We start from the raw sequence: 57671 nt of genomic DNA on the forward strand, positions 1-57671 counted from the left end.
AATTAGAAACTTCAGAATTTAGGAGATTACTTTTGCTTTGGAGAAATAAAGTGATGACAGAAGGCCGAGATATTGAAGTAGATTAAAAAGACTGCCTGTAATGAAGTGCACTCCAATTGTTAGACACATAATTAAATGGCTAAATTTTCTTCAAAGGATAAAATACAAGCAGTAAATGGAACAATTTAAGCAAGAACTAGAAACTTATATTGATTACTACAATCACAAAAGAATTAAAACAAAACTAAAAGGATTGTCCCCTGTGCAATACAGAGTTCAATCCTTAGTAGCCGCTTAATATATTTGTCTAACTTTTTGGGTTCAATTCAAATTCGCAAAGCTTTCTTCTATTTATGAGCAATTTGCTCCATATCCGGACTACATGTTTGCGACTGACATGACTTATTTAAAGAACATGCCGCACATTTTCCTTTTTTACTTCTCTTTACAAAATGAACTAACGTGTATGCTGCATAACCAAAAATGATAGCTCCAATTATAATATTGACCATCATCACAATACATCTCCTTCTAGAATCCGAGTAAGGATCCAACTTGGTATATAATGAGCGTTAATACATAAGCAACTACGAGCGGATAAACGACTGAGAAAATCGTCCATTTCGTTGATCCTGTTTCACGTTTAATAACAGCTACCGTCGCTAAACACGGAACATATAATAAAATAAAGAACATAAATGCATAAGCTGATAATGCTGTATAATGTGCTCCCATTACATTTCCAAGCACATCTTCTTTCACCGCATAAATAATTGCCATTGTAGAAACGACAACTTCTTTTGCTAAAAATCCTGTTAAAAGGGATGCTGCAGCTTGCCACGTTCCAAAACCGAGCGGTGCAAATAGTGGTGCGATAAATCCACCAATCATCGCTAAGAAACTATCTCCCATATCAACACCAAATCCTGATGGACCTGCATAGTTTAATAACCAAATGACAACCGAGCCACCAAAGATGAATGTACCAGCTTTACGAACAAACCCTTTCCCTTTCTCCCATGTGCTCAGCCATAACGTTTTCGCTTGTGGCACGCGGTAAGGCGGTAGTTCAATTACGAAAATAGATTTTTCCGCTTTTAAAATGGTAAGGGACATAATTTTTGTAACTAATAACGCAAGAACAATACCTGCAACATATAGGGAAAACACAACCGTTGCCTGACTATGAGGGAAGAATACTCCCGCAAATAATGCGTATACAGGTAAACGTGCTGAACAAGACATAAATGGTGTTACAAGAACTGTAAGTAAACGCTCTTTTTCTTGTTCAATCGTTCTCGCTGCCATAATACCTGGAACATTACATCCAAAACCGATAATCATCGGAATAAACGCTTTTCCGTTTAAACCGAAGAACTCCATAATTCTATCCATAACAACTGCAATTCGCGCCATATATCCTGAGTCTTCTAATAATGAAATGAAAAAGAATAGTGCAAAGATTTGTGGAACGAATACTAATACAGCGCCAACACCGGCAATAATACCTTCTGTAACGAGTGCTTGAATAAAATCAGAAGCTCCGACACTTGTAAGTCCAGCTGTCACCCAATCTGTAAGCTGTCCACCAAAAAACTCATCTAACATATCTGACAGCGGTGTCCCAATCCACGTAAACGTAACCTGAAAAATAAAAAACATAACTGCTAAAAAGATTGGAAGTCCTAAAATTTTATGTGTAATTAATCTATCAATTTTTTCTGAAAAAGGAATTTTTCCTTCTTTCTCATGCTTCATAACATTTGTTTTTAACTTTTCAATATACGCTTCACGAGTTTTGTAAATGTGCTCTTCCAACGTACAATCAAGTTTTCCTTCTAAGCGAGATCGAATGGCTACAAGTTCCTTATAAATTGGTAATGCTTCCATTTCTTTTTCTACTACTTCGTTATTACTTAAAAATTGAAGAGCTAACCATCTCGGATGCTCATAATTCGCTTTCTCTAAAAGAGAAATTACCTCTTCGATTCCTTCATCCATTTGTACACCATATGAAATAAGGAATGGCTTTTTCTCTTTTTTGTCATTTTCTTTAAGAGTCGCAAGTAGTTCTTCACAGCCTTTTCCGCTTCTGGCAACGACAGGAACGACTGTTACACCTAATAGTTCTGATAATCGTTTTACATCAATTATAATTCCTCTTTGCTTCGCCACATCAATCATATTTAAACCAATTGAAACTGGCTTACCAAATTCAAGTAATTGCAACGTTAAATGCATATTTCGTTCAAACTGCGAGGAATCCACAATATTTAACATATGCTGAAATTCTTCTGATAGTAGAAAGTTTGTTACAACACCTTCATCACGTGAAACTGGATTCAAGTCATAAACGCCTGGTAAATCAATTAATGTTCCTTGCTTATCTTTTAATTTACCAACCTTCTTTTCTACTGTTACACCACTCCAGTTTCCTACATACTCATAAGAACCAGTAAGTGCATTAAATAACGATGTCTTCCCTGTATTCGGATTCCCTAGCAAAGCTACCTTATTCACGCTAATTCCACCTTTATCATTTTCGCGTCACAATGACGAATACTAATTAACTGTCCACGACACTCCAACGTACAAGGACCTTTAAACATCGCTTTCTGTTTCAAGCGAAGTTCGCTTCCTTCCGCAAGACCGAAAGCAGCTAGTCTTCTCTTTAATAGTTGATCTAAAGAATGAACACTTTTTACTAACACTTTCTCACCAATTTTAATATCTACTAAACTCATAAACTTCCCCCTCAGAAGAGAATGATAATTATTTTCAAAAAAATTATATCATACTCTATTTCACTTGGACTATATCTTTTTGCTTCATATTTATTAACATTTTGCTACAATTCTATTTCAATTATTGTCATACTGTATTCATTTGCCATTCTCATCCATTTCGCTTACAATAAACAGTAGCAAATAAAGAATCTCGTTATCACAGGGGGAGCCATGCCGCTGAGAGGGAACACTTCGTTCCGACCCTTCGAACCTGTTAGTTAATGCTAACGCAGGGATTGTGCAAACGTCCGAAATACATACCTCATTTTTATTTACGTATTTCGTATCCTCCTATGATATCTATTCTTTTTTGTACAACTTGGATTGAGGGGGAGACAACATGCGTAACACCAATTTACAAGCGATGATCGAATCTGCTATTCTTGCAGCCTTCGCCCTGATCATCGACATTTTACCATTATCAATTAAACTTCCAACAGGCGGTTCCATTTCATTTGCTATGATTCCTATTTTTATTATTGCATACCGCTGGGGCTTTAAATCAGCTTTCTTAGGTGGTTTAGTTTGGGGACTATTACAAATTGTCGTGGGAGATGCTTACATTTTAACACCTATTCAAGCATTCATTGAGTACTTCATCGCCTTTGCTTTTATCGGATTTGCTGGCTTATTCTATCGTCCAATTCAAAAAGCACTTTTAACGTCTAATGAAAATAACTTAGAACAATCAAGTCTAGGTAGCTGTAAAGACAAACCTTCATCAAAACAAAACGAAGGAAAGAAAGTTCTTGGTTATATTATCCTTGCTACATTTATCGGTAGCTTTGCTCGCTATTTCTGCCACTTTATTGCTGGTATTATTTTCTGGGGACAATATGCACCGAAAGGTCAATCAGCTGTGCTATATTCATTAATCGTAAACGGTAGTACAATGATTGGTTCCTATATTCTATGTACCGTTTTACTTATCTTTTTATTCCTTACTTCACCACGCTTATTCAAGAGCATCAATGCTTATCAAATAAATGCAAACAAAAAGGGCGCTTAATAAGCGCTCTTTTTTCATATCGTAATATCAATTAAAAATACAATAAATGCGCAAAGAAAAATAAATACTACCATACCTAGTAAATTGCTATTCACGGCTAATCTACTCCTTACATAACCTCATTTTCTAACCAGATTATATCGTTTAAAAATAAAGATTAAGTAAAGATTATATGAAAATAAATTAAAAAAGCGTAGATTATATTGTCTACGCTTTTTTCTGTAAATAAAAATAAAATAACACACCATCTTCTGTATTCTTTACTCCATATTCAGCATCATGCAGTTCTAAAATATTCTTTGAAATGGCAAGCCCAAGACCTGTTCCACCTTGCGAACGCTGACGAGCTGCATCCACGCGATAAAAACGATCCCAAATTTTATCTAATTGTTCTTCTTCAATATGAGTACCTTTATTTTCAATACACACTTTTATACGATTTTTTTCATCTATTGTAGAAATAATAATATCTTCTTTATTTGGTGTATAACGTATGGCATTCGTAATGAAGTTCACGATGACTTGTTCAATCCGTCCTTGATTTGCGACTACTTCAAATGGACCTATATGTTTATGTACACGCAGTTCTTTTTTCTCTATTTCTACAGAAAGGTTTTCACATATATCTTCCATTACTGTATCAATATAAAATGAATCCTTTTTCATTTTATATGTGCCTGACTCAAATTTAGCTAACTCCAGCATATCCAAAATTAACGTATCCATTTTATCTACTTCCCGTTCCATCGCTTGAAAATAATACTCCTTTTTATGCTCAGCTACTCCATCTTTTAAAATAGAAATACAACTTTTCATAATACTCAGCGGTGTTTTTAGTTCATGCGAAACACCAGAAATGAATTCTTTCCGCGTATTTTCTAATTTTCTTTCCTTTTCAATATCTTGTTCTAGCTGTCCAATATGGGAATGTAGTTTATTTGATAATACATTAATATTTTTCGATAAATCACCAATTTCATCTTTTGAAGTAATTGGTATTTGTTCTGTGAAATCTAAATGCGCTATTTTCTTTGTCGTATCATTTATTTTTAATAAAGGCTTTGCAATTTGTTTTGAATAATAGAATGACGCTAGAAAAATAAGAACAACTACAAATGCAATGATGTAAATGTAGTAATCTTGCACCATTTGTACGGCTTCATCTACAGGCTGTAAAGAAGCCATCGCATATATATAAGTTACTGATCCATCTTTTTCTTTTATTGGCTTGATTAATAATTTATATTTAATATCATTTTTTTCATAGTCCATTGTTTGTATTGCATATTGTATGTGCTTGCTCTCTTTTAATAATAAATTAGTTTGAAATTCTTTTATGTTATCTAAGAAGATGCTATTTTTATAAATTGGATTTATAGGACCTGTTACATCAGGAAGCTGAACTTTCGTAACACGCCCACTTATGTAAGCATCTAATTCTTGAGCAGATTCTTCTTGGACAGCTGGTTTCTTTTCCTTAGCAAGTTGTTCTTCGGCTGCTCTCTTTTTCTCCTCATTTAATTTCATTTTCTCCTGAAACGCTTTTTCTAACGGTTTATTAGATCCGCTTAAATTTTGCTTGCCTAACGCGAAATAGAATGGAATATAACTATCATTTTTTTTCACGCCAGAAAAATAAATTTCTTGTCCTAAAAATGTATTTGATGATTTATTATCAATCTCCTCTATATTGATGAGATTGTATAAAGGAATTTTGAATATTTGTTGTCCAAAGCTCTTTTGTTGCCTACGATCTATCGTTACCTCAAAATAGAAATCATCCGCATGTTTTAAATTACCATTCTGATCTAATGTCGTAATCCACGTATTATTTTCTCTTAAAAAGTCTTGCTCCAGTCGCTTAATTTCTTCTGTATTTCCTGCATAGTTTAAATAATTCTTCTCAAAGGAATTTAAATTCACTTTAATATCTTCCACTTTTCGATTCGCGTAATATTGTTTAAAAAATATCGTTTGTCCAATAAATATTGTCGCTAAAATTAACATGCATAATGCTGTTGTGAGGATAAATAATTTTAGTACAATCCCTTTTCTCATACACTTCCCTCAAATTTATAACCCGTTCGTACTACAGTTGTAATGTACTTTGCTTTCTCTCCTAATTTATTTCTTAAATTACGAATATGGCTATTAACCGTTCGATCATCGCCTGCAAATTCATATCCCCAAATTCTTGAAATGAGTTGCTCTCTTGTTAAAACAATCCCTTGGTTTCTCATAAAATACGCTAATATTTCAAATTCTGTATGTGTTAAATTAATGTCTGTTTTATCTACCGTAACAGTACGCGACGGAAAATGGACATGGATACCATGGATTGATAATGTATCATCTTCATTCTCTAAAAATTGCTTCGTCACTTTTCTACTTTCTAATAACCTTTTCGCTCTTGCTAATAAAATTGGCGGACTATACGGCTTCGTCACATAATCATCTGCTCCAAGTTCAAAGCCAAGTAACGTATCATCTTCATCAACACGTGCCGTCAGCATAATAATAGGAACCTCGGATGTTTTACGGATTCTTCGGCAAACGGACCACCCATCAAGTTCCGGCAACATAATATCTAAAATAACTAAATCAACCTCTTCTTCCTCAAATACAACTAAAGCTTCTTTCCCGTCCCTTGCTTCAAACACTACATATTGCTCACTTAAAAAATAGTCTTTTAATATTTCACGTAATATATCTTCATCTTCTACAATTAAAATATTTTTTGACATAACTTATGTATCTCCCTTCCGCTTTCAGAAACTATAATTTCACTTTGAATAACTGCCAGTTAACTTCGCCTCGATAATATATCTATCTGGTGCATTCCCTATATAATTAAATGGGTAACAAGTTGTCAGTGTTAATATCGGTTCTTCTTTTTTTATAATAACAGTGCGATCATCCGCATCGGTAATCCATGTCTTTTGAATTTCATATGTGTAACTTTTATTATCATACTCTACAACAAGAGTGTCTTTTTCTTTCAAATCTCCTAAATCTGTAAATACAGTATCCCTATGCCCACTTAGTACGGTATGTCCCCCTCCAGATGGCGTTGTCGTTACATCACTAACGAACATTCCAACCCCTTTCTTCAATGTTGTATCATCCGCTCCCCAATATACAGAAAACTTCTTCTTTATTTTCGGTATATGTAACATCGCTACCTTTTCTCCTTCTTTATGCTCTGTTTGAGAAGAAGGCACTTGAGAAGTTACCGGTGTTTCATAAGGGAGTTGATTATGTCGTATATTGTTAAGGCTCTTTATTTCTTCTGTCGTTAATTGCCCGGCAGAGCTTTTTCCTTTATACCATTCCACAGCATAGTATGATCCCATAAATAGTCCTATAGCCATCAATATGATACCGATATAATTGAGTAACTTCATGTTTCATCCCTCCATGCCAAAAATGGTAGGAATAACCTACCATTTTTAATATATGAAATTATCCCATTCTTTATAGGGCAATATTTTATTTACGCCTTAACTTTATTACGACGATTCAAACCAAATAATGTACCAATTGCTACAAGACATGCACTTAGGCCCATCATCACTACGTTATTTGATGCAGTGTTTGGTAATTTTTCACCTTGTACAGCTGGCTTTGCTACTTCTTTTTTGGCCATATCATTTTTTAACTGTTCTTGTGCTATTCTCTTTTTCTCTTCTTCACTTTTTTTCTCAGCTTTTATTGCTTCCTCTTTTTTAGCCATATCACTTTTTTCTTGTACTTGCGCCGCTTGCTTTTTCTCTGCATCACTCTTTTGTTGTATCTTAATCGCTTCTTCTTTTTTAGCCTTACCTTGTTGTACCTGCGCTGCATCTTCCTTTGTTACTGTTCCAGTATCGGCACTTGCTACTGAAGAATATCCTACTGCTAAAAGTGCCATTGCACAGATCGGTAATAGTTTCTTTTTCATTTTATTTCTCTCCCTTTATATGTTTTACATCACTTCGCATCGGATGTATCACTAGAATAAACAAGAGATATAAATATAAGATGCAGATAAAATATATTTCATTTAAAGATTTCATTATAAAAAATAAAAAAACACCGCAATATATACGATGTTTTTTCGGGTGTGTGTCTCAATTATTTACATGTTACTTTCGCGTGATGTAGAAGTAGAACGGGCCGGAGCGATAACTAATTGTCTCGGCTCAGTTTTCTTTAAGTGATTTTTGACGTTACACTTACGACGTTGAACAACCCACGCTTTAATAGGGTTTGTCAAAATAATTTTTTGCGCTTCGTTAGGGGCCTCTTCTTCCAACCTACAACTTTCGCTCCATTTATTCCATTTCATTGTAAATTTAGAAGAAGAATGATCGTCTTCTCGATCAAACAAGTGCAAAAAATCCATTTCGCCAGCTAGCATTACGGTGTTGCTAGTTGCTAAAAAAGAAAAGGTCGTCCAACGTTTCTCCATGCCCTCCTACTCCTTTTTCACATATAGAGTGCCTAAAACTTAATTTACCTAAAATATGCTTGCCTTTTACCTTACACCCATAGTTTATCCAAAATACTACTATGCAACTATCGATTTCCCTTACAACTACCTTACATTTTTGTAAGAAACAAAAAACCTTCACTCTCTATACGTGAAGGTTTTTCATTTTTCATCTATATGATCTTTCGTACGATCGACTCCAGCTTCTTGCAGCTGTGACATCATACCGTGGGAAATTGCGCCTAATACTAAAGTCATTCCAATTAGTGAAATCCGAATCGCTGGTACATCAATTATATAAGCCAACAGGCCAAGAACAATTGTTAATAGTAATGCTTTTATAAATGTTACATTTGTGTACTGTTTCTTCTTCATTATCATCACCCTTTATGGAAGCGTTTTCTTAATGTAATTAGTATATCATATCATCAGATGATTTTGTTCGTATTTTGTAAAAAATTACTATCTTCTTTGACTTTTTCCTTTCTATCCTTTACAGTCGAAATGTTCACAAGTTTTACACTGTAGGAGGACTCCAATGAATATTGAAATAAAAGACACTTTAATTTCTGAAGAACAATTACAAGAAAAAGTAAAAGAACTAGCACTTCAAATCGAACGTGACTTTGAAGGAGAAGAAATCGTAGTCATCGCTGTATTAAAAGGATCTTTCGTATTCGCTGCTGATTTAATTCGTCACATTAAAAACGATGTGACAATCGACTTTATTTCTGCATCTAGCTACGGAAATCAAACAGAAACAACTGGCAAAGTAAAACTATTAAAAGATATCGATGTAAACATTACTGGAAAAAATGTAATTGTTGTAGAAGACATTATCGATTCTGGTTTAACACTTCACTTCTTAAAAGATCACTTCTTTATGCATAAACCGAAGGCACTCAAATTCTGTACGTTACTCGATAAACCTGAGCGTCGTAAAGTAGATTTAAAAGCTGAATATGTTGGCTTCCAAATTCCAGACGAATTTATCGTTGGCTACGGTATCGACTGTGCAGAAAAATATCGTAACTTACCATTTATCGCTTCAGTTGTAACGGAATAATCGTATAACTTAAAAAATCGATAGTACATGAAATTTATATCGGCGATTTTTCAAATATATCGACCGTAACTCAAATTATATCGGCGATTTTTTAAATATATCGACTTACCGACAATAACTGACAATCTTAGCACCCTATTAAATAGGAAGAAGCTGTTCTGAAATACATGGGAACAGCTCCTTTCTTTCCATTACAAAAAAACAGGGAGAGATGAAATATGACAAAGACAAAATTTGAAAAAGTACTCCTCATCGTAAATCCAAAAGCTGGACAAGGCGACTTACATACAAATTTGGCGAAAATCGTACCACCTCTTGCGGCTACTTTTCCTGACTTACATATCCTTCATACGAAAAAGCAAGGTGATGCAACGAAATATTGCCAAGAGTTTGCTAATAAAGTAGATTTAATTATCGTCTTTGGTGGTGACGGCACTGTATTTGAATGCACAAATGGCTTAGCGCCTCTTGAAACGAGACCTACACTTGCAATCATTCCAGGGGGAACTTGCAATGACTTCTCTCGCACACTCGGCGTTCCGCAAAACATTGCAGAAGCAGCAAAACTTATCACACAGGAACATGTAAAACCAATTGACGTTGCAAAAGCAAACGGACAACACTTCTTAAACTTCTGGGGCATTGGACTTGTCTCTGAAGTATCAAACAATATTGATGCAGAAGAGAAAGCAAAGCTTGGTAAAATCGGTTATTATTTAAGCACTATTCGAACTGTAAAGAATGCTGAAACATTCCCAGTAAAAATTACGTATGACGGACAAGTATATGAAGACGAAGCCGTCCTTGTTATGGTTGGAAACGGTGAATATCTTGGCGGTATCCCATCCTTTATTCCGAACGTAAAGTGCGATGACGGCACACTTGATATTTTCGTCGTCAAATCAACAGGCATTCAAGCGTTTAAAGATTATATCGGAAAGAAACTATTTGAAGACTCAAATGAAAATGACATCTTCCACGTAAAAGCGAAATCCATTCATATTGAAACAGAAGAAGAAAAAGAAGTAGATACAGATGGAGAAAGCTCACTGCATACACCTTGTCATATTGAAGTATTACAAGGGCACTTTACGATGATTTATAATCCTGCGGTTGTGTAATACTAAAAGACGAGCTAAATTTTTAACATTTTAGCTCGTCTTTTTTATTAGAAGGATATTTTAATCTACGCTTTAATTTTTAATATGAGTTTTCATAATCAAACTCCACCCAATTTTTCCAATGCGTATTACAATCCTTATTCACAATAACACTTGGATCTTTCTTCTCTATTGCAGCAGCTACTGATTGGAAAAATTCATTTTCACTTACTTTCTCTTCTTCAATGTGTTTCCACTCTTCCGTTTCATACGCTACTTCCCAATCACCTTCTAAACCGCACTCTTCTAAAATTTCTTCTTTATCCCACCATACTAATTTTCGAGCTTCTTCATAAGTAGCAAGCATACGCATGAAATATGTTGGATAAGGCTCTGTCGTTTGTACTTCTATTCTATGATTCACATAATCTTCTTCTGTAAATTCATATTCAAAATGATGATCCCGAATTTTCACAATGCCTTTATGAATATCAGGTATAAATTCACCTTCATCATCAAATAATTCATCATCACCATCATTTAATTGCAAAATGCCATCATCACCAATTAAATGATCCACCCCATCACTATATATTTGAATATCATTACATATACCTAATGATCCTACACCGACAACCTGAAACACCATTAACAAATCTTTATTATCTTTAAAGAAAAGAGAAAATTTCACTTGTGAAATATCCATATCTTCATTATCAAAGGCAGGAAATTCATAGTTACTTTGCTTTTTATCTAATAGTTTCAAAATATCTTTTTGCATATGTATCATCTTCATCCCAATATAAAGTGAAACTTTAATCAGTGGGGATTTTCTTCATCCCCCACTGATTATCAGCCCTCACCAATCGGACTTTTATGGGCAGTTGATCCCCCACCTAACTTCTTTGCTTTCGCTGAATTTTGAGGTGGGGTCTTACTGCCCATTAAAGTGGGATAAACTTTTCAATTTCACTAGAGTATAACATAGACATGCTTGCCTGTGGCATTCTAACAATACTACTCCAAAATAGAAGAATGGCTTGTTTGCATATTCTAGTTCTTTTTATATACAATGAAGGAAAGAAGCACCTTCATATAAGGGAGAGGACAAACTTTGTTCAACCAACAGTTAGTTAATTTACGCATTGATTTTGCATTTAAACAATTGTTTGGTACGAATGATAGTGAAGATATTCTAATCACTTTTTTAAACGCGATGTTACAAGAATCTTTAGAGTCACCCATCGCTTCTCTACAATTAGAAGATCCACATTTACACCGAGAATATGAAGATGATAAGTTATCAATTCTAGACATTTCAGCTACGTTAAACACAGGGACAAAAGTAAATGTGGAAATACAGCTTAATAATAATCACGATATGATGAAACGCAGTTTATATTATTGGGGAAAATTATACACATCTCAGTTACAAAAAGGCATGCCATACAATGCGCTTCGTAAAACCATTACTATTAATTTATTGAACTTTATAATGTTTTTAGATCACAAAGAATTTCATACAACTGGCACGTTATGGAATACACAACAACAGAAACTCTTGAGTGATGACATAGAGATTCACATTATAGAAATTCCAAAGTTAACAAAACAATGGCATGAAGAAAAAGTAAATCCATGGAAAGATCCATTTGTTCGTTGGCTTTTATTGCTTTCAGCAAATGAGGATGAACACTTAACTAAAACATTGGAGGATATTGCTATGAACCGAGATCCTATTTTACAAAAAGCAATAAACAAGTGGGAACGTATGAGTCAAGATTCCTCTTTCCGACAAGCCTATGACGCAAGGGAGAAAGTTTTAATGGATGAGGCCGCAAAATTCGCCCATGCAGAGACAGAAGGTATGAAAAGAGGCATGGAAAAAGGCATGGAAAAAGGCATGGAAAAAGGCATGGAAAAAGGCATGGAAAAAGGCTTAGCAAAGGGCTTAGAACAAGGTATAGAAAAAGGGCGAAAAGAAGGGGTTCAACAAGGAAAAATTCAAATGATTAAAAGTATGTATGATCTTGGTATACCACTTGAAACGATTGCTAAGGCAAGTAAATTAAGTTTGCATGAGATTGAGCATATTTTAGGACATAAATAGTCATAAAAAAAGAGCTTGAATAGTTTCAAGCTCTTTTTTATCAACTCTCCTCAATATCATCCAATTGAGTCTTATAACATTCATCACACTCTGGCCTAGTAGGAAGAATCCCTCTTTCATCAGGTAATAAAACCCTCAAAACTTCTCGATCCATCTCTACGAAAGACTTCATAATAATGGTTTAATTTCCAAGTCACTTCATGCTGACATTTTATACTACATACGTATTTTTTATTTGGACTACTCTTTTTTATATATACGAACTCGTTTCTATAATTCAATTCTAGTATCTTATTCTTTCCTTTTTCTAACTCTTCTATATCTCAATCATATTTCACAGCTAAACGCTTCATTTCAACATGAACGATTTGAAGGGCTAATTATTTTTCTCTCTATCTGATCAAAATAATTCCTATTAATAGGCATCCTACTATGATTAAAATCTCCAAATATAACACTCCATGTATACACCTATATTTATTTTCGTTTTCATACTATTGTTATTCATATTCCATTTTAGCTAATAAACAAACGAAAGAGAACTAGGTGGATTAATGTTTACTTAAAAAAAAAGTCCAAAACCACATAAAGTGATTTCAGACTTTTTCTTTTTAAAATATTAAATTACATTTCGAACAAAAAGGAGCAGAATTCCCTTTTCTAATTTTCGCATCACATTTTGGGCAATATACATATCGCTCTTCTATCTTTTGTCGTTCTATCATATGTAAGGATACTATTCTCATACTACACATAATTCCAATTAATATAAGACTAACAATGAGTAGCATAACTCACACTCCCCCTCTATATTTTACCATAAAATAACAAACCCGATTCTCTTATCTAGAACCGGGTTTATACTTACAATCCTAACTTTACCTTTGCACTATTAGGAATTTTATCTACTTCTATTTGTACTTTACCGTGCAAAAACTTCCCTCTTATAATTACACGCCAATACGAACCTTTCGCCTCTTTTATTTACTCATCACTGTATTTCTTTTTTGTCTGTATAAATAAAACACACTCACAATCAATGCGATGCTTCCGCCAAAATACAAACCATACTCTATCGCAACTGCGACAATACTTTCAATATGTTGTCCAAATAAAGAACCTAGCACAAAGTAAACGAGTGTCCAAACAAATCCTGTCGTATAAGAATACAAAGCATACATCTTAAATGACATATTATTCATCCCAACTAAATACGGCACGATATGTCTTACAACTGGTATGAAGTAACTTGTGACTAACGCATAATGACCATACTTCTCTACCATTTGTTGAGATTTCAAAAGATATTTCGCCTGTTTCTTTTTCATTAGCTTATCGAGTACTTTCGTACCAAATATTTTCCCTAATATATAACCTAAGGAAAGCCCAGATACAACGCCTAAATACGTTAATAAAAACGCAGGAATAACACTTAATATACCGAGTGAAGATACAAAGCCACCACTCATTACGATCATTTCGTCTGGAATTGGCATACCGATAATCCCTAACCATAAACAGAAAAATAACGCCCAATAACCATATTGTTCAATATAAGATAATAATTCATGTAATTCCATTATGCATATGCTCTCCTTAGCTCTTTTTTACAGCTAAAGATGTACGCTGGTGGGAAATTGAGCCACACTTTCTCTAGCGTAATTTCAGGAAAGAAATGCTGTATAAATCCTTTTTTCACAAGTGAATATTGAAATGTAATAAATTCACCATTCTCATGTATCGCTTCCATTACATTGTTTAAAATACGCTTTGAAACTTCTTCTGGTAAAGATGTAAAAGGTAATCCCGATAAAACGTAATCAACGCATTCTATATTGAACTCTTCCATATACTTCTTTATATTTTCAGCTGAACCATGTACAACAATGACGTTCTGTTCATCTTTAAACTTTCTTGTTAACTCTTTGCAAAACACTTCATTAATTTCAATAAGAAGAAATATTGTCTCCTTCTTCTTTCTCTTCATAATCTCTTTCGTAAAAACCCCTGTACCAGGCCCTAACTCTACGATGCACTTCGCCTTATTAAAATCAATTACATCTACCATTTTCTTTGCTAATATTTTTGAACTTGGCGCAATTGCACCAGTATGTTTCGGATGTTTAATAAATTCGTGTAAGAATGTTATGAGTTGCATGTAACCATCTCCCCATTCGTTCAATAGTTTTTAACTTGTTTCTAAGTATAACTATCGTTTCTTAACAAAAATTGAGGAGATTTCTTAAGATTTTATGAAGAATGTATCATTTGTTCTTATATATAAGCATCTCTCTTATATTTATTAATTTGGTATAACGAATATTAAAAATGAACTTTATGGAAAGTACCATCACTACGTCTATTTTCATACAACATCTGTAGAAATAAATCTGTCAATTACCTTTCATTATTATCCAACATATGTAATTATTTTGTATAAGCAAAGAAATTCAAATAATAAGAAATTTATATTTTGTAGAAACGAATGTAGGTTCAAATATATTTCAAAAAGATTTAAAAGGAGAAGATTATGAATAATTATATCGACATACAGCACTTATGCGACCTTGTACATAGCACTTTTCATGTACCTGTTCAATTTTTAGCTACTAATAAAAAAATTGTATATGAATCTACTTCTCATACGATTGGTAGTCCTTTTTATACTTCTAAAGAAGAACATCTGAATGAACTTTATCAAGAAAATGCTCCTTGTAATTTTCCAATTTTCAAAGGGAATAAGTACCTTGAGAATTTCATTAGCCTTCATATAACTGATCATGAACATATAAAAGGAACAATTATAATCGGCCCTACTACTTATCCAAAAGTATCAGATGAAATGGCGATTAAACTTATGAAATATTTTAACTGTACGAATAACATGCAACAAGGAGTAGACTACTATCAATTTCTACCTGAGATTAAAAAAAGCACGTTAATTGATATAAGTATTTGGTTACATTACGTCATTTTTAATGAAAAATTAGATAGAGATATTGTCTGGAAAGAGAATAAATTACTCGAAGATGTTTCTTATAAAATCGTAAATCCTGATTTATACATTTCAAAACGTCGCCGGCATGATCCGCAAAATTATGACATATCATTGGAACGCAAATTTTTTTCAGCCATTAAAGAAGGCAATACAGAAAAGGTCATACAATATGCGTATTCATTCCCACAAGAAGATGCGACAATTTGGTCTAAAGGAGATCAGCTTAGAAACCAAAAAAATAATGGCATTATCGCCATTACGCTAGCTATTCGATATGCGATAGACGGTAATCTTCCATCACATATTGCTTTTTCACTCGGTACTTTATATATACAAACGATTGAGAAACTAGATAACATGTATTCCGTAAATAGATTAATTGAAGATGCATTATGTACTTTTGCAGAACGTGTAAAAGAATACAGTAATCAAGCATATTCTAATTCCATTACTACGTGCCTAAATCATATTCACAAACATATTTACGATGAAATATCTCTTAATAATCTTGCTAACCTTTTACATATTTCCCCCACTTATTTATCAAAATTGTTTAAAAAAGAAGTGGGAATTCCTTTAATTGAATACATCCAAAGAGAACGAGTAGAAGAAGCTAAAAAGTTATTAACATTAACGACCTATCCTTTATCAGATATTTGTGCCTGGCTTAATTTTAATGATCAAAGTTATTTCACCAGAGTCTTCAAAAAAATTACGAGTATGACTCCTAGACAATATCGTGAAAATCATACCGTTATATAAAAACGCTTTCCTAATAGAAGGTGAGATAGTTGTCATACTAGCTCACCTTCTTTACATCGATTTATTCCCCTTAATAAAGTTTTAATCTCATTCAAAAAAGTACAAAAATGACAAATAATTACTATAAATATATTAATGAATTTGATAATTTTTTAGTACTAAGCAAATCCGGCTCGCAATCATCCATACTTGCTTCATTCTATAACACAAGCTACTTCCATAGTGATTAACCTTCCTATATAGAAAATATATTGTTAGGAGAATAGAAAGTATGAGTAGTACAAAAATATCAAAATCGACTGACATGAAAGAATCGAGAAAAGTATCACCATACGATGATAGAGAAAGAATTGAAGATACTTTATTACGCTCATTCATTTCAGAAAAAGAAATATTGATCACTTATTATAAAGATCGTTATTTCCCTACAAGTTATATGACTGTAATTGAATTAAATCCTTTGAAACGTTCTTTACTATGCATAGATGCCTTTGACAGAAAACATGCTTTTAGTTTCATCGACATAATCGATGCACGGTAGTATTTAGAACGAAAAAAGCCATTCACCTCATAAAAAATTAGGTAAATGGCTTTCTTATTTTCACTTATTATTTCGCACTCACAATCTTATAATAAGAACGAACCGTTAAGAAGTAATATCCAATATAAATAACACCGTATACTCCGATACTAATTAGAAGCGGAATCATAATTTCAAATGGTAATATATTTGATAAACCTTTTAGTGCAAATAAGCTGTGTAAAATACCGATTACTAACGGAATCGCAAAGATAAAGCTTACTTGTTTTGCGATAGCTTTCTTCATTTCTTGCTTCGTTACACCAACTTTATGAAGGACAATGTAACGATCACGGTCAGCACTTGCTTCTGTTAATTGTTTAAAGTAAATGATTGAGCCTGTCGCTAATAGGAAGACTAATCCTAAGAATAACCCAATAAACATCATTAAGCCTGTCGTTTCAAGCCCCATTTGGAATCCTGTATAGAAATCGTTAAATGATTTTAACACTTCTGATTCACCAGCTGGCATAATACTTGTTAATTTTGCTGTTAACTCTTTACTATTTCTCTCACCTTTTACATCAATATTTTTTACAGTGCGCGTTTCGTTTACTTGTTTCACTTGCTCATATGTTTTATCAGGAACGATTACAAATAGTTCATTTAAATTTGTAAGGCTTCTATTATTTACACCTTTAATTTTTAATTCTTTTGACTCATTTCCAACAGGGAATACAGCTGTATTTCCTGTATAAAGAGGACCAAAATCCAGCTTCTCAATATATAAGCTATCATATACGAAAGCTTCATTCGCACTTAAATTTACAGGTTCTACATCTAAATGTTTCACGTGTTTATTAAAGTTTGATTGAGAAATAAGCTGGTACTGATTCGTAACATTATAGTGTGTATTCAGAACTTGATCAGCTCTTTCACCTTTAAATGTTCCTTTCACAGGGATCATTTCAACTTCTGATTCATATGTGACTGGATGATTATTCTTCTCTCCAGCAAGTATTTCATTTACCTTTTTATCTAATGCTGCATCTTTTTTCTCATAGGAATAACTATACGGCGCAGCAACTTTTGATTGCGTAAATGTGTTGTAATACATCGTAACTGACGTACCAACCGCTGTTAATGTAACTGCACTTAAAATAGCAATGGTCGCAAGTGATTTCGCATTTCCTTTAATGCGATATAGTAACTGTGATGTCGTTACCATATTCATACCGTTATAAAACGCTGACTTATTATTTCTTGCACGTTTCAATACAAATACTGTGAAGAACATGAACAATAAATACGTTCCTGCTACTGTCGCTAATAAAATGTATAATGCAACGACCATAAAGTCTGCATACATAACTGCTTTCATGTACATTAACGCTAAAAAGTAACCTGAACCGATTAAGAAAACTGAAATGAATGCCATAATAACAGAGCCCTTCGGCATTGCTTCTCCTTCACGTTCTGCACGGAAAAGTTCAATTAGCTTGAATCGATAAATTAAACGATATCCTTGAAGTGATGTATATAAAATAATCACAAAGAAAATAATTGCTGTATCAATAATGGCAGCCATCGGTACTTCAAAATAAACATTTAAGTTTAATCCCATCATATTTACTAATAACTCAAGGAATAATTTTGAAAGGACACTACCAATCGCAATCCCGATTACTAATGACATTAATCCCATTAACATATTTTCATAAAAGAGCATTTTACCAATTTGTCTTTTACGAATACCTAATAACGAATATAAGCCAACTTCTTTTTTACGTTTACGTGTAAAGAATCCGTTCGAATATATAATGAACACTGCTACGAAAATAATAAGCATCACACTGGAAACTTGGAATGCCCCGCTAATTTTTTTAGAAGCTTCCGCTGCTTTTTCCATTTGTGAATTATATTGCAGTGCTTTAAATGTAAAGTAAATAACGATACTAAAAATCATAGATGCAAAATATACAAAGTAGTCTTTAAAGTTCCGCTGTATGTTGCGGAGGGCAATGCTAGATAAGGTCATCAGCCATACCTCCGGAAATAGAAGACATTACATCAACGACTTGTTGGAAGAACTGTTTACGCGTTAACTCACCGCGGTGCAATTCTTTATATAACTCACCATCTTTAATGAAAATAACTCGTTTACAGTAACTTGCCGCAAACGCATCATGCGTTACCATTAAAATTGTAGAGTTATCATATTCATTTAGCGACTTCATACTTTCAAGTAAATCTGTCGCTGATTTAGAATCAAGTGCTCCCGTTGGCTCGTCCCCGAAAATCATACTTGGATTTGTAACGATTGCACGTGATGCCGCACATCTTTGCTTCTGTCCACCAGATACTTGATATGGGAACTGACTTAAAATATGATCAATACCGAATTTCTTTGAGATTTCAAGAACGCGGCGATCAATCTCACTCGCTTTCACCTTTGATAACGCAAGAGGTAACGCAATGTTCTCTTTTACAGTTAACGTATCTAATAAGTTATAATCTTGGAAAATGAAACCTAAATGATCGCGGCGGAATAATGCTAACTTATCATCATTCATTTTCACAATATCTTTTCCATCAATTAAAATTTCACCGTTCGTCGCATTATCAATTGTAGAAAGAACGTTTAGTAAAGTCGTCTTACCAGAACCAGAAGGTCCCATAATTCCAACGAACTCACCTTCTTTTACTTGTAAGTTAATACCTTTTAACGCTGCAAATTTATTACCACCCGTGTCATATACTTTTTCAATATTTTTTGCTTCTAACACTGTTTTCATCTCGACATCCCTCATTTCATCTATTCTCTATTTTCACTATATACATTCTCTACTCTTACCACTATCGATGTTTCTTACACAAACATGACAGTTATGTAAGGCCGGTGAGCAAAGAAATCAAAATTTAACCTTATGAATCAAAGTACTTTGTTACTATAACATTGGGATATCATGCCATCCATTCATTCTCCTTACAGGAACATTACAATTTTGTAAGGTACAAAATGTACCCTACAAAGTTGTGCATGAAATGTCGGATGGAGCTATTTCGTTCCTGCTATTCTATGTACAGAGGAGGTCATCATATGGATTCACTTAAAAATATGAATGCTGCAATGCACTATATTGAAAACAACCTAACAAATGAAATTAATTTTAAAGAAGTTGCGAAGCTAGCTTACTGCTCGGAATATCATTTCAAAAGAATGTTTTCTTTTCTAGCTGGCATATCACTATCAGAATATATTCGTTGTAGACGTCTTACTCTCGCTGCTTTTGAACTAAAAAATAGCGATGCAAAAGTCATTGATGTCGCTATCAAATATGGGTACAACTCACCAGATTCTTTTGCGCGTGCCTTTCAGAACTTGCACGGCATAACACCTTCAGAGGCCCGAAATAGTAGTCATTCCCTAAAAGCCTATTCACCAATGACCTTCCAATTATCCATTCAAGGAGGAAATGAAATGAACTATCGAATTGAAGAAAAAGACTCATTTCAAATTATAGGTATTACAAAACGAGTACCGATTGTATTTAGCGGTGTAAATGAAGAAATTGCTTCTATGTGGAAAAGTTTAAATCCAGAGGCTATTCAAACATTAAAGTCCCTTTCAAATATGGAACCTACTGGAATCATTAGTGCTTCTACTAACTTTTCTGAAGGAAGAATGGAGGAAAAAGGCGAACTCGATCACTACATTGGAGTAGCCACAACGAAAGATTGTCCTGAGCGATTTGTGCAACTTGAAGTCGCAGCTTCAATGTGGGCTATATTTGAAGCTGTTGGTCCATTTCCTGAAACATTACAAAATGTATGGGGACGCATTTATTCTGAATGGTTTCCTTCCTCAAACTATGAACTAGCGGAAGGACCGGAAATATTGTGGAATGAACAGAAAGATACATCCTCTCCAAACTTTAAAAGTGAAATTTGGATACCGGTTTTGAAGAAGTGATAAAAAAAACAAAGCTGCTCTTCCCTAAAAGGAAAAGCAGCTTTATTTACATTTTCAACTCTTCTTTATAAATGCTATATGACTTTATTGTTGATACGATAATACATATTAATATGATTCCAATCCCCATAAAAATATTAAATGGATCTGGAAGCAAAGCCCCGGCATATATACAAAGTGAACCTATTACAAATACCCTCGAAGCAAATCTATGTGTTTTTCTCCAAACTACAGGATTTTCTAATGTCCAGTCCATTCGAATGCCTACTAACCCGTTCGGCTTCGTTTGTTGCATGTAATTACCTAATACAAGAAACAATGTTCCAAGTCCAAAATTAAATGCAATTGAGCCCGATGCAATATAATTAGACGCTGCTAATAGTGCAAATATGTTACATCCAAATCCGATAAAGAGAATAGCATAATTAATCGCTGAAAGAACTTTGGATTGCTGTATAGACTTATCTTTTATGAATCCAAAAACTAGCCATATCATATAGAGCACTACCATACTACCTATCGAGAATGAACTTGCTTCTATTTTAGAAAAATATCCATCTACTACTCCTGCAGCATTATAATGGCGTGGAATTTGTTTTGGTAAATATGGCCATACAATATACCATCCAATTGCAATGCCACTAATTAAACTCCATGGTAATACGTGTCTTTTCATCCTCTCTCCCCCATAATTTTTTATTAGGCCCCTATTTCTTTTTTATAAACAACATATGAATATCCCATCGTTAATCCTACTGCCCCGACAATAATTCCAATGATTAGGAAACCTTTCCACGCTACGGGGGCAAAAATACTTAAAATCATAATAACCCCTAATACAACAAACACTTTTCCGCTAAAACGGTGTGTCTTTCTCCATACTTCTTCGTTACTTAACGTCCACGGTGTTTTTATGCCTACAAAATAATTCGGTTTACATTGTGGTAAATAGTTGCCTATAACTATAAATAAAAGACCAACAAGAATATGCGGTGTACTATTCATTGGAATGTCATAGCCTAATCCAGCTCCAATTCCAATGATATTTACTAAAAATAATAAGATTAATACACTATAATTTATTACATTATACCCCTTAGAAAACTTATCATAATTCTTATACTTCGGATCTATCTTAGGCAATACAGTCAATAAAGCATATATAAAAACCATAATTGCCACATCAAAAATCATACCTCCCATTTTAGACATATGTCCATCTACTTCACCCGAAACATTCCAGTGACTCGGAACTTCTTCTGGTAAATTGGGCCAAGCAACGCACCATGCAATAATCGTTAAAGCAATTAATAATAACGGAAATACATGTTTTCTCATTTCCCCTCTTCCCCCTTATTCGTAAACGTAAACACCCAAGTTAATAAATCTTGAAATACAGTTGTGTTTAAAGAGTACACAACGAATTGCCCTTTCTTTTCATCTTGAATAAGTTCAGCATTTTTAAGTGCGTTTAAGTGGTGTGAAATACTTGGTTTTGTCATATTGAAATGTTCAGCGATTTCACCAGCGGTTAGATCACCTTCTTTTAATAAATCCAAAATTTTTCGCCTTGTTGGATCTGCTAATGCTTTGAACGCTTGATTCAATATCTTTCTTCCTTTCGATAATTAGACATTTAGATATTTATCTAAATGTTAAAATGATTTCAGTTGATTGTCAATTATATACGAGGCCCTTTTTACTTTTCACGCTTTTGCCCTATACTGTTTATTAGCTTATCTTTCAACATAATGAAAAGACTTGAAACACATGATACACTATAGCTACAATTGTTTTTTTAGGAGGAATATACATATGTATAAAATTTTAATCGTTGAAGACGATCCAAATATTTCATCATTACTACAATCTCACATTCAAAAGTACGGTTACGACGCTGTTGTTACTGAAAACTTTGATGATATTATGGAATCGTTTAACACAGTGAAACCACATCTTGTTTTACTTGATGTAAACTTACCGAAATTCGATGGATTCTACTGGTGCCGTCAAATTCGTCATGAATCTACTTGTCCAATTATTTTCATTTCCGCTCGTGCTGGTGAGATGGAACAAATTATGGCGATTGAAAGCGGTGCGGATGATTATATTACAAAACCGTTCCACTATGACGTTGTAATGGCAAAAATTAAAGGTCAATTACGCCGTATTTACGGTGATTATGCGCCAAATATTTCTGAACGTATCGTTGAAGTAGAAGGTTTAAAACTATTCCCAGAACGTCCTGAAATTCACTTCGGATCTGAGCAAGTTCTTTTAACGAAGAAAGAGGCTATTTTAGCAGAAATGTTATTATCTAAATTCCCTCGTACAGCGAGCCGTGAAGATTTATTAGCTGCGCTTTGGGATGACGAGAGCTTCGTTGAAGAAAACACATTAAACGTAAACATTACGCGTCTTCGTAAAAAGTTCAATGAGCTTGGTATTGAAAATGCTATTGAAACAGTGCGCGGACTTGGGTATCGTTTTAACGCAACTTGGAGTGAATAAGCATGAAGCTATTTTTACGTGATCATTTTGCAGTTTTTCTACTGTACATATTAAACTTCGGTATCATCTTCGTTCTTTATGATGCAGTAGATGGATTCCAAAACAATAAATTTTACTTCGTCGTTTTAAGCTTATATTTATTTATTTGTTTCCTCGCTTATCGTTACGTTCGCAATCGTAGAATGTACCATAGATTAAGTGAACAACCAGAAAAAATGGAAGATGCGTTTATTGAAAGAGCAACTGCTCCGATGCCTCACGGTGTAAATGAACTTGTGCGCACGCAATATCGTCTATTCCAAAAAGAACTACAATCGTATGAAGTAAAACAACAAGAACATCAATTATTCATTAACCACTGGGTGCATCAAATGAAAACACCCGTTTCTGTTATGCAGCTGATGGTACTCGAAATGGAAGATGAACATTTAATTCCGAAATTCAAAAAAGAATTAGAACGTCTAAACCAAGGACTGGATATGGCTTTATACATGGCAAGGTTAAATAACTTCCATGAAGACTTCCATGTTGAGACGATTTCATTAAAAGATACGGTAACGAAAAACATTAATGGATTAAAAGAACTATTTATCCGAAACGGAGTCTTCCCTGTTTTAGAAGTTCATTCTGATTTACAGGTTGCTTCTGATGCGAAATGGCTAAAATTTATCATCTATCAGTTAATGACAAATGCCGTTCGTTACTCTGGTGAGCGCGGAAAGAAAGTATTCTTATCCGCTTATCGAAACGGAAAAGATATTATTTTAGAAGTTCGTGATGAAGGTGTTGGTATTCCACAAGAAGATATTAGACGAGTATTCGAACCGTTTTACACTGGGAAAAATGGTCGTACATTCGGAGAATCTACTGGTATGGGACTTTATATCGTAAGTAAAATTTGTGATTATTTAGGTCACTCTGTCAAACTAGATTCTGAAGTTGGGAAAGGAACGACGATTAAAATCATCTTCCACAACGCTGCAAATAATCAATCAGAACATACGGAGAAGGTGACCGAAGCATGATCGTAACATATGCAAGCAAAATGTATGAGAACTCACTCTCATACATTTTTTGCAATAAAACTACTTCTATATCTTCTAACCGGAGGTATAATTTATGACCTTTTGGCAATTTGCATTTAAAAACGTCACGCGCAACTCGAGAGCTTATTTTGCTTACTTTGTAAGTAGTTCTTTTTCGATTGCCGTTTTCTTTTCATTTGCTGTTTACTTATTCCATCCGAAATTACAAAAATTTGGCATGGTCTCTGAAATTTCAGGATTAATGATATTTTCAGAAGTAGTAATTGTATTTTTCTCTTTCTTCTTTTTACTATATTCCATTGGTACTTTTTTAAAAGTTAGAAAAAAACAATTCGGCGTCTTGACCGTTTTAGGAATATCTAGAAAACAATTACACCGTCTCGTCTTCATGGAAAATATGTTAATCGGTATTTTATCTATCTTTTTCGGCATGCAGTTTGGACTTGTCTTCTCGCAATTTTTCTTATTAGTGACAGCAAAAATTACGCACGTACCGGGCATATATTTATACTTGCCTATTAACGCGTTTATTTTAACGACAATCGTCTTCCTTAGTCTTTTTATCGTTGTATCTACATTGACACCGATGCTCATTCGTACAAAAAAAGCGGTACACCTTTTAAAAATAAATAGTAAAAAACGAAAAGAAAGAAAACCGTCCATACTTATTTCTTTATTTGGTGCGATTTGTTTATTTGGTGGCTATGCGTTAGCTGGAAATCCTAAATATTTCGTATCAGTAAGCCCACAAATAGGTGTTATATATATGGTTTCAAGTATTTTCGTCATTCCAACGCTCGTTACAATCGGTACATATTTCTTCTTTTCACAAATTAGTTTCTTACTTATTTATATTTTAAAGAAAAGAAGAAAGTTTTATATGAAACAGATTAATATGCTTTGGATTTCTGATTTAGCAAACCGTATTCGAACGAATATTAATATGCTTTTTATTGTAGCAATGCTATCTACTATCGCTTTCACAATGATTACGTTCCTATATGGGTTCGGAAAATTTATTAAGCTAGACGTTAATAGAACTTCGCCTTTCCCAATTTCTTATTTTTCTTATGATGCGAATCCTTTTGTTACAGAGCATTTAAATTGGCTTGAGCAACAATTACAAAAAGAACATTTTCCTTATAAGAAAATAAAAGCTGATATATATAAAACACCACTAAAAGAAGATAAAGATGTAGCTATTTATGATGATGTATACGCAATTAAGCAAAGTGACTATAACAAGCTTGCGAATTCTTTACGAATGAAACAACTATTTATAAATGATAACGAAGCATATGTTTTAACGGGGACGTCTTATATCACTATATTCAATGAATTTGAGCAAAGCTATAAAAGAGATTACATTACACTCTCTAGTACAAATACGAAATTAAAAGTAAAAGGCTATGAACATATCAGTGCAATTCCATCTGACTTTTCATATCAAACGATCGTATTGCCTGATATTGTCGTGAACAACTTACCTAACACGGTAAAGCATATATCAGCATATAATTACAAAATTCAAAACTGGGAACAGACGTATGAGATTGCTGATAATTTTATAGAAAAAGTGCAAAAAGATCGAAACAAATTCCAGTATGAAGGACCTCTTATTCGATCCTTTGAATCAGCAGGATCGTTATATAGAATAACATCTGGTAGTGCTGCATACTTCTTAATCGGTACATTTTTAGGAGTTATTTTCTTCATTGGTGCTGGTAGTGTTCTTTATTTTAGAATGTATACCGATTTAACGAACGAACAAGAGAAATATATAACGATTTCTAAGATCGGTGTGACAGATAAAGAGATGAAACGATCTGCAACCATTCAGCTTAGTATTTTATTTTTCGTTCCGTACATTATGGCATCCATTCATACAATGTTCGCAACGAAAATGCTGCAAGATGTAATTGGCTTATCGTTGTTCAAAGAAATTTCAGCCGTTCTTATTATTTTTGGATTCGTTGAAATCGTATTTTTCTTATTCATTCGTTCACTTTATATGCAAAAGCTATCACAATATACTAATACACATTAAAAAGGTTATTACATAAAAAAGGTGGGATCTCTTCCCTCCTTTTTCATACTCATTATATTAGGAGGTTTAGGTGAATGACATTTTGGCAGTTTGCATTTAAAAACGTCTCGCGGAACGCCAGAGCTTATTTCGCCTATTTTGTAAGCAGTGCGTTTTCCATTGCTATTTTTTTCTCATTTGCAGTTTACTTATTTCATCCTAAATTGCATATGACAGACGTAAATTATGCTCTGAACATATTAATGACAATTTCAGAAGTTGTCATTGTATTCTTTTCATTTTTCTTTTTACTATATTCAATCGGTACTTTCTTAAAAGTACGAAAAAAGCAATTTGGGATTTTAACAGTACTTGGCATCTCTCAAAAACAATTAAAACGACTCATATTTATAGAAAATATGTTAATTGGTGTTCTTTCTATATTTTTTGGCATTCAACTTGGACTTGTCTTTTCACAGTTCTTTTTATTAGTTACCGCCAAGATTACACATGTACCTGGCTTATATTTATATTGGCCTACAAGCGCCATTATTTTAACTATCATCATCTTTCTCGGACTCTTTATTCTCGTATCATCTTTTACACCGATGCTCATTCGTACGAGAAAAGCTGTACGTCTTTTAAAAGAAGGAACAAAACAAAAAGAAAGAAAAGCATCTGTGCTCATCTCTCTATTTGGTGCGATATGTTTAATATCTGGATATGCATTAGCCGCAAATCCATTATATTTTCTGTCGCTAGGTGACATCATTGGACTTTTATATGCCGTCTCTAGTATATTTGTCATCCCATCGCTTATTGCAGCTGGAACATATTTTTTCTTCTCACAAATTAGCTTTTTACTCATTCGTATATTAAAAGCGCGAAGAACGTTTTATATGAAACGCATTAATATGCTTTGGATTTCTGATTTAGCATCACGTATTCGGACAAACATTAACATGCTCTTTATTGTAGCGATGCTATCAACACTCGCTTTTACAATGATTACATTCTTATACGGTTTTGGGAAGTTTACAAAGTTTGATGCGATAAGGGAAAACCCTTTTCCTTTTACATATTTATCACATACTGAAAATACGTTAGCGGATGAGCATTTAAACTGGTTAGAGCAAAAGTTTAATGAAGAACACTTTACTTATACAAAATTTAAAACGGATATATATGAAGTATCTTCAGCTGAAAATAATACGCAACTCTATTACGCAATTAAACAAAGTGACTATAATGTACTTGCTAAAGCATTAAATTGGGAAAAACTCACGGTGAATAAGAATGAATCTTATATTCTTATGAAAGACTTAGATGATCAAGTTATTGGAACACTTCACAATAAAGAACAGAAAAATACTCTTACACTTACTCAAAACAATTTACAACTACACGTGAAAGAATATAAAAGTTATAGTCCATTCCCAAACAGCTTAATATACCAATTACTTATACTATCTGATGAAAATGTAGAAGCCTTATCGACCGTTTCCAAGCAAATGAGTGTATATAACTTCAAAGTTACAGATTGGGAAAAAGCACATAATATCGGTTCATCGTTTATAACAAAAATCCATAACGACAATGCAGCAATTCAAGCAGAGCACCCGCCTTTCCATGCAAGTGAAGCGAGCGATTCTCTATATAAAACAAAACTAAATGTCGCTTCATTTTTCTTAATTGGTACTTTCTTAGGTGTTATTTTCTTTATCGGGGCTGGCAGTGTTCTTTACTTCCGGATGTATACAGATTTAACAAATGAGCAAGAAAAATATATAACGATTACGAAAATTGGTTTAACGGAAACTGAAATGAAACGTTCAGCGACAATTCAGCTTGCGATTCTTTTCTTCGTGCCTTACATTATGGCATCCATCCATACGATGTTCGCGACAAAGATGTTACAAGAAGTTTTACATCTCTCGTTCTTCGCTGAGATTACAGTCGTACTTATGATTTTTGGAACAGTTGAAATTTTATTTTTCCTTTTAATTCGTTCCTTTTATATGCAAAAATTATCACAACACATTAAGTTTTAAAAGATAGAAAGGTGATTACTATGGAAGAAGTATTACACATAAAAAACGTCTCAAAAGTATATGAGGGAAAAGTCCCTCATACAGCCTTAAAAAATATAAATTTACATGTAGATAAAGGTGAATTTGTCGCTATCATGGGACCATCTGGTAGCGGTAAATCTACATTTTTAAATGTTATCTCAACAATTGATTCCCCTACTTCTGGTGATGTCGTTATTAACGGAAAAAAACCACACACATTTCGTAGGGAAAAGTTAGCTATTTTCCGCCGACAAGAGTTAGGCTTTGTTTTCCAAAACTTTAACCTATTAGATACACTAACAATCGGTGAAAATATCGTACTACCTTTAACATTAGATAATATTCCATTAAAAGAAATGGATGAAAAGCTTGATAACATTTCAAAAAAGCTTGGCATTGATCATATTTTAGACAAGCGTATTTTTGAAGTGTCAGGAGGACAAGCACAGCGTACCGCAGTAGCACGTGCTGTTATTCATCATCCGTCACTTTTACTTGCCGATGAACCGACAGGAAATTTAGATTCAAAAGCGGCTATTGACGTAATGGAGCTATTTACGAAATTGAACAAAGAAGAAGATGCAACAATTTTAATGGTTACGCACGATCCATTCGCAGCAAGTTATTGTAACCGCGTCATTTTCATTAAAGATGGCGAACTTTACAATGAACTACACCGCGGATTGTACCGTGAGAAATTTTATCAAGAAATATTAGATGTTTTAGCATTACTAGGAGGAAGACGTGGATGACATTTTGGCAATTTGCATTTAAAAATGTCTCGCGTAATTCGAAAGCATATTTCGCTTATTTTGTGAGTAGCGCGTTTTCTATTATGGTTTTCTTTTCATTTACTGTATACGCGTATCATCCACGCTTACAAATTATGAATAAATTACAGGAACAAGATCCATTGATGAACTTAGCCGGCATGGCACAGTTTGTTATCGTTTTGTTCTCGTTCTTCTTTCTCTTATATTCTATTGGGACATTTTTAAATGTACGGAAGCAACAATTTGGCGTTTTAACTGTTCTCGGTATATCTCAAAAACAATTAAAACGTCTTTTGTTTACTGAAAATATGATAATTGGAATGCTTGCTATTTTTGCTGGTATTCAAGGCGGTCTTGTGTTTTCTAACTTTTTCTTACTCGTTACTTCTAAATTAACAAGTGCAAAAGGCCTCTATTTATATTGGCCAACAGAAGCAATTATCGTTACAACCGTAACTTTTATTATTTTATTTTTCATCGTTTCTACGTTTACACCGATGTTCATTCGCACTCGTAAAACAACACAGCTCATTAAAGGGACTAAAAAAGGCGATAAAGACAAAAAACCATCTATACTTATTTCGATATTTGCTTTAATTTGCTTAGCATTATGTTATTATATCGCTGGTTATCCGCAAGGCTATATAACAGAAAAAAATGTACAAAATGGATCTGTATTCTTAATTATGCTATCTATTTTACCGCTCGTAGTGGTGGGAACATATTTATTCTTTTCACAAACGTTTCTTCTCTTTATCTTTATTTTGAAAAAGCGGAGAAAGTTTTATATGAAGCAAATAAATATGTTATGGATTTCAGATTTAGCTAACCGCACTCGTAGTAATATTAATGTACTCTTTATCGTTTCTATGCTATCTGCACTTGCATTTACAATTATTATCGCGCTATTTGCTATCAATAATAATACGAAAGCAATGATATTAGAACGTTTTCCTATCCCCTTCACATATACATCTAAAGGGGAAAATTCACTTGAACAAAAACATATTGCTACAATTGAAACGGAGCTTACAAATGCTAATTTTCAATACAGCAAGCATCAGTCTACATTGTTAAAAGATACCGCTTTAAAAGAAGACATTACTCTTATGAAAATGAGTGATTATAACACGCTTGCAAAACAATTAAGGAGACCAGAAATAAATCTTGATTCTACACAAGTTTATATGATTTCTCGTTACTCACCAGAGCTCTTAAATCTTGTATCAAATCCATTCGCAAAACAAAATACAATTACAATCGGATCTAATAAAAAAGAATTTCACATTAAAGGATTTATTAATAAATCCATTGAACCCGCCTTCGCATTCCCTTATTTAATGGTTGTACAAGATGATGTATTCAATACTATGATTCCTCATATTGAAACAACCATAGTGTATAATTACTTCGTTGAAAACTGGGAAAATGCGATTGCTCCTACGAAAAATATATTAAAACATATTAGAAATGATACAGATAACTTCTATGAGGCACACAAAGATGCGGAAGGTAATTTTCAACCCCCATTTAATATTTATACAGCTGCCGATGACCTGAAATACAGCAAAGGAAATTCAATTGCTACTTTCTTTATTTGGACATTTCTCGGTTTTATTTTCTTTATCGGTGCGGCTAGTGTTTTATACTTCCGTATGTATAACGACTTAACAAATGAAAAACAAAAATATATTACGATTACAAAACTTGGTTTAACAGAATCAGAAATGTTTCGCTCTGCAACGATTCAATTAGGAATTTTATTTTTCGTTCCTTATATCGTTGCTGGTATTCACACATTATTTGCCGTTAAGTTTTTACAAAGCATACTCGCTTTTTCTTTACTCAAAGAGTTATTAATTGTACTCACTTTCTTTGGGATTATCGAGATTATTTTCTTCTTCTTAATCCGATCTCTGTACATTAATAAGTTATCACAGCATATCAAAATATGAATAAAATGGCCTTGTGCGTATTGCACAAGGCCATTTTCAATAGTTTTTAATTAGCAGCAATATCCGCCGTAGCCACCATATCCGTAACCGCCATAACCACAACCGCCTCCGCCACCGAAGCAGCTAGCACCGATGATAATTAATAAAATAAACAATACGATTAGAAGCGCAAAACCGCCTCCGCACCCATGTCTGCGGTTACAATCATCATGTCTGTGTTCACACTTTTCGCTCATTACTCTATTCCTCCTTTAGTATCATTCATAACAAGTTCACCTTGCTCTAAATGAGGGGATTCCATTTATATTATGTTTTCAGGGCGAATAGGAAGCTTGGCTTACTTAAAAACGGGCTTGTTTTGGCAATTGGGCTTCATCGATAGGCGAATTAGCCTTTTCAAGATGTAAGCATAAAGCATTTGACATACTTCTAATTTCTTACTAAAATTTAATTGAACGACCAATCAGTTTTTTGATTATACATTCAAATTATATAAATCAGGAGTTGAATAGCGTGACTGATTCTTTTATTGCAGAGGCTAGGCGTGAACAAATTATTCTTGCATGTATTGATACATTAGAAGAAGTTGGATATAACAACTTAAGCTTAACGAAGGTAGCAAAAAAAGCTAAGATTAGCACTGGACTTATTTCTTATCATTTTAACGATAAGCTTTATCTTATGAATCGGACATTACAATTTTTAGTTAAGAAACAACATGAATTTATTAGCAATCGATTGCTATTAGCCCAATCTGAAATAAACAAACTAGAAGCTTTTATTGAAGCACATTTGGCTTACCAAGAAACTCATTACAAAAATAATATTGCCTTGATTGAGATTGTCTTTAATGCAAGAAATGAAGAGAATATTCCTTATTACAGAATTGAAGACGATGAAGAAGATGATGCACTTAGAACGATGTTATTAAATATTTTGAAGACTGGTCAACAAAATGGAGTATTTTCTAACTCTTTCCAAGCCGACACATTAGCTTCATTTATTTTAGGAGCAATCGAAGAAAGAATGCTGAAGGCAAATGCATCTATATCTATAGAAAATTACTCAGATGAGCTCATAAAAATGGTGAAGAAACTCACTATTTAAATGCCCTGATTTTGAAAAATTATATATGAAGAAAGGATGAACTACACATGAAAAAGGCATCTGTCATTGGATTAGGTTTTTTAGAAAAATTACTTGTTATAGTAAGTCCAATCCTTTTAGGCGTTATCGGATATTTTTCACCTAAATTAATAGAGATTATAAAAAAGATTCCCCTCTTTTCTGATTCGAAAATGATAGAACTTTTAAATTTTATTAACCCCTTCTGGCTTCCTATTATCCTCATGCTCATTGGTGTTATTGCAGGAATTTTATTTTCTTTAATTATTTATAGTGAAGCTTTAAAAATGAACATTACTTCGGAAAGCATTCATGTAAATAAGGACGATCAAAAGAAGCAAATTACCAGTTCAAATGTAAAAGCCGTTTTTGTAGATACAGGCCAAGTGGTAATCATTGATCAAGAAGACCGCGAATGGTTACGTGAAAAATCTGATATAAATCCACATAAAATTAAAGATATTTTCTTGCTGCACGGCTTTCCATGGGTGGAACAAGATCCTTATAAGCAAGACTATAGTCTATGGAAATTAGAGGATGAGCGATTTAATAAAAATGTAAATACCATTTTGTATGAAAGACGAAATGCTATCCGAGACGGAAACTCGAAGAAAAAGAAGCACTTACGTAAAGATCTGAATGAGCTAGGAGTCTTTGTCAAAGACGATGGAGAAGATCAGTATGTCCGTTTCATTAAGTAATAGAGCGATAGAAAGCACAAAAAAACGAATAAAGCACGCAGAGAAATTACATTTTCTCTGTGTGCTCTATTCGTTTAAATCGGCTCTTCTAAATAAACATATTCAATAAAAGCGCAAAACCAAATGCAATAAATGATAACAATGTCTCGAGTACCGTCCACGTTTTAAACGTTTCCTTCACCGTCAAACCTAAATACTCTTTTACAAGCCAGAACCCTGCATCATTTACGTGAGAAAACATTAATGAACCTGCTCCGGTTGCGATAACGAGCAATTCTAAATTTACACCTGACATATGCTGAATAACTGGTGAAACAATCCCTGCCGCTGTCGTTAATGCTACTGTAGCTGAACCTGTTGCGATTCGAATTAATCCAGCTACCATGAAAGCTAACACAATTGGTGATAACGATATATGTTCTGCCATTTGCGCAATCGCTGTTCCAACGCCGCTTTCAATTAATATTTGTTTAAATCCACCGCCTGCACCAATTATTAAAATAATAGAACCGACCGGTAGTAAACTTTCATCTGTTAATTTTTTAATCATCTTTTTATTAATACCTTGTCTGATTCCAAGTAAATAAAATGCTGCAAAACATGAAATAAGTAAGGCAATTACTGGGCTTCCTACAAAGACGAAAAATTCAGTCATCTTTTTCAGTAATGAAATATAAGGTGCAACGACCGATAAAATCATCAATACAACTGGTAATAAAATAATAAAGAATGAAACTTTCCGACTCGGTAAATCAGTTGAGACAGTCGTAACTCGAATAAGCTCTGGTTCATTTTCAGGTATAACCCTTTTATGTACCCACTTTGCAAATATCGGTCCTGCGATAATGGCTGTTGGTAACGCGATAAGTAATGAATATAAAAGTACCTTTCCTAAGTTCGCGTTATAAATACCGATTGCTGTCATCGCCCCTGGATGTGGTGGCACGAGCCCGTGAACAATAGATAACCCAGCAATAACAGGTAAAGCAATTAATAATATGTTTTGCTTCGTTGTTTTTCGAATTGAAATAACAAGTGGTAATAAAATGACAATCCCAACTTCAAAAAAGACAGGAATCCCTATAATAAACCCTGCAAATAACATAGCCCAAGGTAATTTTTTTACGCCGAAAAATCGAATAAAGAAATCTGCAACTTGCATGCCGGCCCCTGAATCAGACATCATTTTCCCTAAAATTGTTCCGAGAGCTAAAATACCAACTAAATGCCCTAGTACACTACCAACACCAGTTTCATAGGCAGCCACTATTTTCGTTAAGTTCAGTCCAGACATAATAGCTAAAAATAAACTCGCAACTGTTAAACTAATAAATGCATGCCATTTCCACCATGATACCCCTAAAATAACAATCGCAATTGCAAGTAACGTGACGATTAATAAGTATATATCCATTTTTCATTCCCCTTACTTTATAAAAAAAGAGGGCGAATACCCTCTTTTTTATACGTCATAATTCACTACATAATGCTGCATTTCTGTATTGTAGTAGCCTTCGCTATATTCAATTACTTCGCCAACTTCATCGTAAGAATAACGCATACGTTTTAATAGCGCTGTGCCCTCTTTTTCACCTAGCGCTTCTGCAACGAAACTAGGCGCAAGTCCAACAGCGAATTCATCTCTGAAGTTTTCTAAATGAATGCCTCGGTCTTCAACTAAATCATAAAGCGATTGCAAATCAAAATCCGATAAATCTGTACTTGCCATTTTCGCTGAGAAATAGTGCGTATAATGAATGTACGGTGCATCATTTAACGTATATAAACGTTCAATACGAAAACTCTCTTTACCGAATAATCGAAATGGCACTGTTCCTTCTTCATTCTGAACAATTTCTGCTTTTAGCAATTTTTTCTGTACTTTATATCCTTCTTCCACTAACACTTCAGTAAATTTCTTACCCTTTGACAGTTTTGTCGCAGAAGTGTTACGGATGACTTTCGTTCCTTTACCGCTTTTCTTTTCCAAATACCCTTCTTGAGCGAGTTCTTTAATCGCATTTCGTACTGTAATTTTACTCACCTTGAACTCTTCTTCTAACTGCGGTTCGGAAGGAATATTCGTATGAATTGCATATACACCATGCAATATTCGATCACGAATAATGTTTTTTATTTGTAAATATAATGGTCCTTTTTTTCTCGTTACGTTCACCGTTACACCCACTACCTTTCTACATCACCTACTGATGCCGTCATTGCCCGAAGTATATCCTTCTCTGATGACATTGGCGTATCACCGACGATTGTATGTGCAAGCATTCCAGCTGCTGACGCAAATGAAACAGCTTTCTCTGGTGCAAACTCTTCTATCTCGCCATGAATAATCCCGCTCGTATAAGCATCTCCAGCACCTATTCTATCATATACAGAAAACATAAGTGTTTTTGCAAAAGTGAACGTTCTATCTTTACATATGAATCCTCGAAGCGAATGTGTATTATCACTGTTAATAGAGCGATGAGTACCAGCGATTGTAGCGATACTATACATTTCAGCTACCTTTGGAATTAGATCCATCAGCTGCGCCTCTCGCTCCGTTTCTTCTGTTTTCATTCCTAAAACAAACATTGCATCTTTTTCGTTCATCATTACAATATCAGCTAGCCCTAACATTTCTTCATAATGTGGTTTCGCCTGTTCATATCCGTCTTCTCCCCAAAGTGATGGACGATAATTGCAATCAAAGACGACAGTTCCTCCGTTTTCTTTCACTGCTTTCGCTAAAGATTTCATATGATGACGCACCGTATCATTCATCGCAAGTGTAATCCCGCAAAAATGAACAATATCAATTTCCTTCGCGATTTCTTCAAATTGATACATTTCTTCACATGCCGTATTAAAGCTACTTTCTAATCGATTCGAATATGTAACGCGGCTTGCACGTGCTCCAAATCCATTTTCCAAAAAGTACATACCGACATATTTGCCGCCTCTTGAAACAAGTGAGGTTTGCACACCTAACTTTTGAATATAAGATAATGCCGCATCTCCAACCGAATTTTCCGGTAAAGTTGAAATAAGAAGCCCTTCATGCCCGAGATGAGAAAGTGCTGCTGCCACGTTCACACCTGTACCAGAAAATGAGTATTTTAATGTATTAGCTTGCGATAACAATTCATATCCTGGTACTTGCAGGCGCATCATTACTTCACCAAATGCTGCAATTTTCTTACGCATATTGATCAACTAACTTCTTCACGACTGCTAATAATTCACGAACATCTTCTACTTTCGTATTGCCAGTTTCTTTATCAATAATAGAAGAGTACACATGCGGGATCACTTGCTCTACATTTGCTTCAAGCGCAATACGTACAATTGTTTCAAAGTTTTCTTTATCGATTCCGCCCGTTGGTTCTAATGCGAATCCTTCTTCCGCACAAGCTTTCGCAACTGCGCGATATTCTTCTTCATGAGCTAGCCCTTTCATCGGGAAGTATTTCAATGAATTTCCGCCCATATCACGTACAAGTGCGATTGCTGTTTTAATTGGAACGATTGCTTTTTCTTCCCCAGCTGCACTAATTGGACCAGTAGAAATATTTACGTACCCTACTTTTCCTGTTGGCGATACTAAACTATTAATCCAGCTATCTTTTCCGCCAAGATTTGCACGTGTCGCTCCAACTGAAGGGAATACTTGGTTAATATGGCTACCTGGATAATGTTTCGCAATTTCAGCTACAACTGCCGCTTGGCGATTATCTCCTGCTCCTAGTCCGATTGATACAGCGTCTTCAATTTCTTTTCCGTATGCTTTCATCGCTGTAACTGCTTCTTCTACTGTTGGATAGTCTTTTGATAACACTCCCACTACTACATAACCTTCTGCTGCTTCAAAAATATCTTTCGCATTTTCGATATTGTTCGCTAATACATTTAATGCTACACGGCCTTTATAAAAACGTTTTTGAATGTTTGTCATTTTAGTTTCCCCCTACGATTTCTCTCAATTTTTCTTCAATTACATGTATGTCATCACCTAAAAGTGGACGTGGATCAATATCAAAGAATCCTTGTCTTACTCCGTAATCACGTGTATAAATTGCGATTTCCCCTTCGCGTAATGCAGTCACAACGTCTTTTGCTGATTTATTTAATTCATTCTCGTCAATATGAATACGAGCTCTAAAGATTGCTCTTCCCGCTTCATCTTGAACGATCGTTACATTTACACCGTTTAATTCTTTTAGCGGCATAAGTACTTGTAATAACTCTTTTTCTTGCTCGCTCTTATCTTCTTTTACTCCGTACTCATCAAGTGCTTGCAGTAAACCAAAAGTTGTTTCTTTCCCAACTTTCATACTTCTTCCAATGCAATGTAATTGCACTTTCAGCCACTCAATATATTTTCGTTTCCCGCCAACAATACCAGAAGTAGGTCCTTCAATTGCTTTTGAACCGCTATAAATGGCAAGGTCTGCATACTTCACATATTTTTGAATATCTTCTTCAGCTGCCGCATCGACGATAAGCGGTATGTTATTTCGCTGCGCAACTTCCCATGCTTCTTCAACAGAAATCATATTTTTTTGTACTGCATGATGGGATTTCACATACAGAATCGCCGCTGTATTTTCACCAATCGCATCTTCAATATGCTCTGCTTTCCCTTCATTTGCGTAGCCAACTTCTACAAGTTTTCCTCCGCCTAAATAAATCATCGTTTCAACAGGAGCACCGTATTGAACGTTATGACCTTTTAACATAATCACTTCGTTTTTCGCGATGACCTCTTGATGAAGTCTTTCACTTTTACGGCGATTTCCTTCCGTCACGATTGCTGCGATAGAAAGCGCAATTCCGCTCGATGCTGAATTCACAACGACCGCTGCCTCTGAATCTAGAATTCTCGCAATATGATCTCCTGCTTTATCTACTAAATCAGCAATTTCCACATAATTTTGTCCCCCATGTTTCATTGCATCCATAACTGTATCTGTCGGAGCGGATACACCTAAAATACTCATTCTACCGCTCGCATTAATTACTCTTTTTAATCCGTACTTAGCATTCAATGAATGACCCATTGATTACAACCCCTTTCGTATCAATTCTTCTTTCAGCAATGCGCTGATCCCCTTCTGAATCAATTAACGTAATCTTCTCATCTTTCACCGTAAATAAAGTTAAATTTGCAATATCTCCTTCTTGAATACGGCCAAGCTCTGGTTTCTTAAGCCACTCTGCTGCATTTTTCGTAACCTCATCAATTACTTCTTCTAGCGAATAACCTAAGTAAAGGAATTTCGAAAGAACGTGAGCCATACTATACACGGGACCATGCACGCGATTCTTCCGGTAAATATCTGTACTAATTGTATTAAATGCAATACCATGACGCTTCGCCGCTTCTGCTACTTTAAAAGAAAAACTAGCATTACCGTGACCAACATCTAAATGTACGCCGCGATTCACTGCATCTAGTAACACAGGTAGCGGTTTGCCTTCTTCATCAAATAAATTATTTTCTTTCCCGTTTAAGTAATGTGTAATAACATCATCTTTTTCTAAAAGAGGTACAACTTCCTCAATGCGAGGAGGCGCTGAACCGATATGTACCATTATCGGCAATGATGTTTCACGAGATAAATCACGCGCTATATGAAGCGGTTCAATTCCGCTATCACAAACGACACTCTTACTCATTCTCGCCTTTAACCCAACGATTACATCTTTATACTTTTCTACTGCTTCTATTACTTTCTCTTTATCGATCCATTCCATATTGGATAATTCATCAATTCGTTTCAAACCGATGCGAGAAATATTTAAAAAGGCAAATAAATTTGTTTTCGCCTGCTCCCTACTTTTAACTAAATCTGCAATACGATCAGCTCCGCAGCTACCCGCATCAACAATTGTCGTTACCCCTTGCTTAACGCCAATTTCGTCCACCTCATCGCCATACGGATCAAACTCTGGAAAAGCATGAACGTGCAAATCAATCCAGCCACTCGATACGTAAGTACCTGAGTAATCAAGAACCTTTCCACCCTCACCAGCACCAGCTTTCGTCACCTGTGCGATTTTTTTATTTTCAATTACAATGTCAATCTCTTCCCCGTTCACACGTTTCACATTACGTAGTACGAATCGTTCTGTCATTGTACTTCACCCTTTTCTATAAGAAGCCATAAGAATACGCTTACATTAAAGTTTCATTTTATATGTCTTTCACACGTTTAGCGTAACACAAAAAAAGGGAGAAGTAAATATAACGTTATAATGTTTAAGTCCCGATAATAGATACAATTATCATTTCGTAAATTTTATATGTTAAGATATTTTTAGTACATTGTGCCTCTGATTTTTCAAGACATTTCTCTATCATAAATAAAAAACCAAAAAGCACTTAAATTGATAGGCCTTTTGGTGATAGATAGATTTATAAAATGAAACTTTAATCAGTGTGGATTAGCCTTCACCAACTTTTGAGGTGGAAGCCTTACTGCCCACCAATAGCGGGCTAGAACTAAACAATTGAATTATTAATTAACCAATCAGTAAATAATTTATTTCCTTCACACTCATCTAGATCTTTTGTATGAACATGGAAAATTTCATATCCATACTTATCATAGAATGGATACTGAGAAAATTGATGATTTGATAAATCATCATAGGAAGAAATATCAAAATACACTACCCATAAATTTTCATTACATACTTTATAAGCTATAGCCTCATATGTAAAAACCTCTTCTATATCCCCGTAATAAAATAAATGCATATGAATCGAATCGTCAAAGTTATATTTTTTCATAGATATAAGCTCCTTAGACATTATCTAAAATATTTATGTGCACTAACATTAGGAGGACTATGATAATGTAAGATAGGACCTTTTCCATCAATATAATGATAATCTATGGCAAAAACTCGGTTACCAGTAGCTTTAGAACGTACTTGTATTATCATTCCACCCTTAGCTGCTTCTAAAATATATTGCTTCGGAGAATTGAGTGCCTTTTGTACATATGGACGCGCAACCGCCCAGGCTTTATCCGCAGCAGTTCTACCTACTTTTGAAACTAATACTCTTAATGCACCAAGAACAATAGCAGGCAATATCTCCTGCTTAACAACCAATTCGCCAGTAAAAGGATTTTTTTCAACAACAGATTCAACCCTTAGTTTACTTACTTCCTCCTCTAGTTGTAAAAAAACAGGGTCATTTACTAAAAACCCATACTCTTTTTCAAAATTTTCAAAATCGAAGTCAGAAGTATCAACCTTTGATAAATCAATGCCTAGATTGATTTCAGGGATATACTCCGTTACAATACCATCTTCTTCCGTTTCAATACTTGCATCAGCAATTGATGGTAAAGTAAAGCTCAGCAATAATGCAGCAGAAATCATCCCCGTGATAAATTTCTTTTTCATCTACCATTCTCCCTCCTAAATATATAACAGCAGAAAACAATAAAAATACACTTTTATTATCTCGCATTTTAAATAATAAAATATTAAGAAAAATTTAACTAGTCTATTAATAATCATCAATATTTGTTACTATCAATTTGTATAAAACAATTATTTAATGACATTTAAAATAAATCTCATAACTAATTCATTCGGTGCAAATATAGAGCAATTTATATAATTAATAATTCCTTTTCGTTCCTATTTCAAGTAATCGCCTTTATCAACTGCTTAAAAAGAATGGTCTTAAATCTCATCGATATAAGAAGGTACCATTTTTTATAATCCGATATTGTGTATAAAACAACGATAAAGCATAGACAAGTACCCAATAAAAAAATCGCACTTTAATAAGCTTTTTTAGCACCCCTACTTTTATTTGTTAGTTTAAAGACAATCCGATTTCGTATCCATTGATTTATTTCGCTAGCTTGATAGGCGGCCAATCATGAAAAAAAGCTATCTACTTCAGATAGCTTTTTCTCTATTCCTGAACCGTCACAATAACCCCATCCATATTATTCCCCGAAACTTCATACTGCTTATTCGCTGGAACATTCACTGTCCTGTTCCCGGATACTTTATAATAAGACACCGTATATTTCTTACCTTCCACATCGGTTGTAATTTCTTTTTTCTCTTTCAAGAAGTCTAAGTATTCCTCTAATGTCATTTTCTTTTTTTGCATAATCGCACTATGAGGTAAGCCGACATAACGAATGTGCCACGGCTCATATTGAATGCCTGTAATATTGCTTTTATTTTTCGGATAACGTAAAACAAAGCCGTGCTTCCATACGTTCTCTTCAATCCATTTTCCTTCAGGCGCTTTTTCCATTTTCTTTTGCGTCGATCCAACGTCCAGTGATAATCCTAAATTATGTTCACTATATCCTGCTGGGAGTGCATAATCAGATCCCATGTCTTTATATAATTTACTTTGTTCTTTAAAATCTCTATATCCGCTATTCATTAAGAAATGTTGTACACCATCTTTTCCAGCCGCATCGACAACGTTCAAAAACTTTTTTACAACCTCCTTTGATAAACGAAGATTTCTATCAAATATTACGTAGCCTCTCACTAATTCACTACTGTGATTTACATTTATAATGTCAGACCTAATACTATCTTTTTTCACTGGGTAGTCTTTGTTAACTAATAATAGATCCCCTTTATAAATTTCTTCTTTTGTAACCTCTACCTTTTTCATATTTTCATTCTTTACTGCACTATTTTCCTCGCCGATTTTCACATCAATTTCTTTTTGAAATAACGGTGATATATAAACGCCTACACAGATTGTGCATGCGATAAAAAAAGAAATAAATACCCACTTTTTCATTTCTAGTTCCTCCTTAACGTAACTTACGTCTAGAATAGAAAAAACTATTAAAATAAAAAGTGGGATAAAGTTTAAATTTTTATTAAATTGTTACGTTCTCGTCTTTTGGCAATCGCACTTCAAACATTGTTCTAACTACATTACTTTCAGCAGAAATCGTACCGTTATGCTGTTCAACAATATTTTTCGCAATAAATAGCCCAAGGCCTGTCCCGCCACGGTTCTCAGTTCTCGATTTATCACCTGTATAAAACATATCAAAAACATACGGTAAATCTTCTTCTGGAATGCTATCTCCATAATTTATAACTTGTACGACAACTTCTCCATTATCGATATACCCATTCAAATCAACAAATTGCCCATCATATCCGTAACGAACAGCATTTGTTAACAAGTTTTCAAATACTCTAGCTAACAATTTTCCATCACCGTTAATCGGCAAATGAGGATCAACATTCAATCTAGCTTCTAAATGATGTTTTTCTAATAACGGATACAATTCCTCATCTAACTGTATAAGTAGCTCACTTATATCAATCGGCTTTTTATCCAGCTTTAGCATGCCATAATTCATACGTGTAATTTCAAATAGCTCATCAATTAAACTTTCGAGCCTTTGCGATTTCGTATATGCAATTGTAGAGAAATGTTTAATTTGTTCCTTCGTTAAATTTTCATCTTTAAGAATTAAATCTAAATATCCTAACACGGATGTTAATGGTGTTCTTAAATCGTGAGCTAAGTTAACAATAAGCTGATCTTTACTACTTTCCGCAAAGTCTCCTCGTTCCACTGCTTCTTTTAACTTTTCACTCGCAACATTTATTTCACGTGCGATATCTCCAAACTCATCATTTGATGAAACGCGCACTTCATTTGTAAAATCTCCATTCGCCAAATGATGAATTCCGTTTGAAATCTCATCAAAATATTTTAAATACGGTCTAGTAAGGAAGAAGAAAAACATAATGGACAGAGGTATGAAGATAATTAAAAAGAAATTAACATCCCCAATTTGTCTTATTATCGACCGGACTTGAGCTAACGAATCCTCAAAACGAACGACTAATTTATAATAGATCCGTAACCCTTCATAAATGATATACGTTACGCCAGCAGCACATATCATACTTAACGCAAATAGCATAACCATCTTCGAGCGAAAACTTCTCATCTTGTTAGCCATTGAAAGTATAACCTACTCCCCACACTGTTTTTATTAACTTATTCTTTCTTTTATCTTCCCCAAGTTTTTTCCGCAACGTACGAATATGTACCATAACTGTATTTCCGCCTTCAAAATAATCATCGGCCCATACTTGCTGAAAAATATTTTCCACATTGTACACTTTCTTCGGGTGACTCGCTAATAAATATAAAATATCAAACTCTTTCGGTGTTAATTCAACTTGTTCTCCGTACACATTTACCGTTCTTCGCTCAGGATCAATAACGACTCCTCCTACCTCTAAAGCAGATTTATTCTCCGCCACTTTCGGCTGATTTAACGTAAGAAATCGGCGTAATTGTGCATTTACACGTGCGACTAATTCAATCGGTGTAAAAGGTTTCGTCATATAATCATCTGCGCCTAGCACAAGACCTGTCACCTTATCAAAATCAGACGTTTTCGCACTTAAGAAAATGATTGGCATATGATGCTTCGCGCGAATTTGGCGCGTCACTTCATACCCATCCATTTTCGGCATCATAATATCTAAAACCACTAAGTCGATTGGCTGCGTTTCAATAATATGAATTGCCTCTTCTCCATCAGCTGCTTTCACGACGTGGTACCCTTCTTTTTCTAAATGTATCTCAATTAAATCAGCAATTTCTGCCTCATCATCCGCTATTAAAATGGAAATGCGCTTCATTTTACTCCCCCTTTTATACGCTCGATTGTAAACTAGTCTATCCAATTTGTACAATACGAAAAGGTTACTCGCGGGAGTAACCTTTGTAAATAAAATTATATCAGCGATTTTCCAAATATATCGAACACAACTTGAATTATATCGACGTTTCGACAAGGAATATCGACTTACCGACAATTAACGACGAAATTCGCCCACTATTTTAAAGAATCCATTCACCGCTCAAAAACAATCCGCTGCTTCGTGATTTCCGCCAGCCTTCCGCGATCTACTTCATACTCAGCGTCAACACTTTGCGGCACCATCACTTTTCCGCCCTCAAGCGTCACTTCTGGTGAAATAATATCCTCCTCCCAATGTCTACTAGAAGCGGATATATCTCCTGGAATCGTAAAGTTCGGCAATGAGGCAAGCGCAACATTTTGCGCTCGTGAAATTCCCATCTCCACCATACCGCCGCACCAAACTGGTATGTTATGTTCCATACAATAATTATGAATTTGGATCGATTCTGTTAATCCGCCCACTCGCCCCGGTTTAATATTAACGATTTGGCAACTACCAAGTGTAATCGCAACGCGCGCGTCTTCTAAACTATGGATACTTTCGTCTAAACAAATCGGCGTTTCAATCTTCTTCTGTAGCTGTGCATGATCAAGAAAATCGTAATCTGCTAGTGGTTGCTCAATCATCATCAATTGGAATTCATCTAGTCGTTTCAGACTCTCCGTATCCGCTAATGTATACGCTGAATTGGCATCAGCCATTAACGGGATATGCGGAAACTCTTTACGTATTTCTTTTAATAACTCATAATCATGCCCTGGCTTTATTTTCACTTTAAAACGCTCGTATCCTTCTTCAGCGTACTTCTCGATTTGTTTTAACATAACCGGAATCGTATTAAGCCCAATTACAACACCGACTTCAATTTCAGACTTCGTTCCGCCAAGCACTGTCGCTAACGATTTCTTTTGACGCTTCGCATATAAATTCCAAACAGCCCCTTCAATTCCCGCCTTTGCCATTCGGTTTCTTTTTATATGCTGAAACAAGCTCGGCACTTCATTCGGATGAGAAATGTCAGCCTTTAATAAATCCGGTATTAAAAAATCTTGCAGTACATGCAGCGCGGTTTTCACTGTTTCTTCCGTATACCACGGTTCAGAAAATGCAACGACTTCACCAAATCCAATATGTCCGTCCGTATCTTCTAATTCAATGACGATACTTTCACGCTTTTCATACGTTCCGTAGCTTGCAGCAAACGGGATTACGAGTGGCATTTCCGTTATATGAAGTGTCGCTTTTTTTATTTCCACTTACATCTCCTCCACTAATTGTCTTAACTCTCGTCTTAACAATTTTTTCGAAGCGTTTCGTGGTAATTCCTCTAAGAAACATGCTTTTTTCGGCACTTTATATTTCGCTAATTTCTCCTCGCAAAAGTGAATAATTTCTTCTTCTGTTACCTCTCCGCTTTTTACAACAAAAGCAGCGGGTACTTGTCCCCATTTATCATCAGTCATACCGACAACACCAGCTTCCGCTACCGCCGGATGAGAAAGTAACACTTCTTCAATTTGGGCCGGATATATATTTTCCCCACCAGAAATAATTAAATCACTTCGGCGATCTAATACGTATAAAAATCCTTCTTCGTCTAAATAACCGAGGTCGCCAGTATGAAGCCATCCGTTTTGAATTGTTTCGCGCGTCGCATCTTCACGGTTAAAGTAACCACCTGTTACGTTCGGTCCTTTTACTACGATTTCGCCTTCTGTAAATGCCGGCACTACGACGCCATCTTTTTCAATACGAAGTCGGCACTGAAATAGTGGTTTTCCAGCTGATCCTACTTTCGTTAACATATAATCTGCGGACAACGTACAAATTTGCGACGACGTTTCTGTCATACCGTACGTTTGATATACAGGAATTCCTTTTTCTACACACGTTTCTAATATTGGTTTCGGCGCTGGTCCTCCGCCAAGTAACATGCATCGTAAAGAAGATGGGTATGTCTCTGCCCCAAGTCGCTCTAATAAATCAGTTAACATTTTAGAAACGACAGAGATAATTGTTACGCCTCTCGTTTGAAGTGCTTTATGAATAAAATCAGCATCATATTTCGGAACGAGTAAAATGCGCATGCCGTACATAATGTTTTTCATTAAAAGAGATAGCCCACCAACGTGGAACATCGGCATACAAGCTAACCAGCAATCATCATCACGAAGGCCTAAATTAAGCGAAGAACCAACTGCGCTTGCCCAATGATTGCCGTACGTTAAAATAACGCCTTTCGGTTTGCCTGTCGTCCCAGACGTATAAATAATTGTCATTGCTTCTTCTAAAGAAAACTCTTCTTGTATAGAGGCTTCCTCTTTTGGTCCATTCATCACTTCAGCGAATGAATATACAGGAATATCTTTAGCATCAAAGTCTTGATCTGTCACTAAACAAATAACTTCAGCATCATCCATTTGCCAAAGTAGCTCTTCTCTTGAAAGACGCGTATTTAAAAGCACAGCTACTGCACCTACGTAAGATAGGGCGTGAATAACTGTAATCATCTCCATACCATTTTTCATCAGAACAGCCACCTTTTGCCCACGCTTCACTCCAACATGCGTAAGGTGTTCGCAAACAGATACTACTTTTTCATGCAGCTGCATAAAAGTAACTTTCTCTTCCTCTATTTCAATTGCAGTGCGATCTGGTGTTAAAAATGCACGTTGCATTAACCAATTTGGCATCGTCTCCATCACTCATTCTCCTTTCATGAAAGAAAGAGACTTGATATGACATCAAGTCTCTTAGTTGTTTTGTTTCCGGTTTGATCATTTGGTTGCGACTCACTTTGTGGGCGAGCTGCTTCCGTCTAAGAACCTTAGCCAACGAGGCTAAACAGTCGGCTCCGCTTTTGATCACGGGAAACGAGGGAATTGACCGAAGTCTGGACGGCGTTTTTCTTTGAACGCGTCGCGACCTTCTTTTGCTTCGTCAGTTGTGTAGTACAATAACGTTGCATCTCCAGCTAGTTGTTGAATACCAGCTAGACCGTCTGTGTCTGCGTTGAATGCAGCTTTTAGGAAACGAAGTGCCATTGGGCTGTTTGCTAAAATTTCTTCTGCCCATTGTACTGTTTCTGCTTCAAGTTGTTCTAATGGTACTACTGTATTTACTAAGCCCATATCAAGCGCTTCTTGCGCGTTGTATTGACGGCATAGGTACCAAATTTCGCGAGCTTTCTTGTGGCCTACCATACGAGCTAAGTAACCAGCTCCGTATCCACCGTCAAAGCTTCCTACTTTAGGACCTGTTTGTCCGAATACAGCGTTGTCTGCAGCAATTGTTAAGTCACATACGATATGAAGTACGTGTCCACCACCGATTGCATAACCTGCTACCATTGCGATAACTGGTTTAGGAATTGCGCGAATTAGACGTTGTAAGTCTAATACATTTAAACGAGGGATTTGGTCGTCACCTACATATCCACCATGACCGCGAACTTTTTGGTCGCCGCCTGAACAGAATGCACGTCCACCTTCACCTGTTAAAATGATAACGCCAACATTTGCATCATCACGAGCATGTGCAAAAGCGTCGATTAACTCCATTACCGTTTTAGGACGGAATGCGTTATGTACTTCAGGGCGGTTAATCGAAATCTTTGCGATACCATTGTATGTTGAATAAATAATATCTTCGTAATTGCCTTCTTTTACCCATTCAATAGCCATTACAACTACCTCCTTGTATATTTCTGATCTCCTCTATAAGTGCAACTTCATTCTTAACTGAAAAAAGCATCACTGCATAGTTTTTAGAAATCCCTTTACTATTGTATCAAAATTTTCCGGTTGTTCCACATGAATTGCATGGCCAGCGCCATCAATTTTGACAAATTTCGCGTCAGAGACGCATTTTTCGATATTTTTTAATATGCGAAAGAACTTTTCATCATGCTCACCGTTCATTAAAAGAACAGGCATTTTTAAGTTTTGCAGCTCATTCCACCATGAAGGCTGAGCCCCTGTTCCCATGCCGCGCAAGCTATTTGCAAGCCCTTTTGGATTGTTAGCGAGTCGTTCTTTTCGCACTGCTTCTTGTACGTTTTGTGCTAAACTTTTTTGCGTTTCAAACAGCGGAATATTTTCCCACATCGATACAAAACTTTCGATGCCTTCTCGCTCAATTTTTTGAGCAAGTCGCTCATCTTTTTCACAGCGTTCTTTTCGCTCATCTTCACTTTCAAGCCCAGCTGTACAGTTTTCTAATAAAAGAGAACGTACATATTCTGGATATAGACACGCCATCGTAATCGCCAGTCTACCGCCCATTGAATAGCCAAGTATATGCGCCTTTTCAATATGAAGATAATCTAGTAGTTCTTTCATTTGCAATGCCGCATTTCGAATATCATAATGCGTCACATCTTCAGGACTTTCCGTTTTTCCGTGCCCAACAATATCTACTAAAATGACTTGAAACTGCTCGCTCCAAGAAGGAATGAAGGAACGCCACGTTTCCATACTTCCCGTAAAACCATGAAGAAGTAGAAGTGGTTCTCCGCTTCCGACTACTTCATATTCATACGATAAACCTTGCAGCGTTACGTTCATTTTGATTCACCTTGCAACGATGTAGTAATGACGTCCTGTGTTTTTGCCCATAACGTACGGTGCAACGTTAAGTTTTCATCACGGTTCGTACAAATTTCCACAACGTGTAAACCTTCTGTCGTCGTTCCTTTTTGTACCTCTTCACGGAATTGCTCCCAACCATTTACACGGCTAAATGAACCACCGTACATGTTGACAACATGCTCATAGTCAAGCCCAATTGGAGTTCCAAATAATGATTCGAAATGTTCCTTTTTCTCATATTGTGGTAAGAATGAGAAAATACCACCACCGTCATTATTTACAACAACAATCGTTATATTTAACTCATGTAATTTTGCGGCTAATAATCCGTTTAAATCATGATAAAATGATAAATCACCGATTACTAATACGAGCGGATCGCAAATCATGCTCGCTCCTAAAGCTGTCGAAATGATTCCATCAATCCCATTTACACCGCGGTTAGCCATCACTTGAATATTTTTATCCGATGTGAAAAAGAATGAATCTGTATCACGAATTGGCATACTATTACTCGCAAATAACGTTGCTCCTTCTGGTAATACGCGGACAATATCCGTAATGACTCTTCCTTCAAACGCAGTATCATATGTTTCCATTTCGCGAAGCGTTTCCTTCGTTTTTTCGTTTATATGTTGCCACATTTGGGACCAATCATTCTTTTTCATAACTGGCATTTTTTCTATTAGTGCACTGCAAAATGCAATATCACTTGCTTGGACAACTTCTGTTGCAACGAGAGCTGGATCTCTCCATTGTCCTGATTCATCAACAACGATATGAACAGCTTTCGTTTGTTTTTTGATGAACTGCGTTAATGCTTTCGAAACAGGCATACCACCGAAGCGAATTATAACTTCTGGCTTCCACGTTTCTTTTAACAGCTCATTTCGTAAAAATGTATCATAACAGTCGATTACCATCGTTTTATCGTGGTGTCCACTACGAATGTTAGAAAGTGGATCCGCTAATATTGGATATCCCATTTTTTCAGCTAGTTGCGTTGCAAACGTTGCGATTTCTGAATGACTATCATCTCCACAAATAATAAGCCCCTTTTTCATATGTGAAAGGCGCCCTACAAGAGAATCTACATATTCACTCGGCATCACCGCATTCCCTCGCTGAACTACTCCTGTATATTCTCCGCGTCCTTTATCCCATAAACTTTCTAATGAGAATTCAGGGATAAGCGGTTCGCGAACCGGAAAATTAAGATGAACAGGTCCTTGCGGTGCTAAAAGCGCGCTCGCTATCATGCGCTGCGTTGTCATGCGAGCGTAATGATACATCGCCTCATTCGCTTCTGGAAGTGCCATCTCTGTAAATTGCTTCACAAACGTGCCGTATAAATTAATTTGATTCATCGCTTGTGGTGCACCGACATCTCTTAATTCATGCGGTCTATCTGCCGTTAAGACGATAAGCGGCACTCGCGAATGAAAAGCTTCACATACAGCTGGATAATAGTTCGCTGCAGCCGTTCCTGACGTACATAATAATGCAACAGGACGTTTTTTCGCTTTTGCGATACCGAGCGCAAAAAATCCTGCTGATCTTTCATCTACATGTAAATATGTGTTCATTCCTTCATGTTGTTCCATTAGTAGAGCAATCGGCGTTGACCGTGAGCCTGGACTAATGACAACATCACATACATTTAGACGCGTCAGTTCATCCACGAACGCGCCTAAATAATATGATAATGCTTCTATATGATTGTTCATTTCATTAATTCCTCCAAAGCACCAAGCATCGGTCTAAACTTCAAACTTGTTTCTTCATATTCAAGTTGTGGTACTGAATCAATTACAATCCCGCAACCGGCGAATAAGGATGCTTTCTCGCCATTTAATAATCCGCAGCGAAGTGCAACCGCAAATTCACCATTTCCTTCATCATCTATCCAGCCAATCGGTGCACCATATAATCCTCTGTCTAACAATTCAACATCACGAATCAGTTTCATCGCTTCCAAACGAGGTGTCCCGCCAAGAGCTGGTGTTGGATGTAATTCTTCTACCATTGTTAAAAGACTCGCATCGCCTTTTGCCTCTACAGGCGTATATAAATGAATTAAGTTTTTCGTTGTTAATAAGCCCGGACTTTCCGGAATATTAACAGATTCGCAGTGCTCATTTAATACAGACCTGATCATGTTCACAACATAACCGTGTTCAGCTAAATTCTTTTCATCATGAAGAAGCGCATCACTATTTCGCTTACTTTCTTCTATAGATTGACCATGACCAGTTGAACCAGCAAGACACATTGAAGTAAACTTCTCATCTTCTTTGCGAATTAATCTCTCTGGCGTCGCTCCTAAGAAGCATGCTCCTTTATAATCAAAAGAAAATACGTAACAATCTGGTTGCCCAATGCGAAGCGCTTCTAAAACAAGCGCAGAATCAATATGATGATCCATCTCTACTTTTAGCTCCCTCGCTAATACAACCTTCTGCACGTTCCCCTGCTTCATCTCATCTTGCACTTTCTCAATAGCCTTCATCCAGCCTTTCGGATCCACTTCTACTTTAGAAGTAACTGTTAATTTCGATCCTTCTAGTGCACATTTACTCTCCTCCAAAATTTTCTCTTCTAAAGAAACAATTTCGTTATAAAGAGTTTCTGCACAATCTGTTGCTGAAACGAATGTATTCATTGTTAACCATGCTTTTTCATTTTTTACAGTTAATAAAAATGCTGGTAGTGAAAATGTCGTATCATCAAATTCTTTCCATAAGTCTGTTTTCTCTTTTTCTTGGTCAAATGAAAATCCACCAAATAAAAGAGGACCTGTTCCAAATTCATATTTTTCTCTTTGTACAAACGATTTCTCTTTTACTTTATCCCACTCGTCACGAGCAGTTTGAAAGCGTTTGTGAGAAGCAGTTGCTATAGTGAAAACAGAACCAATTCCAGCAAATATTACATGCTGAGCTGGGTCTGCAAAATAACATCTATTTTCGAATGAGATCCTTTTTCCTGCTGCATAAAACAGAAGTGGATCCATCCAGTCTATTTGTTTTACAAAACTAACCAATATTTTTTCATCAGTTGCATGCTTAATGGCTGCACTTAGAACTTCTTGCAAGCCTTTTTGTTTCGTTTGAATCACAATTGTCTCCCCCCTATGGGCGAAAAATAGTCATAATTACGCTTGATTTTAAGATACACCTCAAACGAAAGGCCTGTCAACGTTTAGCATTTCTGAGAAATTCACCTTCTCTTCCTAGAAAATAAACGTTGACACTAAATGATGCTTTTTCTACACTTAGTTGTGTACAATATGTGACCAAAGGAGGATTCAACATGGAAATGAACGTCGAAACGAATTCCTCTCCTACGGCGCCAAAGCCAAGCAAGCAAACAGGCTGGCGCATTTGGTGGAGTTTACTACGTCCCCATACATTAACAGCAGCTTTCGTTCCTGTTTTCATCGGAACAGCCTATGCAATGCAGGTCGGAGGTATAAATCAAATACATCTCCCTCTTTTCCTTATAATGCTTCTTGCTTGTCTTCTCATTCAGGCAGCAACAAACATGTTTAATGAATACTTTGATTATAAAAGAGGACTTGATCACGAAGGTTCAGTTGGTATCGGCGGCGCTATCGTTCGCGATGGCATTCAGCCAAAAACAGTGCTTAACTTAGCATTTGGATTTTTCGGCATCGCAATACTATTAGGTGTTTATATTTGTATGAATTCTAGCTGGTGGCTTGCTGCAATCGGTCTTGTTTGTATGGCCGTTGCTTACCTTTATACGGGCGGTCCACTTCCCATTGCCTATACACCATTTGGAGAGTTAACAGCCGGATTATTTATGGGTGTCATTATTATCGGGATTTCATTCTTTATTCAAACTGGAACTGTAACATCAGAAGTCGTTTTACTATCTATTCCAAGCTCCATTTTAATTGGTGCCATTTTACTTGCTAACAATATCCGTGACTTAGATGGCGATAAAGAAAACGGTCGTAAAACGTTAGCAATTCTCGTTGGACGCGAGCGAGCAGTTGGTGTACTTGCTTCTATGTTCATCGTTTCCTACATTTGGACAATTGCTTTAATTATCGTCGGCATCGTATCACCATGGATGCTTATCGTATTTTTAAGTGCACCGAAAGCATATAAAGCGACGAAAGGCTTTATCGGCAAAAGCATTCCAATGGAAATGGTACCTGCGATGATAGCAACAGCAAAAACAAATACAATCTTCGGTCTCTTAATGGGAATCGGATTATTACTTGGATATTTCCTTTAAAAGGAGCTGCTAATGCGGCTCCTTTTTCATATACCAATTTCAGCTCATAATTCCTACTCGCAACGCTCATACTATGTAAAGAAACTGAATTGTAGGAAGGTGGACGACTATGTTAACTCCACAACAAATAAATCAATTTAAATCCGTTTTAGAAAAACAAAAGCAAGAACTAGAGCAAACGATACAAACACACGAAAATGAAGATCGTGCATCTGAACGTGAATCTGTTGGAGAGTTATCTAGCTATGATAACCATCCGGCTGATATGGCAACAGAGCTATATGAACGTGAAAAAGACTTCGGGCTTATTGAACTTTGGCATAAACAATTAGAGGATACGAAGCATGCCTTGCAAAAAATAGAAGCGGGTACGTACGGCATTTGCGAAGTATCTGGTGAAGAAATTCCATTTGAAAGATTAGAAGCGATGCCGACTGCTACAACATGCGTTGAGCACGCAACAAATAAGTTAAATATGAATACACGACCAGTCGAAGAAGAAGCATTGTCTCCTTCTTTCCATAAACATGATGAAGATCATTCTGTTGAGTACGATGCAGAAGATGCATGGCAAGATGTAGCCAATTACGGAACATCTGAAACACCATCTGATTTAGAAAGACAAGATTCGAAAAACTATAACGGCATGTACGTAAATAGTGAAGAAAACGTAGGCTACGTAGAGGATTTTGAAAACTTTATCGGTACAGATATGTATGGAAAAAATCCGCAAGTTTTCGCTACGGAAGAACATGAAGAATATGAGCAAATGCTTGATGACTTTGAAGAGCGTACCTTTAAGGGCGAATTGTCTTCAAATGAGTCGAGTTCCAAAGAATAAAAAAAAGCATTCCGAAAATCGGAATGCTTTTTATCGCTAGCTAATTAGTTTTTTGTAACGTTAGCAGCTTGTGGTCCACGGTTACCTTCAACGATTTCGAAAGAAACTTCTTGACCTTCTTCTAAAGTTTTGAATCCGTCACCTTGGATAGCTGAGAAGTGAACGAATACATCGTCTCCACCTTCAACTTCGATGAAACCGAAACCTTTTTCGCTGTTGAACCATTTAACTTTACCTGTTTGCATGTCATGTACCTCCTAAATAAAAATGAAACTATGAATCCACATGAAAAGGTGGATATAAAGGACATGAATATATAACAAGCTTACAGCCTTTAATTCAACGTGCTTTATTTCCGTACCACATTATGTAGCTCAATAGTGACTTCACTATATCACGCTATATCCAAAACGTCAAATGAGAACACTTTCATTCCATTATTTTTTTATAATTTTAATATAATGTTGAACTTCCATATTCATATTTTATCTCGCTATTTGCGGACTGCTCGATTGGTGAGAGCTGACAACCAATTTTGGGTGCTCCCACTTTATTTGAAAATTAACAAAACTAAAGTATTCTAATCCTATTAAATTCTGTACAATATAAATATCTATTACATACGAGGTGAAAAAAATGAGAGCACATGAAATCGAGTATAAATTATACGGCGATGATATGCAGTTTGTTGAAATTGAGTTAGACCCAGAAGAAAGCGTGATCGCAGAAGCTGGCGCAATGATGATGATGGAAGATTACATAGAAATGGAAACAATCTTCGGCGATGGTTCTGGCCCATCTGGAGGTTTATTCGGAAAATTAATGGGCGCTGGTAAGCGTCTCGTGACAGGCGAAAGCATGTTTATGACTGTATTTACAAATACAGGTCACGGCAAGCGTCACGTATCCTTTGCTGCTCCTTATCCGGGTAAAATTATTCCTGTAGATTTAACAGAATATCAAGGAAAAGTAGTTTGTCAAAAAGATGCATTTCTTTGTGCCGCAAAAGGCGTTTCTATCGGAATCGAGTTTACGAAAAAAATCGGAACTGGTTTCTTCGGCGGTGAAGGTTTCATCATGCAGAAACTTGAAGGTGATGGACTTGCTTTCATGCATGCAGGCGGAACTGTATATAAGCGTGAATTAAAACATGGCGAAAAACTTCGCATCGATACAGGTTGTCTCGTTGCCATGACAAAAGACATTAACTACGATGTCGAGTTCGTTGGAAAAGTAAAAACAGCTCTATTTGGCGGCGAAGGTTTATTCTTCGCAACGTTAGAAGGACCTGGAACAGTTTGGATTCAGTCCTTAACACTTAGCCGCTTAGCAGCACGTCTGACAAGCCCAGCAGCGCAAAGCACTGGTGAAGGCAGCGTTTTAGGTGGACTTGGTCGTTTATTAGATGGAAAAGAGTAAAAAGGGCCCTTATAGGGCTCTTTTTATTTAGGTGGACTATACAAACCACTTTGAATCATATAATACTCCATCGCTTCGTTAAGCCATGCCTCTTCTTCTTCCGTATAAGGAGATGGCATCATATTATTATATTGTTCTTGTGCATTCTCTAATTTACCTAGAGAATACATTGTCTCTTCACCAACATACTTAAGAGTCGCCTTCATATGTTCATCAACCAATTTTTGCACTTCTGAATCCTCAATTTGTCTTCCGAATAACCTTTTCACTTCTTTTGCTAAACGCACAAACTCTTTATCAAGTGCCAGACTCTCTTCTTCTGGTTTATTATATAATCCATCAACTGTTTCTTTTGATACATATTCTTCAAGCCATAAACGTTGTTCAGTTTCTTTTTGAATGCTGTTAATTAGACTCATTAATATGTCACTATCCAACTCTTCATCTTCCTTAAGACATACCATTGTTCGTTCAAGCGCCTTAATCGAAACTTCAATTTGTTTTCTTTTTTCTTCAAAGGCTTTTCTTTGTTGCTCCAATGTTTCTTTTAAACTTACATTCAAACTTGGCATTTTCAGCATGACGCTTATTTCTTCTAAACTATATCCTAATACTTTAAGGCTCACTATTTTTTGTAGCTCTAATATATCTTTTCCTTTGTACACACGGTGACCAGAGCTAATATTCTTTTCAGGTTTAAGTAATCCAATTTCATCGTAATATTGGAGCGTTCGTATCGTTGTACCTGTTCCCCTTGAAAACTCACCAATTGAATAGCCTTCTCTTTTGCTCATCTTACACTCCTCCTAACAGTATGTTTACAAAAATCATACTCCCTCACGTAACTGTAGGTTCAAGCTTTTTTTCTAAAAGAATGAATCAAGTCCCTCACTGCATATATTGAACTATACCTTTTCTTAAGGAGGCTCCCTTAATGCGTACTCCTTTATCCTTTGATAAAGATACCGCCATACTGTTAGCTTCTTGTTGTGAGTTAACATATGAACAATATAAACAAAATGGGATTTTTGAAATACCAGATGGTTTTCAATATGTACAAGGCTTTCAAGGAAAAACCATTCAAACGACAGAATGGTTCGGATTCATACTAGAATCTGAGGATACCGTTATTGTAGCTTTTCGCGGGACACAAACAGATACAGACTGGATTATCGATTCACTCGTTAACCAAAAACCATATCCATATGCTTTAAATAGCGGAAATGTCCATAACGGCTTTCTTTCCATTTATGAATCTTGCCGAGATTCTATTATGGATATGCTCGTATCGTTACCAGCCCATAAGAAACTTCTTGCAACCGGTCATAGCTTAGGCGGCGCACTCGCTACACTACATATACTCGATGCGCGTATAAACACTGCCTTCGCACAGTACGGTCTGTATACATTTGCCTCCCCAAAAGTGGGAGATATTGCATTTCGTAATTATTATAAACTACAAGTAGCTAGTAGCTTTCGTTTCGTCAACTTATTTGATGTCGTTCCACTTCTTCCTCCTCGAAACATAAATTTTAATGACCAAGACTGGGAATATGCACACGTTCATCACAACATGACTTTTACAAAAAACACAAAATCTATTACAAATAATCATGCCATGACAACATACAAAACATGTCTGACTTCTCATTTTTAACCAGTAAACAATTGGAAATTAAATATCCTTATACTATAATAATATATGAAGTTACTTTTGGATGAGGGGACCTTACATGCTAAAATTTATCTTCGCACTTTTTCTCATTGTAATTTTTACGTTTACAGGTTTCTTTACATTTTCATACTTTGCGACAGGAGAATATGGTGGAACGGGTGTAATATATACTGCGATCCCATTTCTTTCTTAAGCAAAAAAGAAAACCGAGCTTAATGAGTTTAAGCTCGGTTTATTTATTAGTGTCAATTTTTGTCGGTAAATCGATATATCTTAAAAATCGCTGATATAAATTTCATATAATCTTTTCCAACGTAGCAATCTCTTTAAATTTGCGTAACTGTATTACCAATACCCCAAATCTCATTACTATACTGTAAAATCGTTCGATCGCTCGCAAAATGACCAGATTGTGCAATATTTAAAATCGACATTTCGAGCCACTTCGTTCGGTTCTCATAAGCTCTACCAACAGCTTCTTGCTTTTCCGCATATGGGCCAAAATCTCGCAGAACGAAATATTCATCATTTTGAATAACGAGAGAATCGTAAATTGCTTCAAATTCAGCTCCCGACTGTGCAAAGAAACCATTCGTTAACTGGTCTACTACCTTCTTAATGTGCCCATTGTGGTGATAATAATCACTTGCACGATATCCACCATTTTGATAGTAATGAAGAACCTCTTCGGCCGTTAAACCGAAAATGAAACAGTTATCATCACCGACTCTATCTTTTATTTCAATATTCGCTCCGTCTAACGTGCCGAGCGTAATCGCACCATTCATCATAAATTTCATATTGCCTGTTCCGGATGCTTCTTTACTCGCCGTTGAAATTTGTTCACTTACATCGGCCGCTGGGAATATATCTTCCGCTACAGACACTCGATAGTTTTCTAGAAAGATAACTTTCATATATTGGCTTACGTACGGATCGTTATTCACTTTCCTTGCAAGTTCATTTATTAATTTAATAATTTTTTTCGCATAGTAATAGCCAGGTGATGCTTTCGCTCCAAAAATAAAAGTACGCGGATAAAATGTAAAACTAGCATCCTCTTTCAAACGGTTATACAAATATAAAATATGAAGAACATTTAATAATTGTCGCTTGTAAGCATGTAGCCTT

The 57671-nt window shown here is 35.5% G+C and carries 60 protein-coding genes, 4 pseudogenes and 1 riboswitch (2 of these 65 cut by a window edge); of the genes and pseudogenes, 23 read left to right on the plus strand and 41 right to left on the minus strand.

The genetic code is table 11. The annotated features are described in order from the left end of the window. Together ACTFRN_RS18585 and ACTFRN_RS18590 are read left to right on the plus strand one after the other, a co-directional pair. Positions 1–86: the 3' end of a hypothetical protein gene (locus ACTFRN_RS18585; protein ID WP_014893454.1), read on the plus strand. It extends 316 nt beyond the left edge of the window; 86 of the gene's 402 nt are visible here — the last part of the coding sequence; its start codon lies off the left edge, out of view; it ends in the stop codon at positions 84–86. A gap of 98 nt (positions 87–184) precedes the next feature. Continuing rightward, positions 185–298 (plus strand): annotated as a pseudogene (locus tag ACTFRN_RS18590) (IS3 family transposase); the annotation flags it as partial. A 49-nt stretch (positions 299–347) separates the two neighbouring features. Here the strand turns inward: ACTFRN_RS18590 and ACTFRN_RS18595 are convergent. The 3 genes from ACTFRN_RS18595 to ACTFRN_RS18605 are packed head-to-tail and all read right to left on the minus strand — an operon-like array spanning position 348 to position 2744. Beyond that, positions 348–515: a FeoB-associated Cys-rich membrane protein gene (locus tag ACTFRN_RS18595; RefSeq protein ID WP_000989585.1), complete on the minus strand. Its 168-nt coding sequence runs from the start codon at positions 513–515 to the stop codon at positions 348–350. Positions 516–531: 16 nt separating this feature from the next. Then, positions 532–2520, minus strand: coding sequence for a ferrous iron transport protein B (gene feoB, locus ACTFRN_RS18600; protein WP_001044803.1), 1989 nt, complete (start codon positions 2518–2520; stop codon positions 532–534). Continuing rightward, positions 2517–2744 carry a FeoA family protein gene (locus ACTFRN_RS18605; RefSeq protein ID WP_000060517.1) on the minus strand — a complete coding sequence of 76 codons (228 nt, stop codon included), beginning with the start codon at positions 2742–2744 and terminating at the stop codon, positions 2517–2519. Before ACTFRN_RS18605 ends, feoB begins: the two co-directional genes overlap by 4 nt. Before the next feature lie 194 nt (positions 2745–2938). Then, a riboswitch (TPP riboswitch) is annotated at positions 2939–3040 on the plus strand. Between the two features lie 86 nt (positions 3041–3126). Between ACTFRN_RS18605 and thiT the strand changes: the two genes are divergently transcribed. Further along, entirely contained in the window at positions 3127–3795 is a 669-nt protein-coding gene (gene thiT / locus ACTFRN_RS18610; protein WP_049113362.1) for an energy-coupled thiamine transporter ThiT, read from the plus strand. A 207-nt stretch (positions 3796–4002) separates the two neighbouring features. On the opposite strand, the gene ACTFRN_RS18615 is transcribed toward thiT, so the two are convergent. From ACTFRN_RS18615 to ACTFRN_RS18640, 6 genes are all read right to left on the minus strand, one after another. Continuing rightward, positions 4003–5853 (minus strand): sensor histidine kinase, encoded by a 1851-nt coding sequence (locus ACTFRN_RS18615; protein ID WP_049122453.1) that lies wholly within the window; start codon positions 5851–5853, stop codon positions 4003–4005. Next, entirely contained in the window at positions 5850–6539 is a 690-nt protein-coding gene (locus ACTFRN_RS18620; RefSeq protein WP_000041853.1) for a response regulator transcription factor, read from the minus strand. Before ACTFRN_RS18620 ends, ACTFRN_RS18615 begins: the two co-directional genes overlap by 4 nt. 39 nt (positions 6540–6578) lie before the next feature. Beyond that, positions 6579–7199: a class D sortase gene (locus ACTFRN_RS18625; RefSeq protein ID WP_074567871.1), complete on the minus strand. Its 621-nt coding sequence runs from the start codon at positions 7197–7199 to the stop codon at positions 6579–6581. Positions 7200–7288: 89 nt separating this feature from the next. Beyond that, positions 7289–7735: an LPXTG cell wall anchor domain-containing protein gene (locus ACTFRN_RS18630; protein WP_088106353.1), complete on the minus strand. Its 447-nt coding sequence runs from the start codon at positions 7733–7735 to the stop codon at positions 7289–7291. A gap of 177 nt (positions 7736–7912) precedes the next feature. After that, entirely contained in the window at positions 7913–8245 is a 333-nt protein-coding gene (locus tag ACTFRN_RS18635) for a hypothetical protein (protein ID WP_074567872.1), read from the minus strand. A 183-nt stretch (positions 8246–8428) separates the two neighbouring features. Next, positions 8429–8644 carry a hypothetical protein gene (locus ACTFRN_RS18640; RefSeq protein ID WP_124878205.1) on the minus strand — a complete coding sequence of 72 codons (216 nt, stop codon included), beginning with the start codon at positions 8642–8644 and terminating at the stop codon, positions 8429–8431. 160 nt (positions 8645–8804) lie between these two features. Between ACTFRN_RS18640 and hpt the strand changes: the two genes are divergently transcribed. Further along, a complete protein-coding gene (hpt, locus tag ACTFRN_RS18645; RefSeq protein WP_001019304.1) occupies positions 8805–9332 on the plus strand; it encodes a hypoxanthine phosphoribosyltransferase in 528 nt (175 codons plus the stop codon). Between the two features lie 218 nt (positions 9333–9550). Continuing rightward, positions 9551–10453, plus strand: coding sequence for a diacylglycerol/lipid kinase family protein (locus ACTFRN_RS18650; protein WP_000167885.1), 903 nt, complete (start codon positions 9551–9553; stop codon positions 10451–10453). Positions 10454–10532: 79 nt separating this feature from the next. Here ACTFRN_RS18650 and ACTFRN_RS18655 read toward each other — a convergent pair whose 3' ends face one another. Next, positions 10533–11213 carry a DUF7003 family protein gene (locus ACTFRN_RS18655; protein WP_049111368.1) on the minus strand — a complete coding sequence of 227 codons (681 nt, stop codon included), beginning with the start codon at positions 11211–11213 and terminating at the stop codon, positions 10533–10535. Positions 11214–11546: 333 nt separating this feature from the next. Between ACTFRN_RS18655 and ACTFRN_RS18660 the strand changes: the two genes are divergently transcribed. Next, the gene (locus tag ACTFRN_RS18660; RefSeq protein WP_440038374.1) at positions 11547–12542 is read left to right on the plus strand and encodes an Rpn family recombination-promoting nuclease/putative transposase; all 996 of its coding nucleotides are present in this window, start codon (positions 11547–11549) and stop codon (positions 12540–12542) included. A gap of 188 nt (positions 12543–12730) precedes the next feature. On the opposite strand, the pseudogene ACTFRN_RS18665 reads toward ACTFRN_RS18660, so the two are convergent. The 5 genes and pseudogenes from ACTFRN_RS18665 to ACTFRN_RS18685 all read right to left on the minus strand — a co-directional run. Next, a pseudogene (locus tag ACTFRN_RS18665) lies at positions 12731–12942 on the minus strand (hypothetical protein); the annotation flags it as partial. 211 nt (positions 12943–13153) lie between these two features. Next, the gene (locus ACTFRN_RS18670; RefSeq protein ID WP_000924674.1) at positions 13154–13333 is read right to left on the minus strand and encodes a hypothetical protein; all 180 of its coding nucleotides are present in this window, start codon (positions 13331–13333) and stop codon (positions 13154–13156) included. A 73-nt stretch (positions 13334–13406) separates the two neighbouring features. Continuing rightward, positions 13407–13514: pseudogene (locus tag ACTFRN_RS18675) on the minus strand (YxeA family protein); the annotation flags it as partial. Between the two features lie 8 nt (positions 13515–13522). Beyond that, positions 13523–14122, minus strand: coding sequence for a DedA family protein (locus ACTFRN_RS18680; RefSeq protein ID WP_049110997.1), 600 nt, complete (start codon positions 14120–14122; stop codon positions 13523–13525). Further along, on the minus strand, positions 14122–14700 hold the full coding sequence (locus tag ACTFRN_RS18685) for a class I SAM-dependent methyltransferase (RefSeq protein ID WP_001176061.1): 579 nt from the start codon (positions 14698–14700) through the stop codon (positions 14122–14124). The genes ACTFRN_RS18680 and ACTFRN_RS18685 overlap by 1 nt, the downstream gene beginning before the upstream one ends. 372 nt (positions 14701–15072) lie before the next feature. Here ACTFRN_RS18685 and ACTFRN_RS18690 point away from each other — a divergent pair, with 372 nt between their 5' ends. Next, positions 15073–16302: a helix-turn-helix domain-containing protein gene (locus ACTFRN_RS18690; RefSeq protein WP_074567874.1), complete on the plus strand. Its 1230-nt coding sequence runs from the start codon at positions 15073–15075 to the stop codon at positions 16300–16302. Positions 16303–16573: 271 nt separating this feature from the next. Continuing rightward, positions 16574–16843 carry a YolD-like family protein gene (locus ACTFRN_RS18695; protein ID WP_074567875.1) on the plus strand — a complete coding sequence of 90 codons (270 nt, stop codon included), beginning with the start codon at positions 16574–16576 and terminating at the stop codon, positions 16841–16843. A 67-nt stretch (positions 16844–16910) separates the two neighbouring features. Here ACTFRN_RS18695 and ACTFRN_RS18700 read toward each other — a convergent pair whose 3' ends face one another. Together ACTFRN_RS18700 and ACTFRN_RS18705 are read right to left on the minus strand one after the other, a co-directional pair. After that, positions 16911–18860, minus strand: coding sequence for an ABC transporter permease (locus tag ACTFRN_RS18700; protein ID WP_074567876.1), 1950 nt, complete (start codon positions 18858–18860; stop codon positions 16911–16913). Continuing rightward, the gene (locus tag ACTFRN_RS18705; RefSeq protein ID WP_000859654.1) at positions 18847–19617 is read right to left on the minus strand and encodes an ABC transporter ATP-binding protein; all 771 of its coding nucleotides are present in this window, start codon (positions 19615–19617) and stop codon (positions 18847–18849) included. Before ACTFRN_RS18705 ends, ACTFRN_RS18700 begins: the two co-directional genes overlap by 14 nt. A gap of 305 nt (positions 19618–19922) precedes the next feature. Between ACTFRN_RS18705 and ACTFRN_RS18710 the strand changes: the two genes are divergently transcribed. Continuing rightward, on the plus strand, positions 19923–20795 hold the full coding sequence (locus ACTFRN_RS18710) for an AraC family transcriptional regulator (protein WP_000377681.1): 873 nt from the start codon (positions 19923–19925) through the stop codon (positions 20793–20795). A 46-nt stretch (positions 20796–20841) separates the two neighbouring features. Here the strand turns inward: ACTFRN_RS18710 and ACTFRN_RS18715 are convergent, their stop codons facing one another. The 3 genes from ACTFRN_RS18715 to ACTFRN_RS18725 are packed head-to-tail and all read right to left on the minus strand — an operon-like array spanning position 20842 to position 22402. Next, complete coding sequence (locus ACTFRN_RS18715) at positions 20842–21471, minus strand: SdpI family protein (protein WP_000820682.1); 630 nt, start codon at positions 21469–21471, stop codon at positions 20842–20844. A gap of 23 nt (positions 21472–21494) precedes the next feature. After that, positions 21495–22133: an SdpI family protein gene (locus ACTFRN_RS18720; protein ID WP_074567877.1), complete on the minus strand. Its 639-nt coding sequence runs from the start codon at positions 22131–22133 to the stop codon at positions 21495–21497. Beyond that, on the minus strand, positions 22130–22402 hold the full coding sequence (locus ACTFRN_RS18725; protein WP_001070526.1) for an autorepressor SdpR family transcription factor: 273 nt from the start codon (positions 22400–22402) through the stop codon (positions 22130–22132). The genes ACTFRN_RS18720 and ACTFRN_RS18725 overlap by 4 nt, the downstream gene beginning before the upstream one ends. A gap of 208 nt (positions 22403–22610) precedes the next feature. Here ACTFRN_RS18725 and ACTFRN_RS18730 point away from each other — a divergent pair, with 208 nt between their 5' ends. From ACTFRN_RS18730 to ACTFRN_RS18755, 6 genes are all read left to right on the plus strand, one after another. Further along, positions 22611–23306 (plus strand): response regulator transcription factor, encoded by a 696-nt coding sequence (locus tag ACTFRN_RS18730; RefSeq protein WP_000276733.1) that lies wholly within the window; start codon positions 22611–22613, stop codon positions 23304–23306. Positions 23307–23308: 2 nt separating this feature from the next. Then, on the plus strand, positions 23309–24331 hold the full coding sequence (locus tag ACTFRN_RS18735) for a sensor histidine kinase (RefSeq protein ID WP_074567878.1): 1023 nt from the start codon (positions 23309–23311) through the stop codon (positions 24329–24331). A gap of 94 nt (positions 24332–24425) precedes the next feature. After that, complete coding sequence (locus tag ACTFRN_RS18740; RefSeq protein WP_000145041.1) at positions 24426–26399, plus strand: FtsX-like permease family protein; 1974 nt, start codon at positions 24426–24428, stop codon at positions 26397–26399. Between the two features lie 74 nt (positions 26400–26473). Further along, on the plus strand, positions 26474–28429 hold the full coding sequence (locus ACTFRN_RS18745; protein ID WP_000144898.1) for an ABC transporter permease: 1956 nt from the start codon (positions 26474–26476) through the stop codon (positions 28427–28429). A 20-nt stretch (positions 28430–28449) separates the two neighbouring features. Continuing rightward, a complete protein-coding gene (locus tag ACTFRN_RS18750) occupies positions 28450–29202 on the plus strand; it encodes an ABC transporter ATP-binding protein (protein WP_000393249.1) in 753 nt (250 codons plus the stop codon). Next, a complete protein-coding gene (locus ACTFRN_RS18755; RefSeq protein WP_000144921.1) occupies positions 29199–31178 on the plus strand; it encodes an FtsX-like permease family protein in 1980 nt (659 codons plus the stop codon). The genes ACTFRN_RS18750 and ACTFRN_RS18755 overlap by 4 nt, the downstream gene beginning before the upstream one ends. Positions 31179–31228: 50 nt before the next feature. On the opposite strand, the gene ACTFRN_RS18760 is transcribed toward ACTFRN_RS18755, so the two are convergent. Next, positions 31229–31414: a YjcZ family sporulation protein gene (locus tag ACTFRN_RS18760; RefSeq protein ID WP_001290397.1), complete on the minus strand. Its 186-nt coding sequence runs from the start codon at positions 31412–31414 to the stop codon at positions 31229–31231. Positions 31415–31691: 277 nt separating this feature from the next. Between ACTFRN_RS18760 and ACTFRN_RS18765 the strand changes: the two genes are divergently transcribed. Together ACTFRN_RS18765 and ACTFRN_RS18770 are read left to right on the plus strand one after the other, a co-directional pair. Continuing rightward, positions 31692–32285 carry a TetR/AcrR family transcriptional regulator gene (locus ACTFRN_RS18765; protein ID WP_014893451.1) on the plus strand — a complete coding sequence of 198 codons (594 nt, stop codon included), beginning with the start codon at positions 31692–31694 and terminating at the stop codon, positions 32283–32285. Between the two features lie 47 nt (positions 32286–32332). After that, on the plus strand, positions 32333–33004 hold the full coding sequence (locus ACTFRN_RS18770) for a YqeB family protein (protein WP_014893450.1): 672 nt from the start codon (positions 32333–32335) through the stop codon (positions 33002–33004). Between the two features lie 88 nt (positions 33005–33092). Here the strand turns inward: ACTFRN_RS18770 and gntP are convergent, their stop codons facing one another. The 8 genes from gntP to ACTFRN_RS18810 form a co-directional block, all read right to left on the minus strand. Beyond that, positions 33093–34418 (minus strand): gluconate permease GntP, encoded by a 1326-nt coding sequence (gntP, locus tag ACTFRN_RS18775; protein ID WP_000356140.1) that lies wholly within the window; start codon positions 34416–34418, stop codon positions 33093–33095. Positions 34419–34466: 48 nt separating this feature from the next. Beyond that, on the minus strand, positions 34467–35192 hold the full coding sequence (locus tag ACTFRN_RS18780; RefSeq protein WP_000539282.1) for a GntR family transcriptional regulator: 726 nt from the start codon (positions 35190–35192) through the stop codon (positions 34467–34469). Next, positions 35192–36208, minus strand: coding sequence for a sugar kinase (locus tag ACTFRN_RS18785; RefSeq protein ID WP_001227478.1), 1017 nt, complete (start codon positions 36206–36208; stop codon positions 35192–35194). The genes ACTFRN_RS18780 and ACTFRN_RS18785 overlap by 1 nt, the downstream gene beginning before the upstream one ends. Next, positions 36201–36956 carry a 2-dehydro-3-deoxy-phosphogluconate aldolase gene (gene dagF / locus ACTFRN_RS18790; protein WP_000181926.1) on the minus strand — a complete coding sequence of 252 codons (756 nt, stop codon included), beginning with the start codon at positions 36954–36956 and terminating at the stop codon, positions 36201–36203. The genes ACTFRN_RS18785 and dagF overlap by 8 nt, the downstream gene beginning before the upstream one ends. A 1-nt stretch (position 36957) precedes the next feature. Further along, entirely contained in the window at positions 36958–38061 is a 1104-nt protein-coding gene (locus ACTFRN_RS18795; protein WP_000510088.1) for a DgaE family pyridoxal phosphate-dependent ammonia lyase, read from the minus strand. Continuing rightward, positions 38039–39139: an amidohydrolase/deacetylase family metallohydrolase gene (locus ACTFRN_RS18800; RefSeq protein WP_088106355.1), complete on the minus strand. Its 1101-nt coding sequence runs from the start codon at positions 39137–39139 to the stop codon at positions 38039–38041. The genes ACTFRN_RS18795 and ACTFRN_RS18800 overlap by 23 nt, the downstream gene beginning before the upstream one ends. Positions 39140–39506: 367 nt before the next feature. Further along, positions 39507–39797, minus strand: coding sequence for a DUF3986 family protein (locus ACTFRN_RS18805; protein WP_000760461.1), 291 nt, complete (start codon positions 39795–39797; stop codon positions 39507–39509). Positions 39798–39817: 20 nt separating this feature from the next. Continuing rightward, the gene (locus ACTFRN_RS18810; RefSeq protein WP_000726227.1) at positions 39818–40420 is read right to left on the minus strand and encodes a hypothetical protein; all 603 of its coding nucleotides are present in this window, start codon (positions 40418–40420) and stop codon (positions 39818–39820) included. 198 nt (positions 40421–40618) lie between these two features. On the opposite strand from ACTFRN_RS18810, the pseudogene ACTFRN_RS18815 reads away from it, so the two are divergent. Further along, positions 40619–40810: pseudogene (locus ACTFRN_RS18815) on the plus strand (hypothetical protein); the annotation flags it as partial. A 133-nt stretch (positions 40811–40943) separates the two neighbouring features. Here the strand turns inward: ACTFRN_RS18815 and ACTFRN_RS18820 are convergent. From ACTFRN_RS18820 to ACTFRN_RS18860, 9 genes are all read right to left on the minus strand, one after another. Beyond that, on the minus strand, positions 40944–41804 hold the full coding sequence (locus tag ACTFRN_RS18820) for a M15 family metallopeptidase (protein WP_049114089.1): 861 nt from the start codon (positions 41802–41804) through the stop codon (positions 40944–40946). Between the two features lie 82 nt (positions 41805–41886). Beyond that, the gene (locus tag ACTFRN_RS18825) at positions 41887–42993 is read right to left on the minus strand and encodes a HAMP domain-containing sensor histidine kinase (RefSeq protein WP_074567879.1); all 1107 of its coding nucleotides are present in this window, start codon (positions 42991–42993) and stop codon (positions 41887–41889) included. Next, a complete protein-coding gene (locus tag ACTFRN_RS18830) occupies positions 42986–43684 on the minus strand; it encodes a response regulator transcription factor (protein WP_000822490.1) in 699 nt (232 codons plus the stop codon). The genes ACTFRN_RS18825 and ACTFRN_RS18830 overlap by 8 nt, the downstream gene beginning before the upstream one ends. Positions 43685–43899: 215 nt before the next feature. Then, a complete protein-coding gene (gene menC, locus ACTFRN_RS18835) occupies positions 43900–45006 on the minus strand; it encodes an o-succinylbenzoate synthase (RefSeq protein ID WP_000403280.1) in 1107 nt (368 codons plus the stop codon). Then, positions 45007–46452, minus strand: coding sequence for an o-succinylbenzoate--CoA ligase (locus ACTFRN_RS18840; protein ID WP_000449584.1), 1446 nt, complete (start codon positions 46450–46452; stop codon positions 45007–45009). A gap of 162 nt (positions 46453–46614) precedes the next feature. Further along, positions 46615–47433: a 1,4-dihydroxy-2-naphthoyl-CoA synthase gene (menB, locus tag ACTFRN_RS18845; RefSeq protein ID WP_000963874.1), complete on the minus strand. Its 819-nt coding sequence runs from the start codon at positions 47431–47433 to the stop codon at positions 46615–46617. 69 nt (positions 47434–47502) lie between these two features. Next, positions 47503–48315: a 2-succinyl-6-hydroxy-2,4-cyclohexadiene-1-carboxylate synthase gene (gene menH / locus ACTFRN_RS18850; RefSeq protein ID WP_001103342.1), complete on the minus strand. Its 813-nt coding sequence runs from the start codon at positions 48313–48315 to the stop codon at positions 47503–47505. Beyond that, positions 48312–50066: a 2-succinyl-5-enolpyruvyl-6-hydroxy-3-cyclohexene-1-carboxylic-acid synthase gene (gene menD, locus ACTFRN_RS18855; protein ID WP_049114082.1), complete on the minus strand. Its 1755-nt coding sequence runs from the start codon at positions 50064–50066 to the stop codon at positions 48312–48314. The genes menH and menD overlap by 4 nt, the downstream gene beginning before the upstream one ends. Further along, positions 50063–51457: an isochorismate synthase gene (locus tag ACTFRN_RS18860; protein WP_000616755.1), complete on the minus strand. Its 1395-nt coding sequence runs from the start codon at positions 51455–51457 to the stop codon at positions 50063–50065. The genes menD and ACTFRN_RS18860 overlap by 4 nt, the downstream gene beginning before the upstream one ends. 194 nt (positions 51458–51651) lie before the next feature. Here ACTFRN_RS18860 and ACTFRN_RS18865 point away from each other — a divergent pair, with 194 nt between their 5' ends. Together ACTFRN_RS18865 and ACTFRN_RS18870 are read left to right on the plus strand one after the other, a co-directional pair. After that, complete coding sequence (locus ACTFRN_RS18865) at positions 51652–52605, plus strand: 1,4-dihydroxy-2-naphthoate polyprenyltransferase (RefSeq protein WP_000425748.1); 954 nt, start codon at positions 51652–51654, stop codon at positions 52603–52605. A gap of 109 nt (positions 52606–52714) precedes the next feature. Next, positions 52715–53446, plus strand: coding sequence for a yteA family sporulation protein (locus ACTFRN_RS18870; protein WP_088106356.1), 732 nt, complete (start codon positions 52715–52717; stop codon positions 53444–53446). Between the two features lie 44 nt (positions 53447–53490). Here the strand turns inward: ACTFRN_RS18870 and cspD are convergent, their stop codons facing one another. Further along, positions 53491–53691, minus strand: coding sequence for a cold-shock protein CspD (cspD, locus tag ACTFRN_RS18875; protein ID WP_001193054.1), 201 nt, complete (start codon positions 53689–53691; stop codon positions 53491–53493). Positions 53692–54082: 391 nt separating this feature from the next. Here cspD and ACTFRN_RS18880 point away from each other — a divergent pair, with 391 nt between their 5' ends. Further along, a complete protein-coding gene (locus ACTFRN_RS18880) occupies positions 54083–54865 on the plus strand; it encodes a TIGR00266 family protein (protein ID WP_001201255.1) in 783 nt (260 codons plus the stop codon). Between the two features lie 23 nt (positions 54866–54888). Here the strand turns inward: ACTFRN_RS18880 and ACTFRN_RS18885 are convergent, their stop codons facing one another. Further along, the gene (locus tag ACTFRN_RS18885; RefSeq protein WP_088106357.1) at positions 54889–55659 is read right to left on the minus strand and encodes a MerR family transcriptional regulator; all 771 of its coding nucleotides are present in this window, start codon (positions 55657–55659) and stop codon (positions 54889–54891) included. 140 nt (positions 55660–55799) lie between these two features. Between ACTFRN_RS18885 and ACTFRN_RS18890 the strand changes: the two genes are divergently transcribed. Together ACTFRN_RS18890 and ACTFRN_RS18895 are read left to right on the plus strand one after the other, a co-directional pair. After that, positions 55800–56522 carry a lipase family protein gene (locus ACTFRN_RS18890; RefSeq protein ID WP_001260123.1) on the plus strand — a complete coding sequence of 241 codons (723 nt, stop codon included), beginning with the start codon at positions 55800–55802 and terminating at the stop codon, positions 56520–56522. Between the two features lie 76 nt (positions 56523–56598). After that, positions 56599–56733 carry a hypothetical protein gene (locus ACTFRN_RS18895; RefSeq protein ID WP_000911074.1) on the plus strand — a complete coding sequence of 45 codons (135 nt, stop codon included), beginning with the start codon at positions 56599–56601 and terminating at the stop codon, positions 56731–56733. A gap of 133 nt (positions 56734–56866) precedes the next feature. Here the strand turns inward: ACTFRN_RS18895 and glgP are convergent, their stop codons facing one another. Then, positions 56867–57671: the end of a glycogen phosphorylase gene (glgP, locus tag ACTFRN_RS18900; protein WP_000494089.1), read on the minus strand. The gene runs 1604 nt beyond the window's last position; only the last 805 of its 2409 coding nucleotides appear in the window; the start codon falls outside the window, past its right edge; it ends in the stop codon at positions 56867–56869.

The sequence above is a fragment of the Bacillus cereus group sp. MYBK245-2 genome (assembly GCF_051916145.1).
Lineage (GTDB): Bacteria > Bacillota > Bacilli > Bacillales > Bacillaceae_G > Bacillus_A > Bacillus_A pacificus.

Excerpts from the sequence above, each read along its gene's own strand:
- ACTFRN_RS18595 (WP_000989585.1), bottom strand. The coding sequence starts at position 515 with ATGATGGTCAATATTATAATTGGAGCTATCATTTTTGGTTATGCAGCA.
- ACTFRN_RS18605 (WP_000060517.1), bottom strand. The coding sequence starts at position 2,744 with ATGAGTTTAGTAGATATTAAAATTGGTGAGAAAGTGTTAGTAAAAAGT.
- thiT (WP_049113362.1), top strand. The coding sequence starts at position 3,127 with ATGCGTAACACCAATTTACAAGCGATGATCGAATCTGCTATTCTTGCA.
- ACTFRN_RS18615 (WP_049122453.1), bottom strand. The coding sequence starts at position 5,853 with ATGAGAAAAGGGATTGTACTAAAATTATTTATCCTCACAACAGCATTA.
- ACTFRN_RS18620 (WP_000041853.1), bottom strand. The coding sequence starts at position 6,539 with ATGTCAAAAAATATTTTAATTGTAGAAGATGAAGATATATTACGTGAA.
- ACTFRN_RS18625 (WP_074567871.1), bottom strand. The coding sequence starts at position 7,199 with ATGAAGTTACTCAATTATATCGGTATCATATTGATGGCTATAGGACTA.
- ACTFRN_RS18630 (WP_088106353.1), bottom strand. The coding sequence starts at position 7,735 with ATGAAAAAGAAACTATTACCGATCTGTGCAATGGCACTTTTAGCAGTA.
- ACTFRN_RS18635 (WP_074567872.1), bottom strand. The coding sequence starts at position 8,245 with ATGGAGAAACGTTGGACGACCTTTTCTTTTTTAGCAACTAGCAACACC.
- hpt (WP_001019304.1), top strand. The coding sequence starts at position 8,805 with ATGAATATTGAAATAAAAGACACTTTAATTTCTGAAGAACAATTACAA.
- ACTFRN_RS18650 (WP_000167885.1), top strand. The coding sequence starts at position 9,551 with ATGACAAAGACAAAATTTGAAAAAGTACTCCTCATCGTAAATCCAAAA.
- ACTFRN_RS18655 (WP_049111368.1), bottom strand. The coding sequence starts at position 11,213 with ATGCAAAAAGATATTTTGAAACTATTAGATAAAAAGCAAAGTAACTAT.
- ACTFRN_RS18670 (WP_000924674.1), bottom strand. The coding sequence starts at position 13,333 with ATGCTACTCATTGTTAGTCTTATATTAATTGGAATTATGTGTAGTATG.
- ACTFRN_RS18680 (WP_049110997.1), bottom strand. The coding sequence starts at position 14,122 with ATGGAATTACATGAATTATTATCTTATATTGAACAATATGGTTATTGG.
- ACTFRN_RS18685 (WP_001176061.1), bottom strand. The coding sequence starts at position 14,700 with ATGCAACTCATAACATTCTTACACGAATTTATTAAACATCCGAAACAT.
- ACTFRN_RS18690 (WP_074567874.1), top strand. The coding sequence starts at position 15,073 with ATGAATAATTATATCGACATACAGCACTTATGCGACCTTGTACATAGC.
- ACTFRN_RS18695 (WP_074567875.1), top strand. The coding sequence starts at position 16,574 with ATGAGTAGTACAAAAATATCAAAATCGACTGACATGAAAGAATCGAGA.
- ACTFRN_RS18700 (WP_074567876.1), bottom strand. The coding sequence starts at position 18,860 with ATGACCTTATCTAGCATTGCCCTCCGCAACATACAGCGGAACTTTAAA.
- ACTFRN_RS18705 (WP_000859654.1), bottom strand. The coding sequence starts at position 19,617 with ATGAAAACAGTGTTAGAAGCAAAAAATATTGAAAAAGTATATGACACG.
- ACTFRN_RS18710 (WP_000377681.1), top strand. The coding sequence starts at position 19,923 with ATGGATTCACTTAAAAATATGAATGCTGCAATGCACTATATTGAAAAC.
- ACTFRN_RS18715 (WP_000820682.1), bottom strand. The coding sequence starts at position 21,471 with ATGAAAAGACACGTATTACCATGGAGTTTAATTAGTGGCATTGCAATT.
- ACTFRN_RS18720 (WP_074567877.1), bottom strand. The coding sequence starts at position 22,133 with ATGAGAAAACATGTATTTCCGTTATTATTAATTGCTTTAACGATTATT.
- ACTFRN_RS18730 (WP_000276733.1), top strand. The coding sequence starts at position 22,611 with ATGTATAAAATTTTAATCGTTGAAGACGATCCAAATATTTCATCATTA.
- ACTFRN_RS18735 (WP_074567878.1), top strand. The coding sequence starts at position 23,309 with ATGAAGCTATTTTTACGTGATCATTTTGCAGTTTTTCTACTGTACATA.
- ACTFRN_RS18740 (WP_000145041.1), top strand. The coding sequence starts at position 24,426 with ATGACCTTTTGGCAATTTGCATTTAAAAACGTCACGCGCAACTCGAGA.
- ACTFRN_RS18745 (WP_000144898.1), top strand. The coding sequence starts at position 26,474 with ATGACATTTTGGCAGTTTGCATTTAAAAACGTCTCGCGGAACGCCAGA.
- ACTFRN_RS18750 (WP_000393249.1), top strand. The coding sequence starts at position 28,450 with ATGGAAGAAGTATTACACATAAAAAACGTCTCAAAAGTATATGAGGGA.
- ACTFRN_RS18755 (WP_000144921.1), top strand. The coding sequence starts at position 29,199 with ATGACATTTTGGCAATTTGCATTTAAAAATGTCTCGCGTAATTCGAAA.
- ACTFRN_RS18760 (WP_001290397.1), bottom strand. The coding sequence starts at position 31,414 with ATGAGCGAAAAGTGTGAACACAGACATGATGATTGTAACCGCAGACAT.
- ACTFRN_RS18770 (WP_014893450.1), top strand. The coding sequence starts at position 32,333 with ATGAAAAAGGCATCTGTCATTGGATTAGGTTTTTTAGAAAAATTACTT.
- gntP (WP_000356140.1), bottom strand. The coding sequence starts at position 34,418 with ATGGATATATACTTATTAATCGTCACGTTACTTGCAATTGCGATTGTT.
- ACTFRN_RS18785 (WP_001227478.1), bottom strand. The coding sequence starts at position 36,208 with ATGCGTAAGAAAATTGCAGCATTTGGTGAAGTAATGATGCGCCTGCAA.
- dagF (WP_000181926.1), bottom strand. The coding sequence starts at position 36,956 with ATGACAAACATTCAAAAACGTTTTTATAAAGGCCGTGTAGCATTAAAT.
- ACTFRN_RS18795 (WP_000510088.1), bottom strand. The coding sequence starts at position 38,061 with ATGGGTCATTCATTGAATGCTAAGTACGGATTAAAAAGAGTAATTAAT.
- ACTFRN_RS18800 (WP_088106355.1), bottom strand. The coding sequence starts at position 39,139 with ATGACAGAACGATTCGTACTACGTAATGTGAAACGTGTGAACGGGGAA.
- ACTFRN_RS18805 (WP_000760461.1), bottom strand. The coding sequence starts at position 39,797 with ATGAAAAAATATAACTTTGACGATTCGATTCATATGCATTTATTTTAT.
- ACTFRN_RS18810 (WP_000726227.1), bottom strand. The coding sequence starts at position 40,420 with ATGAAAAAGAAATTTATCACGGGGATGATTTCTGCTGCATTATTGCTG.
- ACTFRN_RS18820 (WP_049114089.1), bottom strand. The coding sequence starts at position 41,804 with ATGAAAAAGTGGGTATTTATTTCTTTTTTTATCGCATGCACAATCTGT.
- ACTFRN_RS18825 (WP_074567879.1), bottom strand. The coding sequence starts at position 42,993 with ATGGCTAACAAGATGAGAAGTTTTCGCTCGAAGATGGTTATGCTATTT.
- ACTFRN_RS18830 (WP_000822490.1), bottom strand. The coding sequence starts at position 43,684 with ATGAAGCGCATTTCCATTTTAATAGCGGATGATGAGGCAGAAATTGCT.
- ACTFRN_RS18840 (WP_000449584.1), bottom strand. The coding sequence starts at position 46,452 with ATGGAGACGATGCCAAATTGGTTAATGCAACGTGCATTTTTAACACCA.
- menB (WP_000963874.1), bottom strand. The coding sequence starts at position 47,433 with ATGGCTATTGAATGGGTAAAAGAAGGCAATTACGAAGATATTATTTAT.
- menH (WP_001103342.1), bottom strand. The coding sequence starts at position 48,315 with ATGAACGTAACGCTGCAAGGTTTATCGTATGAATATGAAGTAGTCGGA.
- menD (WP_049114082.1), bottom strand. The coding sequence starts at position 50,066 with ATGAACAATCATATAGAAGCATTATCATATTATTTAGGCGCGTTCGTG.
- ACTFRN_RS18865 (WP_000425748.1), top strand. The coding sequence starts at position 51,652 with ATGGAAATGAACGTCGAAACGAATTCCTCTCCTACGGCGCCAAAGCCA.
- ACTFRN_RS18870 (WP_088106356.1), top strand. The coding sequence starts at position 52,715 with ATGTTAACTCCACAACAAATAAATCAATTTAAATCCGTTTTAGAAAAA.
- cspD (WP_001193054.1), bottom strand. The coding sequence starts at position 53,691 with ATGCAAACAGGTAAAGTTAAATGGTTCAACAGCGAAAAAGGTTTCGGT.
- ACTFRN_RS18880 (WP_001201255.1), top strand. The coding sequence starts at position 54,083 with ATGAGAGCACATGAAATCGAGTATAAATTATACGGCGATGATATGCAG.
- ACTFRN_RS18885 (WP_088106357.1), bottom strand. The coding sequence starts at position 55,659 with ATGAGCAAAAGAGAAGGCTATTCAATTGGTGAGTTTTCAAGGGGAACA.
- ACTFRN_RS18890 (WP_001260123.1), top strand. The coding sequence starts at position 55,800 with ATGCGTACTCCTTTATCCTTTGATAAAGATACCGCCATACTGTTAGCT.
- ACTFRN_RS18895 (WP_000911074.1), top strand. The coding sequence starts at position 56,599 with ATGCTAAAATTTATCTTCGCACTTTTTCTCATTGTAATTTTTACGTTT.